We start from the raw sequence: 57671 nt of genomic DNA on the forward strand, positions 1-57671 counted from the left end.
CCTCGTTCGATGCGGCGCGCCGCCGCGAAGCACGCGGCTTCGTCGAACGAGGCGCCGATGATCTGCACGCCCAGCGGCATGGCGCCTTCATGCAACACGGGCGCGACGATGACGGGAAGACCCGCGAAGGATACAGGTTGCGTCAACATGCCGAGGTGCTTCGCGGGTTCGAGTGCGTGATCGCCGACCGCGACGGTCGCGTCGGTGAAGCGCGGCGCCGCGAACGGTGTGCACGGTGCGAGCAGAAGATCGAATCGGTCGAAGAGCCGTGACATGCGCGCGCGAAAGCGCTGCTGATAGCGCAAGGCGTGCGCGTGCCACGGTGCCGGGCTCAACGCACCCGCGATCAGGCGCGTGCGCAGGCGTGGCGATACGTTTTCGTCGGGCGCATCAAGAAGCTTGCCGTGCGCCGCGGCGACCTCCACGTTCGAGATGATCGTCGCCGCGCCGCGCGCGCGTTGCATCTCGTCTTCCGGCATATCGATGATCTCATGTGGCCCGAAAAGGGATGCGCTTTCGATGACTTCGTCCCACGCGTCGCGCGAAGCGTACGTCCGGAAATACCCGCCGAGCACGGCGACCCTTGGAATCTCGCGGCGTTCATCCGTCGCGCTGCCGTCGAGCGCCGCATACAGCGCGGCAAGGTCATCGACGTTGCGCGCAAAGCCGCCGATGCAATCGAGCGAATCGGCATACGACAGCACGCCGCATCGCGACAGCCTTCCGAAGGTCGGCTTCACGCCCCACACGCCGCACAATGCAGCGGGTGCGCGAATCGAGCCATTCGTGTCACTGCCGAGCGAAAGCGGGACGCAGCCCGCCGCGACGGCCGCCGCCGATCCGCCCGACGATCCCCCCGTCATGCGTTCGTTAGCGCGCGGATTGCGCACGTTGCCGAAAAAGGGATTTTCGCCGGTCGCGCCGCACGCGAGTTCGTCCATATGCGTGGTGCCGACCAGTACGGCGCCCGCCTGTTTCAGACGCGCGATCGCTTCGGCGTCGCGCGTCGCGATGGGGGTATCGAGCCGCGCGCGTGAGCCGGCTATCGTCGCGCGGCCTGCGACATCGAAGAGGCTCTTTGCGGCGAAGGGCACGCCTGCGAGCGGACCCGGATCGATGCCGCCCGCGATGCGTTCATCAATGCGCCTCGCCTGGGCAAGCGCTTCGTCGTGGAATACGTGATGGAACGCGTTGATCGCAGCGTCAGCGCGTGAGATGGCCGCGAGCGATTCATTGATCACGTCGATCGCCGGGCGTCGCTGAGCGCGCACGTCGGCGGCGATATCAAGCGCGCGGTTCATCGTCGCCGGGTTCCGCTTGATTGAGCGCGATGTCGAGGTGCCGCGCGCTCGCGTGCATCGTGTCCAGCAGCGCGGCGACATCGCGCAGCAACGCTTCGGGCACGACGATGCCGAGTGTCGCAGCCCATGCTTTCAGCGAAGCGTCGTTCATGCCGCGTTCACACCGATCGCGGAAAGTGCGCCGTCGAGCGCATCCGAAAGACGCTCGACAATGGTCTCGATCTGCTCGCTCGTCGTGATGAAAGGCGGTGCGATCAGCACGTGATCGCCGATCCGGCCATCGACGGTACCGCCCATCGGATACACCATCAGGCCGCGCTTCATCGCTTCGCTCTTGATGACGCTGTGCAGCTTGTGCTTCGGATCGAAAGGCGTCTTGCGCTCGCGATCCTGCACGAGTTCGACTCCGGTGAAGAGGCCGCGCCCGCGCACGTCGCCAATGAACGGATGCTGTGCATGGCGCTCGCGCAAGCCTGCGCGCAGTTGTTCGCCGCGCGCCTTCACATTGTCGAGCAGCCTGTCTTCGGCGATGACCTTCTGGACTTCGAGCGCCGCCGCGCACGCCGTTGCATGACCGATATAGGTGTGTCCGTGCTGGAAGAACCCCGAACCGTCGACGATCGTATTGAAGATCTCATCGCTCACGAGCGTCGCGCCGATCGCCTGATAGCCTGCACCGAGCCCCTTCGCGATGGCGAGAATGTCGGGCGACACACCGTCCTCCTCACAGGCGAAGAGATAGCCCGTGCGGCCCATGCCCGACATCACTTCGTCGAGAATCAGCAACACGCCGTACTTATCGCACACCGCGCGGATCTTGCGGAAATAGTCGCGCACCGGAGGCACCGCGCCCGCCGTAGCGCCGACAACCGTTTCCGCGACGAACGCAGCGACCGACTCCGGCCCGAGTTCGAGAATCTTCGCTTCGAGTTCATCGGCGAGGCGTTGCGCAAAGGCTTCATCCGCTTCGCCCGCGCGTTGCTCGCGATACGCAAAACAGGGCGTGACGTGATGCGCCTCGATCAGGAGCGGCAGGAACGGTTCGCGACGCCACGCGTTGCCGCCGATCGCGAGCGCACCGAGCGTGTTGCCGTGATAGCTCTGTCGCCGCGCAATGAAGTGCCGGCGCGCCGGCTGACCCTTTTCGACGAAGTACTGGCGCGCGAGTTTGAGCGCGGCTTCCATCGCTTCGGAGCCGCCCGAGACGAAATACACGTGACCGAGATGCTTCGGCGCGGCATCGACGAGCAAGCTGGCGAGTGCTTCGGCAGGCTCCGTCGTGAAGAACGACGTGTGCGCGTAGGGCAACTGCTGCACCTGACGCTGAATGGCTTCGATCACGCGTGGATGGCTGTGGCCGAGACACGACACGGCCGCGCCGCCGCATGCATCGATGTAGCGTTTGCCGGTCGAATCGACGATTTCGATGCCGTCGCCGCGCACGGCGACAGGAAGCCTGGCGCGCGGCGCGCGATGAAATACCGTGGTCATGGTTCTGCCTTTCAGGTTCGATCGCATGCGAAATGCGAAATGCAAAGTGCAAAGTGCGTGTGCAACTCAGTGCGCCGTCTTGATGTAGCGCGCCGGAATGGCAAGGATCAGCAACGCGGCGAGAAACAGCGTGATCGCGAGCAGCCCGACGCCCATGGTCGTGCTGCCGGTGATCTGCTTGAGAAAGCCCATGATCGACGGCCCGACGAAGCCGGCGACGGCTGCGCCCACGTTGACCAGACCCGCGCCGCCGGCGGCCGCCGTGCCCGCGAGAATGCGCGAGGGCAAACTCCAGAACATCGCCAGCGTGCTCATGATGCCGGCGACGGCGACCGTCAGACAGGCGACCGCCGCCACCGGCGCACCCGATGCCGCCACGCTGCCCATCAGCGCGATGCCGCCGACGAACACGGGCACGGCCGTGTGCCAGCGGCGCTCGCGTGTCTTCACGGAATGCTGCGCGTTGATGACCATCGCGGCAGCCGCGACGAGATAGGGAATCGCGCTGACCACGCCGATCTCGAAGTTGGAGCGATGGCCGAGCGCCTTGATCATCGTGGGCATCCAGAAGACGAGGCCATAGTTGCCGACGTTGTAGAGAAAAGAGATCGCACACAGGAGCCACAGCGTCGGCTCTTTCAACGCGGGAAGCAGCGTCTGCTTCTTGTCCGACGACTCCCGTGCGAGCTCGCTCTTCACGACCGTGAGCTCCTCGGGCGAGAGCCAGCTTGCGTGCTCGATGCGATTCACGACCCTCGCGAACAGCACGAAGCCGAGCACGACGGCAGGCAGGCCTTCGATCAGGAACATCCACTGCCAGCCGTTCATGCCCCAGCCGCCGTGCGTCGCGTCCATGATCCAGCCCGACAGCGGACCGCCGACGATCACCCCGAGCGGCATCGCGAGAAACAGTAGAGACATCACCTTGCTCAACCGGTACGACGGAAACCACAAGCCGAAATACGCGATGACGGCCGGAAAGAAGCTCGCCTCCGTCAGGCCGAGCAGGAAGCGCAGCGCATAGAACGTGGTCTGGCTGCGCGTCGCCAGCGTCGCGATGGAGACGATGCCCCACGCGATCAGCGAACCGCCGAGACATGCCCGCACCCCGACGCGCTTGACGAGATAACCCGCGGGCACCTGAAGCAGGAGATAACCGACGAAGAACAAGCCCGCGCCGACACCGTACGCGGCTTCCGTGAGGTTCAGGTCGGTCATCATCTGCAGCTTGGCGAAGCCGACGTTCACGCGATCCAGATAGCCGAAGAAATAGCACAACAGGATGATCGGCATGACGCGCAGCGTCACCTTGCGATACGCGGTGTCGGCTGATAGCGCGGGCGGCGCGGCGGCGCGTGAGTCTGCCTGATGGGGAGTGGCCATGTCGGTCTCTTGTTTATCGGAGGTTCTTGCGCAGCGCGCGGCCGGGTCTCGCGCCGGTCGGCTCGCCATGAGCGATGACGGGCGCGCCGTTCACGATCACATGCTCGATGCCTTTCGGCGTGAGCCTGGGTGCTTCGAAGGTCGCGCGGTCGATGACTTCATCGGGATCGAATACGACGAGATCGGCATAGCTGCCTACGGCGACATGCCCGCGTCCCTCGATGCCGAATTGCTCGGCCGTGAGGCCCGTCATCTTGCGCACGGCCGTTTCGAGCGGAAACAGCTTCAGTTCGCGCGAATAGTGGCCGAGCACGCGCGGGAACGTGCCCCACAGGCGCGGATGCGGCGCGCTGTCGTTGGGCAGCCCGTCGGAGCCGACCATTGTTTTTTCATGACGGAAGATGCGCTGCACGTCCGGTTCATCCATGACGAAATAAATGGCGCCGGCCGGCTTCAGGTCTTCAATGGCCGCCTCGATCGAACCCTCGTAGAGCGGCAGGATATCGGCGAAATCCCTGCCCGCAAGTTCGGGACGCCTGGTCGACCATGCGAGCATCACGCGCGAAGACTGACGGATGCGGTCCGCGCGCAACATCGTCGAGGTCGCCGGATATGGGTGACAGTCGAGGCAGAGCGGCTGGCGCTCGCCTTGTGCATCGATCAAAGCGAGCGTTTCGACCGACCGTCCATGATTCTCCTTGCCCGCGACCTTGTGATGCGAAAGCACGAGATTCGCGCCCACTGCCTGGCCAATCGCGAAGGCTTCTTCCATCGACGGGACGATGTCGGCGGTTTCGTCGCGCAGGTGCGTGGCGAAGACGCCCGGGTAACGCGCGAGCGGTGCGCAGACGTCGATCAGTTCCTGCGTGCTTGCCGATGCCGCCGGCGGATAGAACGTGCCCGACGATACGCCGAACGCACCGGCTTGCATCGCCGCTTCGACATCGGCCGCCATGCGTGCGCGTTCCTCGGCTGTCGCGTCTCGGGAGAGATCGTCCATGTGACGCACGCGCAAGGTCGAATGTCCGATCAACGCCGCCACGTTCACGGCAGCGGGTGCGCGGTCGAGCGCATCGAGATAGTCGGCGAAGCTGTCGTACGCGAAGCGCTCGGGCGCGCCGAGCAGATCGAGCGGCTGAGGAACGGCATCGGCGCGCAAGGGCGCGAGGCTGATGCCGCAGTTGCCGGCGATCACGGTCGTCACGCCCTGCACGATCTTGGGCGTCACGTCCGGATGGGTGAGCACGAAGGCGTCGTCGTGCGTGTGGCTGTCTATGAAGCCCGGCGCGACGATCTTTCCCGTGGCGTCGATGGACCTGTCCGCGCTCGCTGCCGACAGATCGCCGATCGCATCGATGCGCTCGCCGTTCACGCCGACATCGGCGACGAAGCGGGCGTTGCCCGTGCCGTCGATGACTTCGCCGTTTCGAATGATCAATTGGAAATGCATGAGCCCTGCCCGTTTGGTGATGACTTTTTGTTTCGGTCACAATGCTCGTCGCTCAAAATAGCGGCGTCCAATGCCGGTTTTTCACGGATTCATGCGAAACAGTTATGAAAGTCGAAAACTCAGAACTCGAAGCTTTCGTCGCGGTGGCGGAGCTTGGCAGCTTTCAGAAAGCGGCCGACAAGCTGCACCTCACGCAACCTGGTTTGTCACGGCGGATTCAGAAGCTGGAGCAGGCACTCGGCGTGGAGTTGTTTCACCGGACCACGCGCAGTGTCGCGCTGACGGGCGTTGGCCGCCAGTTCCTGCCGATGGCGCGCCAGCAAATTTCCCAGTTGGGCACGATGCTGTCGTCGATTCGGGAAATCGCCGAGAAGCGCTTCGGCAAGGTGCGGCTGGCGAGCATCCCGACGGTCGTCAGTCGCGTGCTGCCGGATGTGTTGCGGCACTATGCGCTGAAGTATCCACACATCGGCGTGCAGATCTTCGACGGCAATCACGACTTCGTGCTTGGCCAGGTACGGGCGGGGCTCGCGGAATTCGGCATCAGTCTCGATCCCGGTGACGACGAAGACCTTAGCTTCGAGCCATTGCTCGCCGACCGATACGTGCTGGCGGTGCATCGCGAACACGAATGGGCGTCGCGCGAGAGCGTGTCGCTGCGCGAGCTTCCGAACCTGCGTGAGGCGCGGTTTGTCATTGGCGGGCGTGACAGCGGGAACCGGCTCTTGCTCGAACTGCTGCTCGGACACGAGTCGATGAGTCTGCGCTGGTTCTACGAAGTCGAGCATATCTCGTGCGTCGTCGCGCTCGTCGATGCAGGGCTCGGCTGCGCGATCGTGCCGTCGCTTGCGGTGTCGGCGCACTTCGCGCCGAACATTCGCGCGATCACGATCGCGAGTCCGGAAGTGCAGCGTTCCATCGGTATCGTGAAGCATCGGCATGTGTCGATGTCGTCCATCGCCGCCGATCTCTGCGAAATGCTGCAGGCGTCGCTTGGGTAGCTTGCGGCTCAAGCGCGTGGCGAAAAGAGCGAAGTCCCGATTGTCCGAGGCTGGCGAACGCGTTTTGCACGCCCGCCAGGCTCGGCGTCTACTCCCCGAGAGTGGACTTCACTCTTTATCTGATCTCTGACTTATCGCGTCTTTCTTGAGGAGACTCGAGAATAGACATCGACATGACCTCACGAACACTCAACCACCTTGAAGCGCTTCGCAAGAGCATGCCCTTACCCCTCCCGCTCGATGCTCGTGGATGGTATTACAGTGATCTGCTCCTTCAAACAGCGCACTGGCTTCAATGGACCAGCTACATATTCCGCAACGGGCGCGCGAGATCTCTCTGTATATTCGAGCCGCAGCCCTGACACCCGGTACGCGTCTACCTGAACGAAAGCTTGCCGAGCAGTTCCGCGTAAGCCGTACACCCGTTTCCCGCGCGCTGAGGCTCCTCGCCGACTGGAACGTGGTGGTCCCGTCGACGACCGGAGGCTATCTCGTTGGCGATCAGGCTGCGACGGTCCCGTCGCAGACCACGGCGAAACAGGACTTGTCGGACGAAGAAAGCCTCTATCTGAAGCTGGCAGAAGAACACTCAGCGAACCAGTTAAGCGGCAAGCAAAGTAAGCAACAGGAGGCTTGTTTGCGCTGCCCCTGACTATTTGAAGCGGCATGGAGAGCCATCCGTACCGCATGACCTCATACGGCACGCATGCCTTGTTTTGAGAGAAAACGAATCCGCCTACGGAACGTGGCATTTCTCGCGAGGACGTCATGGCGAGAGCGTCAAAGTAGACGGCGCGCTATCGAGCAACGACGGAAGCGCGGTTCTTCAGTGGGCGCTCGACGGCCAAGGCATCACCGTGCGTTCGGAATGGGAAGTCAGATCTCTGATCAAACGCGGGAAGCTGGTAGCGCTGCTTCGCGAATAAACATTACCCAACGCAGATATCCACGCAACCTACCTTGAGCGAAATCGTCTCTCGGCGAAACTGCGTACGTTCATTGATTATCTCGGCGACTACTTGCCAGCCAAGATAGGCGCGGCGGCTGGGTCACGCTGAGCGTTTTCCGGACCGCCGCCGAAGAGTGCGACGTGCAGGGTGGGAACGCTTCATCTCGGGTCTCCGGATTGGGTGTGCATGATCGCCCGGAGCGCCTCCCTACTCGGACAGCGGCACCGTCTCCCGTTCATCCGCCTCGAACCAGTTGGGATTGCGCGCCGCGATGGGGCCGAGCGTCACCAGGATCTCTCTCAGATGCGCGCGCATGGCCTGCTCGGCGGCATCCGGATCGTGCGACCGCAACGCGGCAAAAATCTTCGCGTGTTGCCTGATGAGATGATGGCCGCAGACTGACTCCGTGTGCCTCAAGCGGCAGACCTTCTTTCGTCGCGAAGCGACATCGTCAATACGATTGCCACGCCTGCAAGTGTGGCTTCGACGATAAAGGCATCCCGGAACGATCCGAACCAGCGGGGGAAATACCCTGCCAGGATGTTGCCCAATGTCGTTCCGAAACCCAGAAAGACATTCGCGACAGCAAAAACCGTCGTCACCGCGCGCGGCTCCACCGTCTTGCTGATATAGGCGGGAATCAGGCCATAGATGGCGTAGAACGATACGCCGAAACAGATCGCGGCCGCTTGCAATTGCCAGACTTCCGCATGGAGAGCGACCAGTAGCGCGGAACAGGCCAGCGCCGCATAAGACAGCGCGAGGGCAATGCGCACGCCCGCCTTGTCCGCCGCCAGACCTGCAACAAATCCGCTCAAGAGCCCCACTGCGCCGATGATCGACCACAGCCGCGCGATGGTCTCGAGCGGATAACCTTTCTCCGCAACCAGAAAGCTCGACACGAAATTCTGCCAGGGGCCGCAGACCATCCCGGCCAGTGCCAGCAAGGTCCAGACGGTCAGATTGCGCCCCGTCGCCAGTCGCCGCCACCCGCCGGGTGCGTGACGGTCCTCGACGGTCCTTGCTGTCTCGTGGACGAATACCTGCGATGCGCACAAGCGGAGCGCGATAAAACCGCACAGCGTGATGGCAAGCGACGCCGATCCCGCCACGATCCATAGCTTGCGCCAGGCGTCGCCGGGCAAAAGCCAGGACGCCAGCACGCCATTGGCGACTTGCCCGTAGGCCGTGCCGCTGGATATGAGCCCATTGACACGGGACCGGTAGCAGGACGGCACGTTTTCGGCGACTGCACCGGCAGTCGGTATGACCATGAGTGCGGCGGCTGCACCGAGGCCGGCAAGAACGAACGCCGTCTGCACGACACTATTCACGCCCGCAAAGAGCAGCAGCAGGATACTTGCCGCAGCGACGGCGCCCGTAATGACCCGGCCCGCGCCGAAGCGGCTGGTGAGAAGCGGACACAGTAGCGCTGCCGCGAGGTAAGCGGCTTGTGCCCCGCCGGCCATGAAACCAATTGACGTATAACCAAACCCGAGACGCTCGCGCATCACCGGCACCACCAAGGCAAACAGATAGAGGCCGAAGCCGAACACGACCGCAACGAAGAGCGTGAAGACGACGGCGATACTGACCGTGCGCGTGATCGACTGTGCGCGTGTGGAACCGCTTGCGGTTGTCGCCATGGCAATCTCGGCCGCGATGGAAATCTATATAGATAAGATACAATATAGGTGTCTCATGTCAAGGACACGTGCGTGATGCAGGAATCGGGCAACCTGGATGAGAGCCGGCTACAGAAGGCGCTTCAGGCGCTTTCAAACCGTCACCGGCTGACGATACTGACGTGGCTTTCCGAGCCCACGAAACATTTCCCGCCGCAACGGGACGGTGATCTCGTGAGAGACGGGGTCTGCGTGGGGTTCATCACCGAGAAGATCGGCTTGAGCCAGCCTACCGTGACCACGCATATGCAGGCGCTGGCGAAAGCAGACCTGGTGACCTCGAAGAAGATCAAGAACTGGGTGTATTACAAGCCGAATCGACTCATGATCGACCGGCTGCTCGAAGAACTGGATCGGACGCTGCGGCGCTCGTGAGGGCTTTCAGGAGCGGTTGGCCGTCAAATATCACGGAGGGCAAACTCGCAAACACTGAAGCCATTCAGTCCCGCCCGTGCAGCGCGAAGAACAAGGACCGCCGCTCCTCATACCGTCCGCCCTCGATCGACCAATACGCCTGGCCCTGCGGCGACGCCATGTAGTCCGCGCGACGCTGGATCCGCCCATCGCCCAGCACGCTCTTCGAAATCGCGTAGCGCACGTCGCCGTCCGGGCCGAGGATGACCGTACATCCGCCATAGAGCGTGAAACCGGGACCGTGCCTGTCCGCTTCCACTTCACACGTCTGGATCACTTCGCTGACGAGATCGAAGACGACCTGCCCGTTTGGACCGACACGCCGCGCCGTGCGGATCGATTCCACGTGCGCCGGCCCTGCGTGCATGCGACGCCCGTTCACGTCGGTCGCGCCCGGCGCGACGATGCCGAAGTCCGCCCGATGCGCCGGCCGCGACACGAATTCACCGAGCACATGGGCCTGCCGCACGAGTTCGGTGGCCTCGGCCGATTGCGCCGGATCGCCGCGAAAACGCAGATGCGCGAAGTCCAGTTCACGCATCCGCTCCCGCGTGGCGATGGGCGGCCGCCACAGCAACGCGTCCTCCGACAGACTGCTCACATTGCGCGGATACACATTGCGGCGCAGGAACGCATCGATGAGCGCTTCACGGTAGCCCCACTTGTCGTCGGGAACGAGATCGTAATCGGCGGTCACCGCGGCGCGCAAAAACTCGCCGAACGACAGATCGACCGGCGGACAGTAATCGATCGCGCGAATCAGCACGTTGAGAAACTGGCTCGCGAGCTTGCTCGCCTGCTCCGCGAGAATCTGCGCGAGCTCGACGGGCACGTCGCCGGGCGGCAGAATGCCGGTGCCGTGTGTCGCGAGCCGCAGATACGGCGCGGTCTTGCGCCGATACACCGTCGTGAAAGCCTCGAACACGGCGGCGACCAGCACGCTCCCCAGCTGATGCGCTTCGAGTCGCCGATCGTATTGACGCGGCGGATCGGCGTCGATCGCGCTGCGCAGCGCCTGCTTGTGTCCGAGACTGTGGCCGAACTGGCGCGCGAGATCGGTCAGCAGACGCGCCTTGCCGATTTCGGAGCCGTTCGCGCGGATCGCGGCGAGCACCACTTCCGGGTAGCTGAAGTGCTGAAACAGCGCGATGAGATCCGCGAAGCCTTCATGGAGCGCGCCGACATCCGGCCCGCTCGGCACCGCGAGATTCGAGCGCAGGCCATCGAGCAACGCATGGGTCATCTCGTGCGCGACGATATCGTGCGACAGGCACGTGAACACGTATCCGCCGGGCAGCGTGCGGTCGGTCGACGGCCCTTTGTTCGCGGCGTAATAGCCGAAGCACAACTCGCCGGTCGCTTCGTCGTAGTACGCATTGTCGCCCTCGAACGCGTGCGGACGGATGATGAGCCGGTCGGCGTCTTCGCTGCGTTTGAATCCCCACGACACCTGCCGCCCGAGCGCCGCGCAGAATGCCGCGTGCACGTTGCTGCAGACCGCATACACCATCTGCTGATGAAAGCGCGGATCGGCGGGCGACGGGTCCACGCCGCGCTTGAGCAGCACGTTGTGATCGTCGAGATCGAGCTTGCGATAGCGCACCGCGCGCGTATCGTCGAAATCGTCCACGCGGAGCAGACGTCCGACCGGCCCGGGTTCGAGCCGCTCGTAGGGCACGTTCAGCTCGGCGAGCGCGCCTTCGAGACGCGACGCCGCGGGATCGAGCGCATAAATTCGCAACGGCCGATACAACGGCTCCTGCGGCTTGCGAACCGACGGCGCCGGCTGCGTGCGCATCACGTTCGCGCCGACGCCATAGCGCGTGCCGTAGCCCTCGCGCCGTCCCTCGTCGAGCGGCGCGCGCCGGTCGCCCGCGCGCGCCGGCTGCACGCCTTCGCGACTCTGCGCGCGCGCCGCGACCGCTTCCTGCGTCGCCGGCCCGTTCCCGGCAGACCCGATGTCCTCGCGCTTCATCTCAGGCGCGTCCGCGTCGCAGTTCGTCGATCGCGGTCTGCAGCGCGACGATCGCGCGGTTCACGTAGGCGTCGCCCCCGACCATCTCGCCTTCGTTCTCGTGACCGTCGTACCCATGGTCGAAACCGTTGCCATCGATATGACCGTTGCCGTTCGACGTCGCGCTCACGTATCCGTTGATGCGGCCGTTCGCGTGCCCATTGCCATGCGCCGGCGCGTGCGGCCGCGTTGGCCTGGCCGGCTTGAGCGGCGTCCCGCCGAGTGGATGGAGCAGCAGATTGTCCTCTGCGTCGGCGAGGGCGTAGAGGCGCGGATGCTGATTTGCGTTCGGCCCGAAAGCGTCAATCATCTGCTGCGCGAAGCCGGCGTTCGTCAGCCCCGACGCACCCGGACCGGCCAGCACGCGCATGGCGCGGTCGGTCAATGCGCCGTGGCCGTTGCTCTCCCACGCCACTTCCTCGGCGAGGCACGCGGCGAACAGCAACTCGCGGCGCGCTTCGACCTGCGCCGCGCGTATCGCCCGAGCGCGGAAGCTGGACGTCGAGCGGCGAAAGCGCGCATGCGCCGCGATCAGCGATGCATCGGGCACGACGAAGCGCGCCCGCGCCCCGCCCGGCCCCGAGATCACGCCGCCGTTCGGACCGGCGCCCGCGAAGCGCGAGATCGTGCCCGAGTGACAGCAGTCCGTGAAAAGCGTGAGATTCACGCCAGCCGGAAGCCGGTCGCACAGTTCGCCGATGTCGTCGTCGATCAGGAACGCACCTTCGGCGAAGTCATACGGGCAGATCGCTTCGTCCTTGCCATCGGGGCCGGTTTCATCGCCGTTCAGATCGGGCAGTTGCGTGCCGTGACCGGAATACTGAAACACGATGACATCGCCCGCGCGGCTGCCTTCGATGAGACTGGCCAGCGCGCTCACGATCTGCGCGCGCGTCGCCTGCTGATCGAGCAGCAGCGCCGGCGCCTCGAAGCCGAGACGCACGAGCGCGTCGCGCCACGCTCGCGCATCGGCGACGCAGCCGCCAAGCGGCGCCGTCGGATAACCGTTGATGCCCACGCACAACGCGCGCCGCCGTCCCGCGCCCGGACTCCCGCCGACTGCGTTCCCGCCGCCCGCGCCGCGCGCACGCGGGTCGAAGCGCGGCGACGGCGCGGGCACGTAGCGCGAAGACGTTGCATCGACCGATGCCGGATAGGTATACCGAGATTCGTCTTCGCCCCACACTTGCGCCTCGCGCGAGGCCGGCACGATCCGCTCGTATGCCGTGATGGCATCGGCGTCGCTCTTGTTCAACACGCGGCGCAGGACGCTGTTCATCGTTGGGGCATCGTCGTCGAAGCCGCCATGCGAATACGACGCGCTCGCGCTTCTGCCTGAATCCCCCGCTGTCTTCGACCAGACGATGTTGAATTCCCGCGGCGCGGGCATCTTCAGATAGCGCGCGAGTTGCGGCTCGCCACGCAACGATTCTTCGAGCCCGAGTATCGGCGCGCGCCGCTCCGCTTCGAGCGCATGATGAATCAGGTACAGCAACGACTTCCGATAGACGAACGCACAATTGTCGGCCTTCTCGAGATCCTTGCTCATCGTGAAGATCGACAGGCTGTCGATGCCGCGCGCCTGTCCCACTTTCGGCAGCAGCGTGCTCGTGAACAGGTCCATGCGCGCGGCAGGCGCGAGGAATGCCACGGTCTTGAACTGCGGCACGCCCAGGTCGAGCGCCGCCGGGATGAAATAACTATGAAAGATCGCGCCCGCGCTATGGCCGACCGCGTGCACTTCCACCTTGTCCGCGTGTTGCCGGCAGAAGTCAGCCAGCCGCTTGGCCACGTAATGGCCGCCGCCGCCATCGGCAGCGTTCCGGGTGATCGAGGCCTCGGACGCCTGCAGCGCGCTCAGCTTCATGGCGCCCCAGATCTGCGGGCCGCGAAACGTGCGCACGAACTGCTCGATGACCGGATCGGTCGTGTAATCCGCCAGATCGCGCGACACGCCCGCCTCGTCGCGGGCCCGTCTGAGCAATTGGCCGATGCTCTCGAACGCGCCCGTTTCCCACACGAAATACAGCGGATAGACGTGATTGTCCTTCCACCATTGCAGCGCCTTGTGCGCAATCTGCAAGCCGGCTTTTTCGTCGACGAGGCCGCCGTGCGCGAACACGACGATGCGCAACGGCTCGTCGGTGGCATTGCGTTCGCGCAGCGCCTGCTCCAGATGCCCGTCGAAGATCGCATCGACGTCGCTTGCAGAGGTCGTCCATTCGCCGTCGTTCGAGAAACGGCCCATGGTGAGATTGACGACGTGCGGACGCATCGCCTGAAGGTCGTCGGGCGTGAGATCCCTGAAGGTATCGCGCGAGCGGTCGCCGTCTCTTGACGCGTGACCGTGGTCGTCGTGCTCTGCGTTGTCGTCGTCAGCAAGGGTCGACGGCGCGTGTCTCAGCAGCTTGAGCGCATGTTCGACGTCCGCATCCGGCTCGATTGCGTGCGCGGGAAAAGGATCGTTCACGCTTCGCGAACCGGCGCCGGGCGACGCGCGCGCTTCCTCGACGGCGCGGATCACTTCGTCGCGGTCGATGGCACTGCCCGGACAGGTCTTGGCCGACATCTGGTTATGGAACATCAGCGTCGACGACGCGAGTCCGAAATGCTCCTGCACGATTGCGATGACGCCGATGACCGTTTTGCGCTGCTCGCCGTCGAACGTATCGTGGTCCGCGTCGAAATTCCCGATCATCTCGAACATGAACGGCCCCGCTGCCTCGTTGCCGTTATGACCTTTCGCGCTCGCGGGCGGCATGTTCCAGTTGCGGCCGGTCCAGATCATGCCTTTCGGATCGATGGTGATGTGCTGCGCAATGTCGGACCAATGATTCGTCTGCGTGTGAAACCGCCACATCGCTTCGATCGTCGCTTCTTCCTGGAAGTCCGCGCGCGCGGGCTTCCACGTGTGATGCATGTGAACCGCGTTGATCTGACGAGTCCAGTCGAATTGCGCGACGAGTTCCTCGAACTGCGCGAGCGTGAGCCGCTTGAAGCGCGAAGGCATGGTGGTCTCCTGACAAATGAGGAATGCGCGCGACCGCATGGCGCACGCGCGCTTCACCTGCAATATTCAGAGTCGTTATGGACTGCGCATTTCAAATTAGTTACGCGCCTTTCAGAAGTCAAGATCCGAAAATCGCGATAGATTGTCCTTGAAATTCGGATGACTATTTAATGGAAAGGCGCGTTGATTCGAGCCGATGGCGCGGGCCAATTGATTCGAGTCGAAAGCCGTATGGTCTCCGATCCGGCGACGTGTCTTGTGAAGACCAGCCTGCGTTCATCCGGCTACGGGACGGGTGAATAGGCTCACGCTTGAACCGGCAGCTTTCGATGCGTGCGTGTCGAACGTTCACGAAGCTTGCGCAACCGTGTCTGCGCGCCGAGTCCGGGGCATCTGCCGGCGCGACAATCAAGAGAACAATGCCTGAGACCGTCGCGGCGCCGAGTGAACCAAAGTGAGGGAACCGCAAGAGGTGATTGAAGTGCAGGCAAGCAGCGGAAGTGTCGATGCGAGCAGCGCACAGAAGACGCCGACGTCCGCCGAGGCGAAGCTATATCAAATGACGGAATCATGAGCGCTCTCCTCGCGACGAGAACAGCATGATGCGCGCCGCCAAAGAAAAAGCGCGCGGGGTAAGCCGCGCGCCTCTCTTGCTACGTTATCCGCCGGGCGTTACGCCGGCTTGATGTTGGATGCTTGCTTGCCCTTGGGGCCCATCTTCTCTTCGTAAGTCACTTTCTGTCCTTCCGCCAGCGACTTGAAGCCTTCCGAGCGGATTTCCGAGAAATGCGCGAAGAGGTCTTCGCCGCCACCATCAGGCGAAATGAAGCCAAAGCCCTTCGCATCGTTGAACCACTTGACCGTACCCGTTGCCATATTGTCTCTTTAACCAAAGTCACATGAAATGGCCGACGCTACCTGCACGCGCCAGCTACCCCTATTGTACCGACAGAAACGCAAATGCGACTTCCGGCATGTCCTTGTTGATCAAACGAAGAGCCAGCACTGCCGGATGAAGCCACTTATCGCGGCGCGGCGCTTCGTCCTGCCCGATTTGAAATGACTGAAACGACTCGATATTGCGCCGCGGGTGACCACGCAGGTGCGCGCAAGCAGGCGAGGAAGGTCGCGGAGTGAGGCAGCAAGCGCAGACGTTCAGGCGCACGTGCAAAGGCGGTTGGCTACTCGCCGAGGTGCAGCGCCGGCCGATTGTTTTATACCTCGGCTTTCTCTCAGGTTCTGGCGGGCCGAATTATGAAGGTCCGACGCTGCGGGTCGAATCATAAAGCTGGAACCGGTTCCAAGTCACGTGCTATGCGCAAATTAATGTAAGTCATTTACCTGATTTCGGTAAAAGAGTCGTTTTGCCGAAAAAAAAGCCGACCCGGTTAAGGGGTCGGCTATAAAGTTCTGGCCAATCCGAGGGCCGTGCCAGAACCTGAGAGAGGGTGAATCACCTTGGCTGAGCGCGATGAACGCAGCTCCGTCTTACGGTATTTCGAGGGACTGCTCAAGCTTGCCGAGGTTCCAACCGTACGTTCGTGCCGAGAACGTATGAAGATTGTAACAACATGTTGCGAAAGGATTTCATTGCAAATTTGCATGCCTGCGATAGGTCGCAACGTGATGCGAAGCGCGACTCAATCGAATCGAAGACTGTGTCCTTTGAGATCACCTCGATCATTCGAAATGACCGCATTCACGTCGCTCACAGCGTGATGAAGTAGCACACGAGCTATCGCGGGGCGCGCCACACAGGCACGGCCCCCTGGAAAATGCGCCCGCCAGACTGAAAGGCGACGCTGATTTCATGGGTAAACGGTCGCTGACAAGCGAACTTGACGGCCGTCCAGAAGAAATTGATCGACAAACATTCTAATCAGGTGGATTCGCCCACCTGGCTCGGGAGCGCGCCGCAAGAAATCACCGGACGCTGTCGGTCTGCTGTCACAAAGCTTTCGTAGGCTCTCTGCTTCGACGAGAACGCGGCTCCGCCCCCAAGCCGACGACAACGAGTGGAGAACCCAGGATGACAATGGAACGCAACGCGCTGCTGGCTTTGGCCCTGTCCTCGACGGCCCTGCTTGCCGCCTGCGGCAGCAACGACGACGACAGCGCGCCCGCCACGCCCGCCGTCGCGGACGGCACGAAGGCAACGCTCGCGATGCTGGAAACGACCGACATCCACACCAACGTGCTGAGCTACGACTACTTCAAGCTCGCCGAGGACAAGTCGATCGGTCTGGAGCGCACCGCGACACTGATCGCCGCGGCGCGCAAGGAATTCCCGAACACCATGCTGCTCGATGACGGCGACACGATCCAGGGCACGGCGCTGTCCGACTATCAGGCGCTGGTCTCCCCGATCGATTGCAAGACCACCCTGGCGGTCTACAAGGTGATGAACGCGCTCAATTACGACGCGGGCACAATCGGCAATCACGAGTTCAACTACGGCCTGCCGTTCCTCGCACAAGTGACGGGTTCGAAGCTCGATGTGCCGAACCTGCCGCCGGTCGCGCAGCAGCAGTCGTGCTCGGGCCCCGCGTTCCCACTGGTGCTGTCCAACGTGTTCGGCGCGAAGAGCGCTCAACCGATCTTCAAGCCGTACACCATCGTCACGCGCAACCTGCAGGCGACAGGTCCGGACGGCAAGGCCGTCACGGTGCCGGTCAAGGTGGGCGTGATCGGCTTCACGCCGCCCGCGATCATGTCCTGGGACAAGCGCAATCTCGACGGCAACGTCTACACGCAAGGCCTCAAGGAAAGCGCCGAAAAATACGTGCCGCAGATGCGCGCGGAAGGTGCGCAGATCGTGGTCGCGCTGTCGCATGGCGGCTTGGACAACTCGCCTTATTCACCGTCGATGGAGAACGGCAGCTACTACCTCTCGACCGTGCCAGGCATCGACGTGCTGATGATCGGCCACTCGCATCAGGTCTTTCCGGACGCGACCAGCACGGTCGCCCAGTTCAACCTGCCGGGCGTGGACAAGGTCAAGGGCACCGTCAACGGCATCCCCACCGTGATGGCGAACTTCTGGGGCAAGCATCTGGGCGTGGTCGCGCTGTCGCTCACCTATTCGAAAGGCGCCTGGAGCATCGAGAAAAACGCGACCAAGGTCGAAGCGCGCCCCATCCAGAACGCCGACAAGACCTATGTCGCCGCCGATCCGTCGGTATCCGCCGCAATCGCCGCCGAGCATCTGGCGACCATCAACTACATGAAGACGCCGATCGGCTCGACGGACTTCCGCATGACCACGTACTTCGCCGATGTCGGCGACGTCTCGGCCGTCGAGATCGTCAACCAGGCGCAGGCGCAATACATGTCGGACTACGTCGCCGCGAACCTGCCGCAATACGCGGGCATTCCGGTGCTTTCCGTGAGCGCGCCGTTCAAGAGCGGTTTTGGCGGCGGCACGGATTTCACGGACGTATCGGCGGGCAATGTCGCGATCAACAATGCGGCGGACCTGTATCTGTATCCCAACACGGTCTACGCGGTGAAGGTCACGGGCGCCGATCTGAAGGCCTGGCTGGAAACGGCGGCGCAGCGCTTCAATCGCATCGATCCGGCGCAGACGGCCGCGCAGGAACTCGTCAGTTCCTATCCGGGCTACAACTTCGACATGATCACGTCGAAGGACTTCAGCTATGAGATCGACGTCACGCAGGCCGTCGGCAGCCGGATCCGGAACCTGAGCTACAAGGGCACGCCGGTGGCGAGTGACCAGGCGTTCATCGTCGCGACGAACAACTATCGCGCGAGCGGCGGCGGCAACTTTCCGGGTCTCGACGGCAGCAAGACGATCTACGCCTCGCCCGATGCGAACCGCGACGTGTTGATCTCCTACATCAAGAAGATCAAGGCGATGACCTCGGCGGCGAACGGCATCGACCGCAGTTGGCGCTTCGCCAAGGTCAGCACGCAAGGGCCGGTCACGTTCAAGTCGGCGCCGAACCTGGCCGCGCTTGCGCAGACGCAAGGCATCGGCAACGTCACGCAGACCCAGGCCGACGACGGCACCGGCAAGGGTCTCGCCGTGTACTCGATCGATCTCGCGCAATGAACGCGCGTCTGATCAGGGTCGGCGCGTTTGTGCTGGCCGCCTCGGTGGCATGCAGCGCGATCGCGCTGTCGCGCACGACCGGGCGGCAGGTCGACGAATGGCGCATGCGCGCGCTGTCCGCCCGCGACTGGACCTCGCTCACGAAACTGCGGGCGGCCTCGTGGACCGGCAACGATGCGGCGGCGTTCGCGCTTGGTTCGGTGCTCATCGGTGACGGCGATGCGGCGCGGGTGAGCGAAGGCATCGGTTGGCTCGAACGCGCGGCAGGCGCAGGCAACGTGCAGGCGCAACTGCTGCTCGGCCGCGTCTTTCTGAACGGCGCGTCGGGCGTTGTCACGGATTACGTGCGCAGCCGCATCTGGCTCGAACGCGCGGCGCGTTCGCTGCCCGCCCTGCCCCCCGCGCCCGCGCTCGCCGTTGCGAACGATCACGCCGACGACCACGCGCCACCCGCCGGCGCGCTGGCCGCGTATTCGCTGGCGTCGATTCATCGCAATGGCTACGGCGTCCCGCGCGATGCCGCCGTGGGCTTGCGCTGGCTCACGCTGGCGGCGACGTGGGGCGTGCCGCAGGCCCAGTTCCAGCTCGCCAACGTCCACCGCGAACGCGGCGACGAACGCCAGGCGCTCGTCTGGCTGCGCCGCGCGGCCGCTTCCGAAAATCCCGAAGCGAATCTGGCGCTCGCCATCGCGTATCGCAACGGCGAACTCGGCTTGCGCAAGAACGAAGGCGAGTATTGGAGCTATGTGAAGGATACCTTGCACGACTACAAGCATCGCGCACAGCCCTGAAGCACGGCGCGCGCGTTCGGCGCGTTCGGCGCGTTCGGCGGCGGCGTCGACGGGAGACGGTGTTCACGTCGCGTGCCTCGGCTTTCAGCGCGAGGTCGGCAAGCGAGCGCGCCGCCATTTTCTTGATCGTTCGACCGCGATGAATCTTCACGGTGATCTCGCTCAGGTTCATCTCCGTCGCGAACGGCCGGTTCATCGGGTCCGATACGACGAAAGCCATGACCGCGCGTCGCAGGCCGGTGGCCGTCTGATGCGCGCAAGACACGAGAACCACTGTGAAGATTGTGTTGCCGCCGGAGCGCGGGTCGGGTAACTTTTCGCTCAGTCAAGGACGCCCAAGACTCGCCGCCAGGTGCTCGCCGGAACACGGGCGACCCCGCTGTCGACCGGTCCGCGCTGAAAATGGACAAGCATGGTTCCGTCAGACGTGCCTCGAGGAAGCCCGGCGAGCGGCATGCGGCGAACTTTGTCGTCGTTTCGTGGCTCGACCTGACGATCTCGATCGGGTTGACGTTCATCGTGGGCGCGGTGCTCGTATGGGCGGCGATCCGCGTGATCCAGCCCGCGCCGCCCGATACGTTGACGATTGCGGCGGGCCCCGAACATAGCCGCTTCTGGTACGCCGCGCTGAAGTATCAGGAAATCCTCGCGCGCAATCACGTCAAGCTGAACGTCCTGGTCACGTCCGGCACACTGGACAACCTGAAACGACTCTCCGATCCCGCCAGTCATGTCGATCTCGGCTTCGTGCAAAGCGGTCTGAATCGCGCGCCGAACAGCATTCCCACCGAGCCGCGTCACGCGGGTCTCATATCCCTCGGCACCATCAGCAACTGGCCTCTGTTCGTGTTCTATCGCGGCCCGCAGCTCACGCGGCTGTCGGAGTTCGACGGAAAGCGGCTTGCCATTGGCCGCGAAGGCAGCGGAACGCGGCAGATCGTGCGGATGCTGCTCAAGGCAAGCGGCGTCGATCCGGAAGTCGGCGGGCAAACCCAGCCTATCGAAGGCGAAGTTGCGGTGAACGCCCTGCTCGATGGGACGATCGACGCAGCCTTTCTACGCGACGACTCGGCACGCCCCTGGCTGATGCAGAAGATGATTCGCGATCCCGGCATACGGCTTTTCGATTTCACGCAGGCGCGGGCCACTATCCGCATTTTTCCGTTTCTGACTCAGTTCGAAGTGCCGATGGGCGCATTCGATCTCGCCGATAACCTGCCGCCCGAATCCGAAACGACCATCGCGACGACGATCGAATTGATCGCGCGCGATTCGCTGCATCCGGCGCTGTCGGATCTGATCATCGAAGCGGCCGGCGAGGTCCATGGCGGGGCAAGTCTGATGCAGAATGCGGGCGAGTTTCCCGCGCCCGTTGCGCATGATTTTCCGTTGAGCCCGGATGCCGCGCGTTACTACAAATCGGGCAAGAGTTTCATTTACAGAGCGATGCCCTACTGGCTCGCGAGCCTGGTCGACCGGCTGATCGTGCTGGTCGTGCCGATCGTCGTCGTATTGATACCCGCATTGCGCTTCGTGCCGCCGCTCTATGCATGGCGCGTCAAATCCCGCTTTCGGCGCCACTACGGCGAATTGCTTGCGCTCGAACGCAAAGTGTCCGACGACCCGTCCGAACGAAACTACGAAGAATTTTCGCGAAGGCTGAATCGCATCGAGAAACACGTCAGCGGCCTCAGAGTGCCGCTTGCATACGCTGACGCGTTCTACACACTGCGCGAGCACGTGAGCTATCTGCGCGCGCAGGTGGAAGCACTACGACGCGCTGATGATGTTTGAAAGCGACAGCTGTTTATTTGTCGCGACGGCGAGCAAGTCAGCGACAACAGCCTCACCTCACCTGTTCGAGGCATTGCGCCTCATCCGTGCTATCGCTTGCTGTTCTGAAGAAGTCGATGCAACAGTCGACGAAGTTTCTCAGCCGTGCGGGCAACAGTTCGCGGTGCGGATAGAAAAGACATATATCGACGCCGCCGTTCGAACCCGTGCATCCGGGAAGCAGTTGCACGAGATGCCCCGTATTGAGATCTTCACGCACCATCGTCTCGGGCAACATGGCGATGCCCATTCCAGAGACGGCTGCTGCGCGTAACAGCACCTCGTCGCCTTCCATCGACGATATCGGGGCTACGGCCACCTTTCTTCCCTCCTCGTTCAATTCGACGACCTGGGGACTCTTCCCTCTCGCACCATGATGAAGCAGCAGGAAATGGGCGGCGAGATCCGCAGCGCACTGTGGCAAGCCGTATTCCGCAACATAGGCGGGCGTGGCGACCAGAATCCACGGCGAACTCAATAACGTGCGTCGAATCACCGTGGACTGCTCCACCAGATGCGACGGAAGCATCGCGAGGTCGAAGCGGCCGCCGTAGAGATTGACTGGCCCCTCCTCCACGGAAATCGCGAGCCTGATATGCGGTGCAATGCGGCGATAGTGGCGCAACATGCGCGCGAATGCTCCGTTCATCAGCGTGGGATGGATCACCAGTCGAAGGCTGCCGCCATCGAACTCCCGCTCTTGCGAGATGAGCCGGTTGGCCTCATCGAGTTCTTCGAGCAGACGGCTGCAAGTGACGAAGTACGGCCGCGCGGCGTCGGTCAGAAACACGGATCGCGTCGTTCTCAGCAGGACTCTCGTCTGCATGCACGCTTCGAGCTTCGCAATCGCCTTCGATACCGAGCCCGTGCTGACGTTCAACGACTCGGCGGCCTTGCTGAAACTCTGGAACCGCGCGGCCGCTACGAATGCCCGCAACATGTAAAGCTGGTCCATCTCGCACCTCACGATTCGATCTGAAAGAAGACTAGGTGCAAAGCGCCCGCGGCTCCAGCGTCCGTTGGGGTGCCGAGCCCATGCTTGCGTATGGCGACGCCATACCACCGGATATTCCTGCTTGCGCTTCTGCAATGACAGGGATATTGGCCGCGGCGAGAAAGCTGTTTTTACCGCCGTGCGTTTGAACAGCATCGCATCGACCGGTACTCTGTAGACACGCATTTGTCCTGTCCGATCCGGGGTGTGACATGAAGAGACTCGCTCTAGTTGTGGTATCCGGCATCGTGTCGGCGTCGGCCCAGGCTCAGTCCTCTGTTGTGCTGTATGGACTGATCGATGCAGGACTGTCCTATACGAACAATGTCGTCAAGGGCGGCGCTCAAGGCGCGCTGTATCAGACGACCAGCGGCCAGATCAACGGCAGTCGTTTCGGCTTGCGCGGCACGGAAGATCTGGGTGGAGGACTGCACGTCATCTTCGTTCTGGAGAACGGCTTCAATCTGCAAACTGGCAAGCTCGGACAGGACAACCGCTTCTTCGGCCGGCAAGCATTCGTCGGCCTCGATGCGAAAGGTCTCGGCACGCTCACGCTGGGCCGGCAATACGACTTCCTGACTGACTTCGTCGAGCCTTTGACGGGCGTTGCCACCACCTTCGGCGATGCAAGCTTCGCTCACCCCTTCGACAACGACAATCTCGATCACTCGATCCGCATCAACAATGCCATCAAGTACACAAGCGACGACTATTCCGGATTGAAACTCGGCGGACTCTATGCATTCTCGAACAATCCGGCCTTCACGAACAATCGTGCATACAGCGTCGGCGCGAGCTATACCCACGGCGCGTTCAATGCCGCCGCCGCGTATTCGCAGGCGAACGGGTCGAGCTCGACGACGAACACTTCAGGCGCAATCGATTCGGCAGAGAGTCAGTCCAACGGCACCGCTGGATTCCAGCTTGGGGCCGATGTTCAGCGCACCGTCGCGGCCGCCGCTAATTACGCCTTCGGAAGCGCGACGGTGGGTTTCGCTTACTCGCACAGTCAATTCCAGGGTACGCGGTCGTTCGGATCGCAGAACGGCACACTCACCTTCGACAACTACGAACTCAACGCCAAGTATGCGTTGACGCATGTGCTGGTCTTCGGCCTGTCCTACACCTACACGGACGGACATGTGACGCAGAGCGCGACCTACAGCGCCGATCCGAAATGGAGTCAGGTCAACGTACAGGCGGTGTATTCCTTGTCGAAGCGTACCGATGTCTACCTGGAGAGCATGGTTCAACATGCAATCGGACACGGTTATGTGGCGTTTATCAATAACTCGGGCGGCGCTTCGTCCACATCGAATCAGGTGGTCGTGGCGATCGGCATGCGTGCGCGGTTCTGAGCGCGCCTGGAAACGTCACGTCACGGCGAACGCCATTCTTGAACAGCGATGAAAAGACTGTTTTCCATACGGCCTTGAACAACACAGGCTATCGACAATACTTTCTCTCACCCATTCGGCTTGCGCCCGACCATGTTCAACAAGCTTCTCGTTCCACTGGACGACTCACCTCAAAGCGAGTGCGTCGTCGACCTCGTGGCACAGCTGGCGTCGCCCGCGGCGACCGTCTATCTTCTATGCGCAGTCGATCCGTCTTACGTGATCGCGCCTGATGGCAGCGACGATGCGTCCGATGGCCTCCTTTACCCCGCTGCGCACGCGCAGACGCTCCTGGCGCAAGCCATCCTGACTCAAGCCGCAACACGACTTGCCGGGTGCGACTTATCGGTCGAAAAAGCCCTTCGCGGGGGCGCTCCTGCTGACGTCATCGTCGAGCAGGCAAGGTTGCTCACCGCCGAGATCATCGTAATGGGACATCACCACTTATCCAGATTGCGGCGGTGGGCGACGCCGTCGACCAGCGATGGCGTCATCGATCGATCACCGTGTCCGGTTCTGATCGAGACCCGCGACAAGAGGTGACGGACGGTATGAACTCGAGACAGGAGGACGCGATGAGTGAAGCAAGCGATTCAAATTCACACACGGTGCGAGAGCTCGGCCATTTCATTGACGGTCGACGTGTCGCCGGCACCAGCGGGTCGTTTTCCGATGTATTCGATCCCGCGCAAGGGCGGATCTCGGCGCGCGTGCCCGTCGCCACGCCGGACGAAGTCGCGGCCGCCGTGAGCGCTGCGCAGGCAGCGTTCCCCGCCTGGAGCGAAACGCCGCCGCTGACTCGTGCGCGCCTGATGTTCAAGTTCAAGGCGCTGCTCGAGAAGCATGCCGACGAAGTCGCCGAACTCATTACCCGCGATCACGGCAAGCTGTTCGACGATTCCAGGGGTGAAGTGGGACGCGGGCTCGAGATCGTGGAGTTCGCATGCGGCATTCCCGACCTCCTCAAGACCGACTTCACCGATCAGACCGGCGTGGGTATCGACGCATGGAATCTTCGGCAGCCGCTGGGCGTTGCAGCGGGCGTCACGCCGTTCAATTTTCCGGTGGTGGTGCCGTGCTGGATGTTCGTCATGGCAGCGGCCACGGGCAATACGTTCATCCTCAAGCCCTCCGAGCGCACGCCATCGGCGTCCTTGCGGCTCGCTGAGCTATTCGTCGAGGCGGGCTTCCCGAAAGGGGTCTTCAATGTCGTGAATGGAAGCAAGGTGGTCGTCGACGCATTGATGGCGCATCCCGACGTGAAGGCGATATCGGCCGTCGCCTCGACGCCCGTCGCCGAGTACATCTATACGGAAAGCGCGAGGCACGCCAAGCGCGTGCAGGCGCTCGGCAGCGCAAAAAATCACCTCGTCGTGATGCCCGATGCCGATCTCGACCAGACGATCGATGCCTTGATCAACTCGTCGTATGGCTCCGCAGGCGAACGCTGCATGGCGACGTCGGTGGCAGTGGCCGTCGGCGCTATCGGCAATGAACTGGTAGAGCGTCTCATACCGCGCGTGCGCTCGCTCAGGATCGGCGGCGGCATGGAGCCCGATCTGGACATGGGTCCGCTCATCAGCGCGGCGCATCGCAGCAAGGTCATTCGTTATATCGAAGCGGGCGTCGCGGCGGGCGCCAGGCTGCTCGTCGATGGCCGTGGACACACCGTGACCGGTCACGAAGAAGGGTTCTTTCTCGGCGGCTCGCTGTTCGACGATGTGACGCCCGACATGAGCATCTATCGGGAAGAGATCTTCGGGCCGGTGCTGTCGGTCGTGCGCGTTCCTGATCTCGCGAGCGCCATAGCGCTTGTCAACGCACACGAACTGGGGAATTGCGTGTCCCTCTACACCTCTGACGGCCTCACGGCGCGTACCTTCTCGCGCCAGATCCAGGCGGGAATGGTGGGCATCAACGTTCCCAGTCCAACGCCCTCGGCGTGGCATTCGTTCGGCGGCTGGAAGCGCTCGCTATTCGGCGATCATCATGCCCACGGAGAGGAAGCCGTGCGCTTCTACACGAATTACAAGAGCGTCATCCAGCGCTGGCCGACTCACGCCGGGAGAAGCCTTTGAGTCTCGCTCACAGATACTCGACATTCCCATCGACGCTGATCGCCTGCCCCGTGATGTTGCGGGCAGCGGGCGACGCAAGAAACAGCGCCATCGCGGAGATATCGTCGACCGTGACCATGCGACGTAGCGAGATCTTCTTCAGATATTCGTCGCGCATTTCAGACTCGCTCACACCGAGCGATTCGGCGCGCGCCGCGATCACGCGATCCATGCGCTCGCCCTCCACCACGCCGGGAAGAATGGCGTTGACGCGGATGTCGCTGGGCCCCAGTTCGACGGCCAGCGACCGGGTCAGCCCAACCAGCGCCCACTTCGTGGCTGCATACGGCGTGCGGTATGCATAGCCGAGCCTTCCCGCAACCGACGACATCGTAATGATGCCCGCACGCTGCGAAGTCGCTTTCATCAGCGGCACGGCCTTGCGCAGGAAGTTGAACTGCCCGTTCAGATTCGTCGTGACGGTTCGCTCCCATTGCTGCGCGTCGATCTCTTCGATCGCGCCGGTCGGCCCCGCAATGCCCGCGTTGTTGATCAGCAGATCCAGGCCGCCCAGCGCGCGTTCGGCCAACGCAACCACTTGATCGACCTGAGCCGCATCGCTCACATCCGCAACGCAGCCATATAACGAAGCACTCGCCGACGTGAATCGATCGACGGCGGCCGCATCGACATCGCAGATCACGACTTTCGCGTCCACGTCAACGAACGCCCGGGCCATCGCCGCTCCGATGCCGGACGCCGCGCCGGTGATCAAGACCCGCAGACCAGGCTGCGGCTTCAACAGTTCAAAAGGTTTCATGGCAAGGAAAAAAGTTTTAGAGCGTCATGCCGCCGGACACCTCGATGACCGCGCCGTTGATGTAGCTCGCCTCGTCGCTCGCCAGGAAGGCGTAGACGTTCGCGACTTCTTCAGCCGTACCGAGTCGCGCCAGCGGAACCTGCTCGCGCATCTTGCGCAGCACGTCTTCGGGGATCGTCGACAGGATGGCCGTATCGATGAACCCCGGCGCGACCGCATTGACACGAATACCCTTCGGACCCAGTTCCCGGCTCCATGTCTTCGTGAATCCGATCACGCCGAACTTCGATGCGGCGTAGTTGGTCTGCCCGAAGTTGCCATGGATCCCCACCACCGAACTCGCGTTCAGGATCACGCCCGAACCGCGCGCGACCATTCCGTGCGAAACAGCCTGGCTCAGGTGGAAGACGGCACGCAGATTGACGTCGATCACGGCGTCGAACTGGTCGAGCGTCATCTTCTGAAGACGTGCATCGCGCGTGATGCCTGCGTTGTTGACCAGCACGTCGATCCGCCCGAAGCGTTCGATCACGCTCGCGATCACCTCGTCCACGCCGTGCCGGTCCGTCGCATCGATGCAGTACGCCGCCGTCTGCGCGCCTGCGTTCATGCATGCTTCGGTGACTGCCTTGAGCGAGGATGCGTTGATGTCGCATGCGACGACCACCGCGCCTTCGCGCGCGAACTTGAGCGCCGTGGCGGCGCCAATGCCCTGCCCCGCGCCCGTGATCAACGCAACCTTGTCTTGAAGTCTCATGGTTTTTCTCTTGCGTTCGTCGTTCAGGAATGCACGCCGGCGGCGCCGCCGTTTGCAAGCGGTCGCGACGCTTCGGCTTCGCGGCGAATGGCTCTGGCGAACACGGGCACAAGCAGCAGGCCCAGCAAGGACGCTGCCAGAATGATGTAAAAGCCGGAATCGCTGCGTCCGGTAACCGTCTCAGTCAGGCCGAACAGGTACGGTCCGACAAAGCCGCCGATCAGCCCGATCGTATTGATGAACGCAAGCCCCGCCGCAGCCTGAATGCCGTGCAGCCGCTTCATCGCAATGGCCCAGTACGAAGGCAGCACGCCGCCTGCAAAGAACGCGGTGACCGCAAGCAGCACCATGCGCGCAGCCGGGCCCGACGTGGCGATGAACGCGCACGCACCGGCAATGAGTCCGACCGTGAGCATGCCCAGATAAGCGCAGTCATTGCCGTAGCGCCGATGAATCCGCGGCAGCACGAGCACGCCCAACAGGAAGCCAAGCCCGACACTTGCCGACAGCACGCCGATCAGAAATGGCGTCTTCACATGCATCTGCTGGATCATCGAGGGCGCGAAGAAATACAGTCCGACGAACGCCACCTGATTGAGAAAGTAGATCAGGCCCATGAGCACCGTCGTGGGACGCTTCAACGCGGCCATCCAGTCGGATGAGGTCAGTTCGGGATGCGCGTGTGCATCGGCGGCGGCGCGCGCTTCCAGCACCTGGGCTTCGTCGGCGGACAGCCAGCGTGCATCGCGCGGACGTTCCGGCAACTTGAAGAAGAGCAGGATGCCCACGAGCACGCTCGGAATGCCTTCGATCATGAACATCCATTGCCAGCCATGCAGGCCGCCCAGGCCGTTCATCTGCATCAGCGCCCCGCCGAGCGGGCTGCCGAGCATCAGCGCGAGCGCCGGCGCGATGTAGATCCAGCCCACCACGACCGGCTTGTCGTCCGGTGCGAACCACAACGTGACCATGTACATCAGCGCCGGGAACAGTCCGGCTTCAGCAATGCCCAGCAACACGCGCAGCACGTAGAACGACCACTCGCCCTGCACCAGCATCATCGCGGTAGAGAGAATGCCCCATGTGACCGCAATGCGGGCAATCCATCGACGCGGCCCGATCCGGTGCGCCGCGAGATTGCTCGGCACTTCCAGCAGCGCATAGCCAATGAAGAAGATGCCCGACCCCAGTCCGTATGCGGCCGCGCTGATGCCGACATCGATGGCGAGTTGCGCCTTCGCCAGCGCCACGTTGGTGCGATCCAGAAACGACATGAAGTAGATCGCGCACATGAGGGGAATCAGACGCTGCATCGCCTTGTGCGTGGCGACGCGATGCAGCTTGTCGAGGTCGTTGATGAGGTTCATGCTGTCTCCGGGATGGGTCTGCGCCCTGTCTTTGAATGTTGAAATTCTTACGGTGCAACCGTGTCGCGTCCTTTCAGTCCGAGCATGGCGCGCGCATCGTCCGGTGTGGCGATCTCGAACGACAGCTCTTCGAGAATGCGGCGGATCTTGCGCACTTGCTGCGCATTCGACTCGGCCTTGACGCCCTTCGCGATGTAGACGCTGTCTTCCAGCCCGACGCGGACATTGCCGCCGAGAATGGCGCTCATCGTGACGAGCGGCATCTGATGACGGCCCGCGCCGAGCACCGAGAAGTGATAGTTCTCGCGCCCGAACAGACGGTCGGCCGTGGCCCGCATCACGGTCATGTTCTCGGGATCCGCACCCATGCCGCCCAGAATGCCGAACACCGACTGAATAAAAAACGGCGGCTTGATCAAGCCCTGATCGACGAAATGCGCGAGGTTGTAGAGATGGCCGAGGTCATAACATTCGAACTCGAAGCGCGTGCCTCGCCCGCCCAGTTCGAGAAGGATGTGCCGGATGTCCTTGAAGGTGTTCCGGAAGATCATGTCCTCCATGCCTTCGACATACCCCTTTTCCCACTCGTAGCGCCATGACGACACCTTCGCTGCGAGCGGATGGATCGAGAAGTTCATCGACCCCATGTTGAGCGAACACATCTCGGGCGCGGCCAGCAACGGATAGGCGAGTCGCTCCTCGAGCGTCATGCGCGTGCTGCCGCCGGTCGTGATGTTGATGATCGCGTCGGTCGCTTCCGCAATCGCGGGCACGAACTGGCGAAAGATGTCAGGGCTGGGCGTCGGGCGGCCATCGTGCGGATCACGCGCATGAAGATGGATGATCGCAGCGCCTGCCTCGGCGGCCTCGATCGCCTGGTCGCGGATCTGCGCCGGGGTAATCGGCAGATGCTCCGACATCGTCGGCACATGCGTCGCGCCAGTCACAGCGCAAGAAATGATGACCTTGCGGCCGGATTCGTTCATCGGTGTGTCCTCGTCTCCGTGTCTGTTCAGCGCCGCCCGCACGGAGTGACGCCTTGTGACGGAAATATTATTGAGATAGCATGCCGGGCGAAAGGTCTTTTTCGGACACTCGAAGGTCATCAGAGGACATCTGACACGCATGGCTACCACTCGACCTCCGCTGAACGAGCGCATGTTCGCGCCCTACAAGATCGCCGCGCTGGTCGAGGTGCTCGAAGAGCAAGGGATTGCGCCCGAAGACAGCCTGAACGGCTCGGGCGTCACCCTGGGCGAACTGCAGAACGCATCGGTGCTGACGTCGGTCGGCCAGTACGCGACGGTCTGCCGCAATGCGGTCTTGCTCGGCTGCGAACCGGCGACGCCGTTCAAGGTGGGCCGCAAGCTGCATTTGTCGGCGTATGGCATGTACGGCTATGCGCTCATGTCATGTCTGTCGTTGCGCGACTATTTCAAACTGGGCGTGAAATACCACAGTCTGGCCACGCCGACTGTCGCGATTGAATGGACCGAGTATCCCGATCGCATGGTGTGGACGTTTCCCGACGCGTTCGTCTCGAGTCCGTCACGCGAGTTGCGCGAATTCATCATCGAGCAGCAATACACGCAGCACGTGACGCATCTTCAGGACGTGGCGGGCGGTCTCTGTCCGCCGGTGCGAGCGTGTTTTTCTTATGCCGCGCCCGTGCATGCCGATCTTTATCCCGAGTATTTGGGATGCGAGTGTCTCTTCGAACAGGATCAATGCGAACTGATTTACGACAGCGCTATCCTCGGTCGCAAGCCGCAGCTCGCACATCCGCTCACCACAGCGATGCTTCAGGAAACGTGCGACCGCCTGATAGGACAAGCCAAGACATCGAGCGGCATCTCGGGCGAGGTGTATCAGAGCTTGATGTCCACGCCCGGAAGCTTTCCAGACATGGAAAGCGTGGCGAAATCGATGCATCTGACTTCACGCACGCTCAGGCGGCGGCTGAATGACGAAGACACGACGTTTCAAGCTATCGTGGATGATGTCAAACGCTCGCTTGCGCTCGAATATCTCAAGACGACCAAGATGAGTACGGAGGATATCGCGATGCTGCTCGGCTTCAGCGACGCGGCGAATTTCCGCCGGGCACTCAAGCGTTGGACGGGAAAAGGAATCGAAGACCTGCGTGATTAACCCAATTGCAAATAAAGCGACTTCTTGACCCGCGTATGCACTGCGCCACGGCAGTGTGCGACCTGCCGTGGCGCTTTTCGATCAGGCCGGCTTGATGTTGGACGCCTGCTTGCCCTTCGGGCCCATCTTCTCGTCGTAGCTTACTTTTTGTCCTTCCGCGAGCGACTTAAAGCCGTTGGACTGGATTTCGGAGAAGTGCGCGAACAAATCTTCTCCGCCTGCGTCCGGCGTGATGAATCCGAACCCTTTTGCATCGTTGAACCACTTGACCGTACCGGTTGCCATGTTTGCTTGACCCTGATTGATGAAAGATAGCGCCGCCCTCGCAGTCGCCGGCCGCTATCTTGACCTGACATCGACAACAAGGCAACTAGTCAAAACGCTTGGATCAGCGCATTACCGGGTTCGGACGCGGCCATGCCAGGCTGCACCCGCGTTTCAATCAACATACTTATAGTCATCGACCTTTGTTCTGGTGGTTTTCACGTAGCTTAAGCGGAAATGGCCAATCTCCGCGATTACATCAATCTCCGTCCCGGCTGTACCTCGTCATCGAAGGCTCGTCTACTCCGGAAACAGGTTCGCCCTCAGGAAGTCCACAAACGCGCGCACTTTCGGCGGCGTCATCCGTCCCGAAGGCCACAGTGCGCGAAACGGAATGCTGTCATGCAGGAAATCGCTCAGCACGATGACGAGCGAGCCCTCCGCCAATTGCGTGCGCACCGCGAAATCCGGTGCATTGGTGAATCCCAGCCCTTGCTCTGCCAATGCGATCAGCGGCTCGACCGCACTCGCCACCGCCGTCGACGGCAGCTCCACATCGACCGGCACGCCATCGCGCACGAACGCCCAGCGTCGCAACCGCCCCGTGCGGGAGAAGCGATGTTGCAGGCACGCATGCGCCACGAGATCTTCCGGCTGGGCCGGCGTGCCGTGCTGCGCCAGATACGCCGGCGAAGCGACGATCACATGCGTGTAGTGTCCGAGCGTGCGCATCGTGAGTTGCGAATCGAGTGCGTCGCCGGTGCGGAGCACGACGTCGAAACCGTCCTCGATGACATCGACGATGCGATCGCTGAAGTCAATGTCGAGCTGCACGCCCGGATAGTGGCGCATGAACCCGGACAGCACCGGCATGAGCAAGGTGCCGACCAGCGGAATACTCACGCGCAGCCGGCCGGTCGGCGTGGTTCGGGAAAGCGCCAGTTCAGCTTCCGCTTCCTCGATCTCGCCAAGAATGCGCTGGCAGCGCGCGAGGAAAAGCTCGCCTTCGTTCGTCAGACGCACGCTACGGGTACTGCGATGAAAGAGCCGCACCGCGAGCCGCGTCTCCAGGCGTGCGATCGCCTTGCCGATCGCCGATGCGGACAGCCCGAGCTGCCGCCCCGCTTCCGCGAAGCTCAGTGTCTCCGCCGCGCGCGTGAAGACGACCATGCCGCTCATGTGGTCCAGCGCGCCGCCCGCGCTTGCATTGGCCGCGCTCGCGCGCGCAGGGGAGTCCGGCTCGGTCATCGCAAGGCTCTCCTGTGTGCCCTCACACCACTATGAAGCGCCGCGCCGCATACGACGCCTGCGCATCGTCGATGAGCCGGTGCATGCGCACGGCGTCGGCGAAGGAAGGCGCGGTACGCGTGCCCTGTTCGACGTCATGCGCGTAGGCCCAGTACAGCTCGGCGAGTTCCAGCACCGACGATGGCAAGCTCGACGCCGGCACGCGATGATAACGCTCGGGCACCGCGAGCCGTATGAGCGGCTCCTTGTCGCCGTGCGCGCCGTGGATCTCGTAATCGTCGCCCGCGTCGCCGAATGCCGACACGTTGGTCACCCGCAGATCGCCTTCGGTTCCGGTGATGTCGATCTGAACGCCCGAGCCGTTGCGCTTGCCGCCTTCGATATGCACCGACAACACCGCGGCGCCGCCCAGCATGCCGGCGAGCACAAGCTGGTCTGGCGTGGATGTCGGCATCAATGCGCCCGTCTCCTTGATCGTGACCATGGGAAACTGGTTCGGCGTGAGCGCGGCGATGGAAACAGGCCAGCCCGCCGCCGCGAACAGCATGTCGAGAAAATGCCCGCCGTAAATCGATACGACCGACGAGAAGTTCTCCGGCGGCACGGTCCATTGAAGCGCGCCCGAGCGCATGGCCTGGAAGTAATTCATGCTGACGTGCATGCGCACGGAGCGCAGTTCGCCGACAAAGCCGTCGCGGACCAGATCGCGCACATAGCGGTTATGCGGCGCTAACCTGCGCTGCAATCCGACGACGTGTCGCACCCCGCGTTCGCTCGCCAGCCGCAGCAGTTCTTCGGATTGCGCGAGCGTCGTCGTGAGCGGCCATTCGCAGTACACGTTCTTGCCCGCCTCGATAACGCGCTTCACGGTCTCTACATGCTGAGGCGCCGTGTTCAGCACGACGACGAGATCGATGTCGTCGCTGTGCAGGAGTTCATCGATGGACCGGGCCACGCGCCCGATCCGATACTCACGCGCGGCCGCCTCGGCCGCTTCGCGCCGATGACTGTAGACGGCCTGCAATGCGTACTGCGGCAGCAGATCGAGCACACGCAGATGACCATGGCGCGCCCAGTTGCCGACGCCGATCACGCCCACGCGTAACGGCGCTTTCTGTTGTGTTTGGATCATCGCGATTCTCCGTGAACGGTTCGTGCGTTCCGGTCTTGCAATAGTTTGGCGGGCAACTTCCGCGCAAAGATGATGATTTTCGCCATCGTGCATTACTTCCGATCAATTGAGTGAGCAAGGCGAACCTCATGCGGCACGCCTCGAAGTGGCTCGAATTATCGGAACGGCCAGCAACGCAATCAATGCGGCCGCCACAAACTGACTGTTCCTCGCGACCGAACAATGCGCGTCCATCCGCGCTGAGCGGCACCGGCCGGGGCGCGGCGGATTGTGGACGCGCGCGTCCGCAGTGCCGCGACTCGCAGACGGTTTTTCCCGCTTCGGCATCGCTCTACATTGCCGTCAAGCGTCGCCGCCCAGCGCGCCACGCAGCATCCATCCTGAAGCTCACTCCTTGTGGAGATCAACATGTCCAAACTCTTCTCGACAGTCCAGATCGGTTCGTATGAATTCGCGCATCGCGTCGTGCTGGCCCCGCTCACCCGCATGCGCGCCGAAAGCGGCGCGCGCCCCGGCCCGCTGATGGCCGAATACTATGCGCAACGCAGTTCGCCCGGCGCGCTGTTGATCGGCGAGGCGACCATTGCCTCGCCCGAAGGCAACGGCTATCTCGGCGCGCCCGGCCTCTACGACGACAGCCAGATCGCAGGCTGGAAGGCCGTCACGGATGCGGTGCATGCCAAAGGCGGACGCATCTTCCTCCAGCTCTATCACGCGGGACGCCAGTCGAACGCGCAGTTGCAGCCGGACGGCGGACAACCCGTGGGGCCGTCGGAGATTGCACATGGCGGTGTCGCTTATACGGAGTCCGGCTGGGTGCCGAACACGCCGAACCGCGCGCTGCGCACGGAAGAGATTGCGGGCATCGTCGAGCGCTTTCGCCTGGCGGCCGCGCGCGGCGTGACAGCAGGTTTCGACGGGGTCGAGCTGCACGCGGCCAACGGCTATCTGTTCGATCAGTTTCTTCAAGACGGCAGCAACCAGCGCACCGACGAGTACGGCGGCTCGATCGCGAATCGCGCGCGCCTCTTGCTCGACGCGACGCGCGCAGTGATCTCCGTGTGGGGCGCGGACAAAGTCGCCGTGCGGCTCGGTCCGGGCGGCTCCTGGGGCGACATGTCCGACAGCGATCCGCAAGCGCTCTTCGGCTACGTAACGGATGAACTGAATAAACTGCACATCGCGTATCTGCATCTGATCGAGCCTCGCATCGCCGGCAACATCGAGGACGACTCGCGCGATCAGCGCCCGGTCGCGGCGCCGTCGCTGCGCGCGCGCTTTCACGGTCCGATCATCGTGGCGGGCGGCTTCGACGGCGACAGCGCCGAAGCAATCGTCCAGTCAGGCGACGCGGACCTGGTCGCATTCGGGCGGCACTTCATCGCGAATCCGGACTTGCCTGAGCGGTTGCGCAAACATCTGCCGCTGAATCTGTACGATCGCCCCAGCTTCTTCGGCGGCACGGAAGCGGGTTATACCGACTACCCGTTTTATCGCGAGACGGCCATGGCGGCTTGAGTGCGCCAAGCCATGCGCGTTCGTGACAATCGGATACAGGCTATGACGGGTTGCCGGCCATTGCGCACGATCGTGGCAAAGAAGACAGCGCATTCGTCTCGTATCCGCCTCAACGAGCTTCGGTCAACGCCTGCACTAGCGCATTCACGCGCGCGGCACGCACGCGCGATCCGGGTAACACGAGACTCACCGCCAGCGGCGCGGGCCGGCAATTCGGCAACACTTCGATAAGCGAACCGTCGGCGATATACGGTCTGGCGTAAAACGCAGGCATCTGTGCGATGCCGATGCCATTCACCGCCGCTTCCGCAAGCGCCTCGCCGTGACTGATGCGGAACGGAGAATGGGGCGTCATCGTGACCTTCTTGTCGCTCTCGATGAATTCGAGTGGACGGTCGCGGCCGTTCGTCGGCATGCGAAAAGTAATCACCGCATGATGCTCCAGATCACGGACAGCGCGAATCTGGTCGTGGGCGACGAGATAGCGTGGACTCGCGCACAACATGAGCGGCTGTTCATCGATCCGGTGCGCGATCAGCGAGGAGTCTTCGAGCGCGCCGAACCGGATGGCGGCATCGAGCCCTTCATCGAGCAGGCTCACGCGTTCATCGGAGAGGCGAAGATCGAATTCAAGCGCGGGATGGCGTTCGCGAAGCCGCGCGAGTATCGGCAGCACGATGCGTACACCGTAGCCTGTTGGCGCGCCGATCCGCAGGACGCCGGTCGGTTCGTCGGACGCTCCGACCGTTGCCAGGTCCAGCGCTTCGATCTGCGCGAAAAGCTGCTCGCACTTCGAAAAAAGCACCCGTCCTTCTTCGGTCAGCGACACCGCGCGCGTCGTGCGATGAAACAGCCGCGCGCCGAGCGTCTGCTCCAGACGCGCGACGCTCTTCGCCACCGACGAAGATGCGAGCCCCAGATCGCGTGCGGCCTGCGCAAAGCTGCCGTGCCGGGCCACGGCCAGAAAATGAACGAACTGGCTTAGATTTTTCATGCGTGATTCGCGACCTGGAGTCGTCAAAGTGATGACAAAGCGGGCACCATTCTGCGGCCGGTTCTCCCCTACAGTGCATGCAGATGCGGCGTTCCTGATCGCGCCGAACTTTTGATTGCCTCAACTATTGGGAGATGCTGGCTATGTCCGCCATTCACGCCGATGCCACCGATTACGACTTCGGCGGCTCTCGCACACGCATTCACGTATCCGGCGCTCACACCGGCGATGCGTATTGTGTGCTCGAAATCGCATCGCCGGCGGGCCGCGCCACGCCCCTGCATCATCACGATAGAGAGGAAGAAACGATCGTGATCGTCGAGGGCGAACTCAAGGTCGTCGTGGACGGCGCGCCAAAAGTATTGCACGCGGGTGAATCCCTGACGCTCGCGCGCGGGGAACGTCATCAGTTGATCAATGTCGGGGCGCACACGGCGCGATATCTCGTGATCTGCGTGCCTGCGGGTTTCGATCGTTTCGTTGAGGCCTGCGGGGACCCGCAGCCCGCGCCCGCCGGATTGCATGAACTCACCGCTGCGGCCAAGGCGCGCATGGTCGAGGCTGCGGGGCGCTTCGGCATCACGATCCATCCGCCCGCCGCCGCGTGTGAAATGAGGTGAGGCGTGGTCTATGAAGGCTGCAATGCCCTTGAACGGCAGCGAAGTTTTCAGAAAGCTGTTAGCGCGGGCGCTTGCTTCGGCCGCCCATGGGCTTGTCTGCTGGCTTGCGAGATCCCGCCGGCGGCTTGCCGATGGGTTTGCTCCGCGACTTGGTCACGCTGAACGGATTCGGGCCGGACAGGCTTGTGTCTTCGCCACCCTTCGCAACTTCCTGCGCCACGGTCTTGCCGCCATGCAAGCGCGGCTCTGTGCCGATTGCCTGCACTGCCTTCGGCGCTGCTTGCAACACCTTGGGCTTCTTCGGCTTCTTCGGTTTCTTGATGATCTGGCCGGTCGCACTGGTTTGCGGTACACGGTGCTCCGCTTCGAAGCCCGGCACCTCTTCACGCCGCAGCGTTTGCCCGATCAATGCTTCGATCGCGGCCAGTTGCGGCGCTTCATCGGCGCACACGAAGGACACGGCCACGCCACTCAATCCCGCCCGGCCGGTACGCCCAATACGATGAACATAGTCTTGCGCCTTGATCGGCAGATCGACGTTGATCACGAGCGGTAACGCGTCGATATCCAGCCCGCGCGCGGCGACATCCGTGGCAACGAGCATGTGGACTTCGCCTGTCTTGAAGCGCTCCAGCGCACGCAAGCGCGCGGGTTGCGGCTTGTCTCCGTGGATGGTGTCCACCGCGTAACCCGCTTCGTCCAGCATGGCCGACAGGTAGTCTGCGCCGTCGCGGGTCTTGACGAACACCAGTGCGTGCGTCCACTTCTTCTCATCCACAAGGTGCATGAAGAGACCCGGCTTGTTTCTCTTGTCCACCGGCACCACCCATTGCCTGATCTTGCTCGCAGTGACATTGGGCGGGCTGACGCTGATATCGACCGGGTTGCGCAGAATGCTCGCCGCCATGGCGCGGATCTCGTCGGTGTACGTGGCGGAGAACAAAAGGGTTTGCCGCGCTGCGGGCAAGGCCGCGAAGACAGCGTCGAGTTCGCGCGCAAAACCGAGGTCGAGCATGCGATCCGCTTCGTCGAGCACCAGCGTTTCTATCTGATCGAACTGCACCGCGTTCTGACGATTAAGATCCAGCAGACGGCCGGGCGTGGCAACGAGCACATCCGCGCCCTTGCGCAACTTCATCATCTGCGGATTGATGCTGACACCGCCGTAGGCTGCCATCAATCGCAGATCGAGCCCTTCGCCGTAGTCCGTAAAGCTTTGCAGCACTTGTTCGGCCAGCTCACGCGTGGGCACCAGCACCAGCACGCGCGCACGGTTGCTGGACACCCGCGGGCCTCGTTGCACCAGCCGCTGCAGCAGCGGCAACGCAAATCCCGCAGTCTTGCCCGTTCCGGTCTGAGCCGAAGCCATGACGTCACGGCCATCGAGCACGGCGGGAATCGCCTTGACCTGAATGGGCGTCGGTGTCTGGTAGTTGAGACGCTGCACATTCTTCAGCAGCGGGTCGATCAGACCAAGCGAGGCAAACGACATACACGGAATCCGGGCTAAAGCCGCAATTTTAACGGCTACCGGGTTGAGCGCGTCTTGAAGACGGCGGAGATCCTGTCCCGCGAGTCCTTGCGGCAATCTGATATTCCGTTGAGCGTCGCGTGCCGACGCAAGTGCTGCCCTAATTCTTCTCACCAACGGCATCGAAGATCAAATCGGCCACTTCCTTCAAATACGATACAGCACGATGCGGCTCGCCTTGATCTCGACGGTGCGTGCGGGCATACGCTTGGCCGTGAAGCGCTAGAGATCGGAATTGATGGCGTGGTCTGCAGTGGACACCACGTACCATGTCGACTTGTCGCGCCATGCGGCGACGGTCGTCCTTGGCCTTGTGATTGCTCAGCCCACAGGTTGCTGAACGGCGGAGTAGGCCTTTGCTTCCGGCTTGGGATATGTCCCGCGAAGTCGTCGATGGACGCCTGCTCCGACAGGCTGCCGTAGCCTCTTCCTGCCGACGAAGGTGCGGCTGGGATGTCTTCGTAAGGGCCGTAAGAGGGAGGGCCGGGATTCGCGAAAAATCCGCCCCATCCCGGCTTATGCAGCTGATTTGAATATGAAATCGCTGATCAGATTGATCGAAAGCGCTGGAGATCCGCCACGCTTTTCTCGATGAACAGCGCGCCTTATTGATTTAGTCGTACCGAAGTGCTGGTTCGAACAAACATAAAAGGCGGCCTCACCATGCTTGCAGGATTGAAGGTAAGGTCGGAGTCAAAATTCGACCACCAGTTACTCGACGTTTCGCCATTGAGTGTTATCGAATTGCTGGCTCCCTCGTTTAATTGAACCACAACGGGCGTATACCAGACATTCCAGTTCCCGCCCGTCCTTGGCAGCTGAATCTGTCCATAATCGTTGCCGTTCACCGTCAGGCTGGAGAGTCGTGGCGATGTATCGCGATCCGGATTCGTGTAGTAAATCCGAATTTCGTATCTCCCTGCCTGCGGAGCAGATATATTGTTAATTGTCACTGTGCCGTTTGTGCCCAGGACCACTCCAGTTCCGCCGGAGCATGCGCCACATGCCATCTGTAAAGCACCGCCGGCAAGCTGAATGTCAGTACCGGCCGTAAAAATCGAAACGGGCCGCGAAGAATCGATGGGGCCTGCGACCTGATTGAGGGACAGTATTTTTGTAGCGCTTGAACCTGGTTGAACTGATATGGAGTTTTGCCCGACAGTGAGCGGCACAAACAAGGTTATCAATCCGCCACTCTCCCCGGTTGGTGGCAGCGAAACGGATGTTGAAGGGGAGCTGTTCGTGGCGAGCTGAGCCACTATCGGCTGCTCAGTCTCATTCGAATAAGCAAGCTGGATAAATCCACCGCGATTGCCAGACTGAATATTCGTGAAAGTAACGGGCCCATTTTCGCCCGATTGCGCTGATGGTGTATACATCGTAGCTGCTTGATCAGTTCCGTTCACGACAAGCATAACGGCCCCGCCTGCCGGCACCGCTGGTGCGGTATATGAGCCCGTGAAGGTTCCCAGGCTTTGTTGACTCCAGACGGACTGCAACTGCGCGGGGCTGGATGGATTCAAGCCCAGTTGCTGCCATGTGACGGTCATGGGGAGTGCCATTGACGACTGATTAAAGAGCACCACAGCACGTCTACCGGATCCGGTCAGCAGCTTGGCCCATATTTGGGTGGACCCAAAAGCATAGACCAGAATACCCTGCAGACCGAGCGGATCTTGATCAATCGAGATAACATCGGGATTTGTCAAGAGCCCCTCCGTGGCCCTGCTGAGGGGTCCGGATAGATTATTCCCCAGAATCATCGGTGCACCTGACACAGCCCAAAGGCTTACGTGAGCCTGGTCATTGCTAAAGGGCATACCCATGCCAGCAATCATCATGTCAGGGTCATTGTAGCTCCCTGTATGCTGGCTCTCCGGGTGATAGTTACCAACAAGGTTCGCAACCATCATCGAAAACGATGGAGCAGTGTTGCCGGTCAAAATATCATCCGTTGTTCTCCAGCTATTTCCCACGCCGGCACCCCATACCCATGGGCCGTACCCGACGTCATGATAAGGATTACCAGGCGGGTAAACCTGTTTCCCATTGGATACCTCGGATTCAGATGGCGTATCGCCCCAGTCGCAAATACTGAAATAGAGTCGGTGGCCCGTTTTCGTGAACGCCGCTTGAATAGCAGAGGATATTTTTGTATAAGCATCCTGGGGGTCATATCCTGCTGCGCTCCCGCCACAGAAATCAACCTTGACAAAATCAAACCCCCATTGCGCAAACTGCAGGAAATCGCTGTTGTAATGATCGTAGTCACTTCCGATGAATGGAGTGCCGTTGTCCCGTTGACCACATCCGGTTGGGCCTGCATCGATATAAATACCAGCCTTCAAACCCTTGCTATGGATGTAGTCGGTCATCGCCTGCATGCCACCAGGCCATTGGGTGTTTGGAGTTTTCCCGTCTGAAGCCACATTGATAACGAAATTACCGTTTGAATCACGCAAACCCGACGTCCACCAACCCTCATCGATATTTACATATTGATATTTGTTGCCAGAGGGAATTTTTGCATTCAGGGATGCGAGGCCGTCCGCTGCAGCCTTGATCGCATTGTAGTTAACATTTTCACCAAGGCTGTTCCAGGAGGACCACCCCATCGGGGGGGGCGCAACTGCAACCGGTTGCATTGCCATCGGCTGCGCGGGAAAAGACGTCAGCGCTGCTGAAGTGCCGGGTCCAGAAGAGGGGGGAGCAACTACAGTCGGTTGCGTCGCCATCAACTGCGCGGGAGAAGAGGTCGGCGCTGCGGAATTGCCGTGTCCCGAAGGAGTCGGGGGGACTGAAGCAGGCGTAGTTTGTGTTGAAACCGCCGAAGGGCTGTCTCCGACATTACCACCGCAGCCGACAAGAAACAGCGCCATGATTATTGACAAACTCGATGCGGTTCGCTTGAAAGTATCTAATATTAAAAACACACTCGTCTCCTTCGTTGGGGATTTTTGAGAAAATACCCAACGACAAAGAAGTATGCGAGCGATTGTAGGACGAACCAGATACTGGGAGGCGATGTACGACAGCACTCGTCTGAAATCTTTAATTAAGTGAGTCGACGTCCTGTTATCAACTTTTGTTATTAGTCGAGATGCATTTCTCGGTAAAACTCTTATTTTTAGAAACGCGTCGCACTAAACTGTCAAGCATCGAAATTATTCGGATTTTGGGATGCCTGATCTTGCGGATCCGATTCTCTTTCTTACTCCCACCTCCCTGTCCGCGCTGCGCGCGTGCTACGCAGGCGTGGGCTCGCGCGAGGCGGTCAGCCGCTATCCCCGCAGGCCATGGGAGAGAGTCAGTCGGCGCGCGGCGTGAGCGGCCGCATTCGCCGCCAATGAGTTCTTCATGCCTCTCACGCGCGCGACACCGGAGCGCGTCCCTCTGCAGTCACGAAACCGGAGCGCGCGCTGCCATGCGCAATGCGCCGGCGATCACGGGACACGGAGCTTGCGGATGCAGACCCATGCGGATGTTGGCGAATTGAAAAAGGCGCCGGTCAAATCGGTTCAGGAATACATCGATGAACATCCGATGTGGCCCGACGGCACGCGCCTTCCTTCCATTCCGATGACGACGATGCAATGGCGCATCTGGTCGCTCGCCGCCGCCGGGAAGTTCTTCGAAGGCTTCGTCGTTTTCATGACGGGTGTCGCGTTGCCGCTCATCTCGCGCGACCGCAAGATGCGGGCTTCTGAGCGAATGACGTTGCGTATTGAGACCCTTTGGCCCAGCCCCGTCTATCGAAGCCGCATCTGAAAAAACCGCAACACGTCCTCATTGAATCTGGCATGAAACGCGACACGGTCGAATCCCCCCTCGTCGACGCATAGGCGAGGGATTCTCGCGGCCTGCTTGGGCGCGCACGGTGCGAGGAACGCGAAATGAGCGGCGCCCGCGACGAGGTGGTACTCGGGCGTGTTGGGCAGCAGCTTCGACAACGCAGGTGTCGTCTGTGGCAACACACCATCGCCACCGTATTCCGATGCCCACAACTGGATGGGAACGCTGATGTCCTCGACCGTCGCGGCGGTCGGAAAAGCGTCGAGCGGGTCCGCGAGCACGAACGCTTTGATGCGCACGTCGCGAGTCCAATGTTGCGGCGGCAGTTTTCCCTGTCTGATCGTTCTGCAAATCGGGAGTTCGTCAGGGCACGGTATGTCAGCGTGCTGAAAGTCAGGAACGCCTCCGGCCAGAACAAGGCCGGTATAACCGCCTCTCGAAAAACCGAAGAACCCGATCTCGCGCGCGTTGATTGTCCCCGCTTCGGGCGACGAATCCAGCATGTAGTCGATGAGCCGCTTGATGTCCATCGGGCGTTCGACAAACTCCGATGGCTCCGACGCCCGCGACATGTCCGAGGATGTGTCGCCTGGGTGATTGATCGCCGCAACAACGAATCCCGCATCGGCAAGCTTTTCGGCAAGGTCATGGTGACCGAGGCGCGAACCGCCGTGCCCGTGCGATATCACGACCAGAGGAAGAGCTGTGCCGACAACGGCGCAGTGCTCTGTGCCTCGTAAAAGCGTCGTTCCCGCTTCGATGCGTTCAGGGACGCTGGCACACGGCGTCCAGACGGCTGCCTGGAGAGCAGGCCCACTGGCATCCGCCGGGATGTCGAAGAGTTTCACGCCAGCACTATGGCAAGTCGAAGCCAGGAGACAGAGAAAGGTCGCGGTAAAGAGCGTTTTCACGAACTTCTCCCCTCATGCCAACGTGGCAGCATTCGATGTTAGCAAGCATGAGGGACGCAGCCAAGGCAAGCTGAATAAAGAACCTTCGTCAAACCGAATCGACGAGTCTCTCGGCATCCTCGAGCATGCCTCTCGCCGCCTGCCGCAAAAGCGCGATCAGCTCATCGCGATCAAAATCCGCTTCCCGATCCCTGGGCCACACCGCAAAGTAGTCGAAGAAGATTGCCGGTTCAAAGCGGCGGAACACCAGCCGGTCACGTCGGGCCACATCCATTCCGAACACGTCGGTGAGCGTCACACCGACGCCCTCCTCGGCCATCCGGATCGCCGCCGCCATCAGCGGCGCCTGCATCACTTCGTTGGGCCGCGCGTTCTCGACCAGGAACATCCGGTCGATGCCCGCCTGCGCGCTCTCGACTCGCGAGAGACTGACGTAATCGACGCCGTCCAGATCGCTCGCGCGGATCAGCGGCCGTTGCGCGAGCGGATGATCCTTCGGCACCGCACAGTAGATCGGGCTGCGGATCAGCGTCGCAGTCTCGAGCCCGTGACTCGGCTGACCGCCGACCGCGACGCCGATCTCCAGCCGCCGCGTCGCCAGCACGTTCAGCAGATTCGGCGTGTCGTAGGTGTAGATCAGAATCGAACGCCCGGTGCGGCGCTGCCAGTCGGGCAGCACCTTCGGCAGCAGGGACACCGCGATCAGCGGCACCGCGCCGAGGCCGATCGGCTGCACTTCGCTGTGGATCACGCGCGAGACGATCTGATCGAGGTGATCGATGGTCGAGAACAGCACGTTGGTCTCGTTGTATAGCCGGTAGGCAAGCGGGGTCGGGATCAGCCGTCCGAGCTGCCGGTCGAACAAGTGGATGCCTGCGTACTCCTCCGCCTGCGCAATGATCTTGCTGACTGCGGGTTGCGACAGGCCGAGCGTGCGCGCCGCCGCCGACGCGCTTCCACCGATGACCACTGCTCGAAATGCCGCCACGTGCTTCAGCTGCAACTGTCCACGCTTCATCTCCATCCCCTATAACAAAACGCATGCAAGCATAACGAAAATCGCAGTTACATCGAAAAAAACGGAGTGATAAGGTGCGCATGTTCACCCAACAACCCTTGTTTGTTAAGGGATTACGCGCATCTTGACCGACGCGTCGGCCCTATGCGCTAAAGAATAACCAAGGAGGCGACATGTTTGAAAGTATCGACGTCGGACCGAGACGTCCGGGTCACCCGATCTCCGGCGTGGTCCGCAAGGGAGGCCAGGTGCTGACCGTGCAGACCCCGACCGACAGTGCGACCGGCAAGGTGGTCGAGGGCGGCATCGAGGCGCAGGTGCGTCAGGTATTCCACAAGCTCGATCGCGCAATGCAGGCAGCGGGCGGCACGCTCGCCGACGTGATGCTGGTGCAGATCTATCTGACCGATCCCGCCGACTGGGCGCCGATGCACGCGATCTGGACCGAGACCTTCGCCGATCCGTATCCCGCGCGCGCGACGGTCGTCGTCAAGCAACTGATGCTGGAAGGCATGCGGATCGAAATCGTCGTCAATGCGCATCTGGGTTGAGTCCGGCGCGGCCGCAAGGCGCGCAATCGTTGTGGATCACAAGGAGAGGAAGGCCATGAAGTGGTGCTCGAAGATCGTCATGCAAGCGCTGATGGTCGCGCTGAGTCAAGCCGTCGCGATGTCCGCACACGCGGAAACCGCCTTGACGAAAACGCTGCCGCAATCGGTTCGCGATGCCGGCACGCTGCGCGTGATCGCATCGCCGAACAGTCCGCCGATGATCTACGCGGGCAAGGACGCACGCACGCTCGAAGGGATGGAAATCGATCTGACGCAGGCCGTCGCCGATGCGCTCGGCGTGAAGCTCGAGATCACGTCCGGCACCTTCGACAGCCTGATTCCGTCGATCGCCGCGGGCCGCGCGGACCTTGCAGTGGGTTCGATCGGCGATCTGAAAGCGCGTCAATCGCAAGTCGATTTTGTCGACTATGTGAAGGCGGGTGTCGGCATGGCGGCGCCGAAAGGCGGCGGCGCCGGTATCAAGGATCTGGCGAGCCTGTGCGGCAAGACAGTCGCGGCGGTGCGCGGCACCTTCCAGGAACGCGAACTGTCGGCGCAACAGGTCAAATGCAAGGCGCAAGGCAGCGCGCTCGACATCCAGACCTTCAGCGATTCATCCGGCGCCGTGCTGGCGCTGCGCTCGGGCCGCGCCGACGTGTGGTCCGGCGACACCGCCCAGGTCGGGTATGCGGTCAAGCGATACCCGAACGCGCTCGAACAGGTCGGCGACATGCGCATCATTGCGTTGCTCGGCTATGCGGTCGGCAAGCAGAACGCGCAACTGCGTGACGCTGTCAAGGCAGCACTCGATCAGCTGCAGGCAAACGGGAAATATCAGCAAATCCTCGACAAGTGGGGACAAGGCGATACGCGAGCCGACAAGATCAGCATCAACGACGCGTGGCTCTGACGCGCACCGCCATCATGGGAAATCAATCATCGTATGGCGCGGGAGCGCCCGCTGCCGAAGCGCCGCCCGCCCTGCCGCCTGACGCGCGCCCCCAGGCGTCGCCGCCTGAAGAATTCAAGGTCGTGCCGCTGCGACATCCGGGCCGCTGGCTGTGCGCGGCGCTGATGCTGTTCGTGCTGCTCTCGATCGCCGATCTGCTGATCACCAATCCCCGCTGGGAATGGCGCACGGTGCTCGACTATCTGTTCAGCGCGCCGATTCTGGCGGGCGTCGGCAACACGCTGTTGCTGACGGTGCTCGCAGAGATCGTCGGCATCGGTCTGGGCATTCTGCTGGCGATCATGCGGCTGTCGGAGAATCCGCTGCTGTCGTGGTCGAGCGCCGGCTTCACGTGGATCTTCCGCGGCATTCCGCCGCTCGTGATGATCCTCTTCATCTACTTCTTCTCCGCGCTGGTGCCGACGCTTTCCATCGGCATTCCGTTCGGTCCGTCGATCAAGCTGATCGCCACCAACAAGGTCGTTACGCAGATGGCGGCGGCCGTGATCGGCCTGGGTCTCGCGCAGGCCGCGTATGTGTCGGAGATCGTGCGCTCGGGGATCCTGTCGGTGTCGTCGGGACAGAGCCGCGCGGCGCTCGCACTCGGCATGACGCCGTTGCGCGCGATGCGGCACATCATCTTTCCGCAGGCGATGCGCGTGGTGATTCCGCCGCTCAGCAATGAAGTGATCTCGATGGTCAAGGCGACTTCGCTCGTCAGCGTGATCGCCTATACCGAACTGCTCACGACCGTGCAGGCGATCTATTCACGGACCTTCGAGCAGATTCCACTTTTGATGGTGGCGGTGATCTGGTACGGCGCGATCACGACCGTGCTGACGCTGATTCAGAGCCGGATCGAGAAGCGTCTGAACAAGTCGGTGAAAGTGATGAAGAAGGAGAAATGATGAGTGCAATCCCAGGCACCGACGCCACCGCGCAGCGCCGCAAGGTGATGGTCGAGGCGCGCGAGGTCGGCAAGCATTACGGCGCTTTCGAAGTGCTGAGCGGCATCAACCTGCGCGTGCATCAGGGCGAGGTGGTATGCATCATCGGCCCGTCCGGCTCCGGAAAATCGACGCTGCTGCGTTGCATGAATCATCTCGAACACGTGAATGCCGGACGGCTTTTCGTCGATGGTGAACTGGTCGGTTATCGGCAGGACGGCAACCGGATCTACGAACTCAAGCCGAGCGAAGTGTGCTTGCGGCGTCGCGACATCGGCATGGTGTTTCAGCATTTCGATCTTTTTCCGCACATGACCGCGCTCGAAAACCTGTGTCTCGCGCCGAAGGTCGTGTTGAAGCGGGCAAAGGCGGACGTCGAGCGAGAGGCGCTCGCGCTGCTGGAGCGCGTCGGTCTCGCCGACAAGGCACGGCACTATCCGTCGCAATTGTCGGGCGGACAGCAGCAGCGTGTCGCCATCGCGCGTGCGCTGACGATGCAGCCGAAGATCATGCTGTTCGACGAACCGACCTCGGCGCTCGATCCTGAACTGGTCGGCGAAGTGCTGAAGGTGATGCAGGATCTCGCGAAGTCCGGCATGACGATGGTGGTCGTCACGCACGAGATGGGCTTCGCGCGCGAGGTCGCCGATCGCGTCGTCGTGATGGACGGCGGACGCATCATCGAGGACGGACCGCCCGGGCAGATCTTCTCGAATCCGCAGACGGACCGAACCCGATCGTTCCTCGATCGGCTGCTGGCCTGATGAACACATTCAACGCTCTGGAACAAGGCCTTTCGCAATGGTCGATACAGTGGTGGTAATCGGCGGCGGCGTTGCCGGACTGTCGGTGGCGCGCAATCTGCAAATGCTCGGACGCAACGTGGCGATCGTCGATCCGTTGCCGTCGCCGGGCGCCGCGTCGTTCGGCAACGGCGGCTTCATCTCGCCGGACAGCTTCATGCCGGGCGCGCAGCCAGGCATGTTGCGCAAGGTGCCGGGCTGGCTGCGCGATCCGCTCGGTCCGCTCGCGATCCATCCGGGCTATGCGCCACAGGCGTTGCCGTGGTTCATCCAATGGCTGCGAGCCGGTCAGATCGACCGCATGACGACACTCGCGCGGAGCCTGCACGCACTGCACGCACCCGCGCTGATCGAATGGCGCCGCTTGCTCGGCGACGATCTCTATCGCCGCTACATTCGCGAGGAAGGCGAAGCGATTCTCAGCGACGTGCCACCGCAAGGCTCCGCCGCCGACGTCGAACGGCAGTTGACCGCAAACTACGGGTTGACCGTCGACACCCTGTCGCGCGCCGACATCGAGCGTCTCTATCCGGGAATCAACGAATCGGTGCGCTTCGGCGTGTTGAAAAAAGGCAATGCGCATACCGTGAGTCCGGCGGAACTGAATCGCGCGCTCGCCGAGCGGATCGTCGAGCACGGCGGGACGTTTCATCGAGAGAAGGTGTTGAAGCTGATTCCCGAAAACGGCGAATGGCTGATCCTGACCTCGACCGGCAATCACCGCACGCGCGACGTCGTGGTGGCGGGCGGCGTATGGTCGATGCAACTGCTTGCGCCGCTCGGCATCCGCATTCCGCTCGAAAGCCAGCGCGGCTATCACGTGATGGTCGACACCGACCGGGTGAAGATCGGCGTGCCCTTCATTCATCGAGGCCGCGCGATCGGCCTGACGCCGATGCTCGAAGGTCTGCGCATTGCGGGCAGCGTCGAATTCGGCGGCGTCGACGGCATGCCGAACGAACAGCGCGCGTTGCATGCGCTGCAACAGGCACGCGAACTGTTCCCTGCGCTCATCGAAGCGCCGCATCAGATATGGACCGGCCAACGGCCATCGACGCCGGACAGCCTGCCGGCGATCGGCGCAGCAGGCGAGCGGCCGGGCCTTTGGCTGTGCTTCGGGCATGGAACCTACGGGATGACGGCGGCACCGCCGAGCGGGCGCATGCTGGCTGATCTCATCATGTCCAGACAGCCGTCCATCGATCCGGCGCCTTACTCGCCGCGTCGCTTCAATTGAGCGCGAGGTGTTCGTGAGCCATCCTGGCGGCGCACGCATCGTCGCTTTGCCATAGATGAATTCCTGGAGTTCATGATGAGTGGTTCAGTACGCGTGAGAGTGCTCTCCGCAGACGAAGTCAAGGCTTCCATCGAAGCGCTTGTCGATATCTTGATCGACTGCGTCGAAGGCGGCGCGGCGATCAGCTTCATGTTGCCGATTTCAAGGCACAAGGCGATCGAGTTCTGGGAGCGTGCCGCGAACCATGTGGCTTGCGGCGAGCGAGTCTTGCTGATTGCGGAAGATCTTGACGGTCGGGTTGTCGGTACTGTGCAGTTGATCACCGCCTTTCCCGAGAATCAGCCTCAGCGCGCGGATGTTTCAAAGATGCTGGTTCGTCGCGACGCGAGGAGGCAGGGTGTTGCCGCGAGCTTGCTCGCTGCTGTCGAAGATGTCGCACGCGAGGCCGAAAAATCGGTTCTGGTGCTCGACACCGCCACCGGCAGCGACGCCGAGCGACTTTACGAACGCGCGGGCTGGCAACGAGTCGGCGAGATTCCAGACTGCGGGTACACGCCTGACGGCAAACTCTGCGGAACGACTTTCTTTCACAAGCGTCTGTCGCCCGGTGAGGTCCAGACTGGGTTCACTCCGTAAAGAATTCAATGACCCACTTACGTGTCCCGGAGATATACGTGATTGCAAGAGGCGCATGCCCGCGGCATTTGCCTCGTGGTGCATGCGCACGATCGGTCCGTGTTATGTTTGGCGTCAGGAGCGGCAAAGGCTGGATGGACCAGCGACGATCTCCATCGTTCCAGGGGGCTCATGATGACGACAAGCGACGAAACGACCGAAACTGGCGATACCCAGCGTGTTCAAGCCCTGCAGGCGCTTGCCGACATTCTGGAGCGTGCGCTCGACCGGGCGACGAGCGTGGTGCTGATGCGGCATGTACCCGAGGTCTGTACCGTCTACCTGGGTGATCCGTCCGGGGCGCCAGAGGAACTTCGCAAGGTCGGGACCCTTCCCCGTGAAGTCGCTGATGAAATGCTGAAGCTGACATCATCCGGATTGAACCGTGTTCAAATTGGCGACCAACTGTACCGCTTTGCTCGAACCTTCACGCAGGTGAACGAGAATGCGGCCGTGGTTTTGTCGATCTGAGCATCGCGCGCTGAACTTGCAACGCCTGGGCGCAAAGGAAGGCGATTTCGCTACGGAAACCGCGACGCATCTGAACCATATGGCCGACCCGCAACAGTACGCTGATCAGCGATACCGGTCGATACGACGAATCCGAGCCGCAATGCAGAGCTCACCGTCTTGCTGAATGAACCGATGTGGATGACTCGCTTTCCTTCCCCCAGAGACGCCATGGCCGGCGCAGCCCTGCCTTCCAGTTGCAGCTCGCCAAGGTAATCATCTTCAATGACCCAGGCGCCACTCGCGGCAGCCCACTCGAGCAGTTGAAGACGTCGCCTCAACAACAGCGTCGAGCCCAGCGGAGCCTGCTGCCCGGGTGTCAAGACCGCTAGCGCAGCATCCGGGGCCTTCTCGACGCCATAGTCCACGTTGATGCCGTCCGCATCCACCGGTATCGGTACGATGTTCAGGCGCGCGAGTTCCAGACCTTTGCGGGTGACCATGAAACCCGGCTCTTCCATCCAGACCTTCTTGCCGTCCTGACCCAGCACCCTCAGCGTCAGCCCCAGGCCGGAACTGAATTCCGACGTGATGAACACCTGCTCAGGATGACAGTGAAAGTTTCGGGTGATGGACAGATTGCCCGCGTGGATGGGGCCCGAAGCTTTCGGGCATTGGGTCCAACTGCCGCGCTGGATCGAGGCATCCTACCCTGGGGCTTTCGCACCAGACTGGATACAGGGTGGCAAGAAGCGCGGATGGTCGTTGCGATACAAGAAGACCCAAGCCTTCTGCACGCTGCTGCCGGCATACAGGCTGTTGTCGGTCCTTGTCGTCCTGGGGCGCGCCGAGCGGGAAAAATTCGAAGAGCGACGTTATTCCTGGAGCCCACGCCTGGTCAAGCTCTACGATGAGACCCGTGCGTATCCGGATGGCAAGTGGCTGACGATCCCGATCTTGTCCGCCGAAGATCGGGATGAGGTGATGGAGCTTGCGAGCATGAAGCGCCCTCCACTGTCACGCGGTTGACGTCCGTCGCAATGAAGGCGAATCTCTCAGCATCCCGATGCACACGTCGCTCAGATATTCGGCGTCACGCGGCAGCGCGATCGAATCCTGATCCATCAGCCAGTCGCGCAGCACGCCGCCCAGAAACGCATGCACCACGCTTGAAGCGCGCGCGGTGTCGAGTTCGAGCGGCAATTGCCCCCGCGCGATGGCATTGATGAGCCCCAGCTTCAGTTGCTTGCGTCCGTTGCGGGCGGCATCGCGCTGACGCTCGAACACGATATCCATATCGCCCATGTTGTGCGTGTGCTCGTAGTTCGTGAACAACACTTCGAACACATGGCGGCTGTGCGGTTCGATCGCCACCGTGCCCAGGCAATACACGAGCAACGCGCGAATCTTGCCGAGCGGGTCCGGTTCGGCTGCATCGACGGCCGCCGAAACCAGCAGTTCCATCGGCAAGGTCACGCGATTCGTCACCGCGACGAACAGATCGCCCTTGTTACGGAAGTGCCCATAGACAGCGCCGCGCGTGAAACCGGCGCGCAGCGCAACCGCCTCCAGCGTCGCATGAAACACGCCGCGCTCGGCGAACACGCGCTCAGCCGCATCGAGGATCTGGTCGCGCGTGCTCAGGGCCTGTTGTCGCGTTCTCTTCATCCGTCATGTCCCCGCGTCACACCGGCTTGTCCTCCCCGGTGCCGTCAGGCGAATCGCCGGCATCATGGCCGCCGTTCTGCCCGTGATGCGGCATCTTGTGCGATATCTCGTCGAGCTTGTCGCCGAGCATCTGTCGCACCACGACATAGAACACCGGAATCAGCAGCAGGCCGAGAAAGGTCGCGAACAACATGCCGCCGATCACGCCCGTGCCGATCTCGTGACGCGAAGCCGCGCCCGCCCCCGACGAGATGACGAGCGGGAACACGCCGAGAATGAACGCCATCGACGTCATCAGGATCGGCCGCAGCCGAAGACGCGCCGCGGTCAGCACGGCATCGCGCAGCGTCATGCCCTTTTGCTGTCCTTCCACGGCGAACTCGACGATCAGAATCGCATTCTTCGCCGCCAGCCCGATGACCGTCACAAGGCCGATCTTGAAGTAGATATCATTCGGCACGCCGAAGCCGAGACAGAACACCAGCATCCCGAGCATGCCGAGCGGCACGACCAGCAGCACCGAGACCGGAATCGACCAGCTCTCGTAGAGCGCGGCAAGACACAGAAAGACGACCACGATCGACAGCGCCATCAACGTCGTCGCCGACGAGCCCGACAGCAGTTCCTGATACGACTGCCCGGTCCAGTCGGCTGCGAAGCCGCGCGGCAACTGGTGATTGACGATATCGTTCAGCGTATCGATCGCCTGCCCGGTGGAATACCCCGGCCCCGAGTTGCCGACGATCTCGATCGCCGAGAAGCCGTTGTAGCGCGGCAGCACCGTCGGTCCGAAGGCCCACTTTGCGTTCACCACGCTTGCCAGCGGCACCATGTTGTAAGGCGCGATCGACGTATTCGCCGGCGACGGATCGACCGGCGTGACGAAACCGTTGGACGCGACGGTCGTCACCGTGCTGCTCTTCGAAGCAGAAGAAGAGGAAGCCGTCGAAGAAAATACACTCGGCGTGTACAGATGCTGAAGCGCATCGAGACTCATACGGAACGGCGCATCGGCCTGCACATAGACGCGCTTCACGCGGCCGCCGTAGGTGAACTGGTTGATATAGAACGGCGCGAGTTCCATCTGCAGCGTCTGGTAGACGTCGGCGAGCGAAAGGCCCATCGCCTGCGCCTGCGTGCGGTCCACGGCGATATCCAGCTGCGGCGCATAGGGCAGCGAGTTGGGCCGGATGCCGAACAACACCGGGCTCTTCGCGGCGCTCCCTAGCAGCACGCCCTGCGCCTGCGCGAGTTCCGCGCGCGACTGTCCCGCGCGTGCCTGCAGATACATATCGACGCCGCCGAACTGGCTCAGGCCGCGAATGGTCGGCAGGTTCACCACGAAGATTTGCGCATCCGGAATGGAAGACAGAATGCGGTTGAACTGCGGGATCAACTGCATCGCGGTCTGCGAACGCTTGTCCCAGTCCGACAGCTTGATGAAGGACATCCCGACGTTCTCGCTCGTCCCGACGAAGCTGAAGCCTTCCGGCTGGAAGATGCCGACGATGTCCTTGCCGACCGCGCTCTTCAGCAGCTTCTCACGCAGTTCGCCCATGACATGATTGGTCCGCTCGAGTGTCGAGCCTGACGGCAGATTCACGAGCGCGAGCGCGAAGCCCTGGTCTTCGTCGGGGACGAAGCTGGTCGGCAGCCGGGTGTACAGAAAACCCGTGAGCACCACGACGAGCACGAAGCCGATCATCCAGCGCGGCGCATGACGCACCGCCTTGCCCGCATGATTCAAATAATGGTTGGTGGTCCAGTCGAAGGTTCGGTCGAACCAGCGATAGAACGCGTTCTTCTTGACCTGATGCTCCGGCTTGAGGATCGCGGCGCATAGCGAAGGCGTGAAGGACATCGCGAGGAACGCGGAGAAGCCCATCGACACCGCGATGGTCAGCGCGAACTGCGCATAGATGATGCCGGTCGCGCCCGGTTGCAGCGCGGACGGAATGAACACGGCGGACAGCACTACCGTGATCGCGATGATGGCGCCTGTGATCTGCTGCATCGCCTTGCGGGTCGCCGCGCGCGGCTCCAGATTCTCCTCTGTCATAATGCGCTCGACGTTTTCGATCACGACGATCGCATCGTCCACCACGATGCCGATCGCCAGCACCATGCCGAACAACGTCAGCTGGTTGAGCGTGTAGTGCAGTGCCGAGAGACCGATGAACGTGCCCAGCAGCGCCACCGGAATCACGAGCGTCGGGATGATGGTCGCGCGCAGGTTCTGCAGGAAGAGCAGCATCACGAGAAACACCAGCACGATCGCCTCGACCAGCGTGCGTATCACGTCCGCGATCGAGGCCGTGATGAACGGCGTGGTGTCGTATGGAATGCTCCACGTGACGCCTTCGGGCAAGTCGCGCGCAAGCGTGTCCATCGAGGCCTTGACCGCCTTCTCGACCGTCAGCGCGTTCGCGCCCGGCAGCAGGAACACCGCGAGGCCGCCGGCGGGCTTGCCGTTGTAGACGGGCGCCTGGCCATAGGTCTGCGAGCCGAACGAGATGCGCGCGACATCGCTCAGCCGGACCGTGGTGCCGTTGTTGTTCGCCACCACGATGATGTCGCGGAACTGCTGAATCGAGGAGAACAGACTGTCGCCCGACACGGTCGCGGTGAACACCTGCCCCTTGACCGCCGGATCGGCGCCGAGCGAGCCCGCCGCGAACTGCGCGTTCTGTCCGGTGACGGCATTGAGCACTTGCGTGGTCGAGAGACCATAGCTTTGCAGCTTGTCCGGGTCCAGCCAGATGCGCACCGCGTATTCGGACCCGAGCAGGGTCGTATTGCCCACGCCGGTCACGCGGCCAATCACCGGCTGGATCTGCGACGCGAGAATGTCGGAGAGCCGGCCTGCATCGATCGCCGCATTGTCCGACTGCAAGGCGATGAACAGCAGAATGTCCGGGCTCGACTTCGCGACGATTACCCCTTGCTGCGTGACCTGCGACGGCAATAGCGGCTCAGCGAGCGTCACCTTGTTCTGCACCTGCACCTGCGCGATATCCGGATTGGTGCCGGTCGCGAACGTGAGGATGATCTGCGTCTGGCCGTTCGCGCTCGATGTCGAACTGAAGTACAGCAGGTTGTCGATCCCGGTGAGCTGCTGCTCGATCACTTGCGTGACGGTCGATTCCATCGTCTGCGCGCTCGCGCCCGGATACTGCGCGGTGACGGTCACCTGGGGCGGCGCGATATCCGGATACGAGTCGATCCCCATCGTGCGCACCGAGAGGATGCCGAACAGCGAAAGCAGGATCGCGATGACCCACGCGAAGACAGGACGGTCGATGAAGAAACTCGGCATGGGCGCTCTCCTACTTCGCCGCGCCGGCCGAAGCCGGTGCCGAAGCCGAAGCCGACGCCGCCGATGCCGGCGGTTCCCATGCGACCGTCTTCACCGGCGCCCCGATGTGCGCCATCTGCACGCCAATGATGACGATCTCGTCGCCATCCTTGAGTCCCTTCGTCACGACCCAGTTGTCGCCGAGGCTGTCGGTCGTCTCCACATCGCGTCGCGCCGCCTTGTTATCCGCACCGATCGTGAGCACGTAGGGTCCGGTGGTATCGCGCAGCAACGCCTGTTGCGGAATCAAAAACACGTCGTTCTGCCGGCCGAAGTCGACCGTCAGCGAGACGAACATGCCGGGCAAGAGACGCCGGTTCGGATTCGCGACCAGCGCGCGCAGATTGACCGCGCCCGTAGACGAGTTCACGGTCACGTCGGAGAAATCGAGCCGGGCCACGGTGCCATACGATGCACCGTTCGGCAACGCGATCCGCACGGTGGTCTGGTTCTGTTGCGACAGCTCGATCCCGCCGCCGTTCTGCGCTTGCTCAAGCGTCGCCAGGTCGGCGGCGCTGATTGTGAAGTTGACGTACATCGGATTGATCTGCTGAATCGTCGTCAGCAAGGTGCCGTTGCCGCCGCTGTCGGCCGTGCTACTGCCCACCACCGCGCCCGCCGTAACCTGCTGCTGCCCCGCGATCCCGCTGATCGGCGCTGTCACGCGCGTGTAATCGAGCGACACGCGCGCGCTCTGGACCAGCGCTTCGTCGGCCTTGACCTTGGCGGCCGCGCTGCGCTCGGCGGCATCCGAATTGTCGACCGTCTGCTGCGACACCGATCCCACCGGTAACAGCTTGCGATTGCGCAAGGCGGTCACATGATCGTTCGTGTACGTGGCCTGATCCTGGGCCAGCAGGGCCAGGTCGTTGTTGAGTTGCGCGCGATAAAAGGTCGGATCGATTTCGAACAGCAACTGGCCCGCGCGAACCTCCGAGCCTTCCACGTAGTTTCGCTTGAGCAGCACGCCGGACACGCGAGCGGTAACGTTCGCACTGTAGTAAGGCGACAGGCGGCCGACGAAGCGCCGTTCGAGCGGCACCGTCTGCGCGTGCACCTTCGTCGTCGAAACCTGCGGCGGCGGAGGCGGCGGCGTGCTCTTATGGCACGCGGCAAGCACGATCAGACACAAATACGAGAGCGAGACGCGCCAGGGACGTGACTTCATGAGAGCTCCGTTTTTGCTTGCAACCGGCTCGCGCGCAGCCGTCGAGGCGTGGCGCGTCGTACAGCGTGCGACTGTCAATCCGATGCAGCGGCAGCCCGCTGCGCGGCCACGCCCGATGCCGCCGACGCCATGTCGGCGTCATCGCGCTGCCAGCCGCCGCCGAGGTTCTTCACGAGCAACACGTGGCTTTGCGCGAGCAGCGCTTGCGTGTCGCGCAGACTCTGTTGCGCCTGGATCAGCGTGAGGCGCTGGGTCAGCACGCTTTGCTGGCTGGCCGCGCCCGCCTTGAACTGCGCTTCCTGACTCGCGAAGATGCGGCTGTTGCTGTCGAGCACCTTCGCATAGGCGCCTTCCTGTGCGCGCAGATGATTCATCGAGGACAGACTGTCATCGACACTCTGGAACGCCGTCAGCACCGTATTGCGATAGTTGGCGACGTTCTCGTCGTAGTTGGCGCGGGCCTCGTGCATCGCGGCCGTGCGCGCGCCGCCGTCGAAGATGGTTTGCGCGATGTCCGGTCCTAAGGTCCAGAAGCGGTTCGGCACGGTGAACAGATGCGCGATGGTGTTGTGCGCGAAGCCGCCTTCGGCCGAGAGGGAAACGGTCGGAAAGAACGCGGCCTGGGCCACGCCGATGCTCGCATTGGCCGCGGCCGCCGTGCGCTCGGCGCTCACCACGTCATAGCGCCGTTCGAGCAGTTCCGAAGGCAACGAGGAAGGCAGCGCAGGGGCGATGAAATGATAGTCGGGGTCCGGCGCGATGCTGAGCGACGCGGGCGGCACTCCGGTCAGCACGGCGATTGCATGCTCGTCCTGCTCGCGCCGCGTGGCGACCGTCTGCAACTGGGCGATCACCGTATCCAGTTCCTGATAGGACAACAACAAGTCATCGTTCGACGCTTGCCCTGCCTGATAGGCGGCCTGGGTCATCGCGAGGAGGCGCGTGTCGATGTCCTGCTGCTCCTGGAGCGCGCGAACATCGTAGTCGGCCTGACGCAATTCGAAGTAGTCGATGGCGACGCTTGCCGCGATCGACAGGCGCTCGCCGGCCAGTTGCGCATCCGATGCCTGCGCATTGGCCTTCGCCTGTTCGATCTGCCTGCGCACGCTGCCCCACAGATCCAGTTCCCAGCTGACCGAGCCGAGCGCCACCACGCTGTTGCCCGGCGCGGCGATGGTCGATGCACCCGCGCTGCGGCCCGCGCCCGCCGACTGGATGGCGCCGCCCGAGCGCGCGCCCGACAGCCCCGCCGTGACGATCGGGAACAGTCCCGCGCGGTTGCTCTCGACGGTTGCGAGCGCGACGCGATAGGCGGCCTCGGCCACTGCAATCGACTGATTCGCCTGCAAGGCCTGCTCGACGAGGCCGTTGAGCGTGTCGTCGTGGTACATGCGCCACCAGGTGCTGTCGATCGCGGCTTGCGGATTGGCGTCGGCGCGCTGCCAGTCGACGCCTTCCTTGAAGCCCTGCGGAATCTGTACTTCGGGCTTGCGGTAGTCGGGGCCCATCATGCATGCCGCAAGCGACGCGATCATGACGAATCCCGAAGCGGCGCGTGCGGCACGGCGCCATTGCGTGCGCGTGCGGCCGGCGCGTGGGGAATCGAAGGTTCGCGAACTTGCGGTCATGCGCATCCTCCTCTAACGAATCAGGATTACGACATGCTTGCTTGGTATTACCTATCAATCCATGATGACTATCATGGCCGCCTGGTTCACGAAGAGAGGAAAGAGCGCATCGATACCGGATGCACTCGTTCGCTAAGCCACTACTCTATCTCGCGATCAGGGTAATCAGTAAATAAGTATTTTTAATCGCTCCAAGCTGGCTTGAATCGGTAGGGTGTGCGCGCTCCTGTGTCGCTCTGGGAAATGGGTTATCTGAATATTTCATGACGCAATA

48 protein-coding genes and 3 pseudogenes (1 of these 51 only partly in view) are annotated in these 57671 nt (G+C 62.2%); 22 read left to right on the plus strand and 29 right to left on the minus strand.

Annotated elements, in window-relative coordinates:
- The 5 genes from QCE63_RS18015 to QCE63_RS18035 all read right to left on the minus strand — a co-directional run.
- Positions 1–1301, minus strand: partial view of an AtzE family amidohydrolase gene (locus QCE63_RS18015; RefSeq protein WP_309834846.1) — the 5' portion only. It extends 37 nt beyond the left edge of the window; only the first 1301 of its 1338 coding nucleotides appear in the window; it begins with the start codon at positions 1299–1301; the stop codon falls past the left edge of the window.
- Positions 1285–1452, minus strand: coding sequence for a hypothetical protein (locus QCE63_RS18020; protein ID WP_309834847.1), 168 nt, complete (start codon positions 1450–1452; stop codon positions 1285–1287). Before QCE63_RS18020 ends, QCE63_RS18015 begins: the two co-directional genes overlap by 17 nt.
- Positions 1449–2792 carry an aspartate aminotransferase family protein gene (locus QCE63_RS18025; RefSeq protein WP_309834849.1) on the minus strand — a complete coding sequence of 448 codons (1344 nt, stop codon included), beginning with the start codon at positions 2790–2792 and terminating at the stop codon, positions 1449–1451. The genes QCE63_RS18020 and QCE63_RS18025 overlap by 4 nt, the downstream gene beginning before the upstream one ends.
- A gap of 66 nt (positions 2793–2858) precedes the next feature.
- On the minus strand, positions 2859–4175 hold the full coding sequence (locus QCE63_RS18030; protein WP_309834850.1) for an MFS transporter: 1317 nt from the start codon (positions 4173–4175) through the stop codon (positions 2859–2861).
- Between the two features lie 13 nt (positions 4176–4188).
- The gene (locus tag QCE63_RS18035) at positions 4189–5625 is read right to left on the minus strand and encodes a D-aminoacylase (protein WP_309834851.1); all 1437 of its coding nucleotides are present in this window, start codon (positions 5623–5625) and stop codon (positions 4189–4191) included.
- Between the two features lie 104 nt (positions 5626–5729).
- Between QCE63_RS18035 and QCE63_RS18040 the strand changes: the two genes are divergently transcribed.
- The 3 genes from QCE63_RS18040 to QCE63_RS36875 all read left to right on the plus strand — a co-directional run bounded on the left by QCE63_RS18040 (position 5730) and on the right by QCE63_RS36875 (position 7552).
- On the plus strand, positions 5730–6626 hold the full coding sequence (locus QCE63_RS18040) for a LysR family transcriptional regulator (protein ID WP_309834852.1): 897 nt from the start codon (positions 5730–5732) through the stop codon (positions 6624–6626).
- 295 nt (positions 6627–6921) lie between these two features.
- Complete coding sequence (locus tag QCE63_RS18045) at positions 6922–7278, plus strand: GntR family transcriptional regulator (RefSeq protein ID WP_309834853.1); 357 nt, start codon at positions 6922–6924, stop codon at positions 7276–7278.
- 4 nt (positions 7279–7282) lie between these two features.
- Positions 7283–7552 carry a LysR substrate-binding domain-containing protein gene (locus QCE63_RS36875; protein ID WP_404990144.1) on the plus strand — a complete coding sequence of 90 codons (270 nt, stop codon included), beginning with the start codon at positions 7283–7285 and terminating at the stop codon, positions 7550–7552.
- A gap of 231 nt (positions 7553–7783) precedes the next feature.
- On the opposite strand, the pseudogene QCE63_RS18055 reads toward QCE63_RS36875, so the two are convergent.
- A pseudogene (locus tag QCE63_RS18055) lies at positions 7784–7960 on the minus strand (FCD domain-containing protein); the annotation flags it as partial.
- A gap of 29 nt (positions 7961–7989) precedes the next feature.
- Positions 7990–9222, minus strand: a complete 1233-nt coding sequence (locus tag QCE63_RS18060; RefSeq protein WP_309834855.1) for an MFS transporter — start codon at positions 9220–9222, stop codon at positions 7990–7992.
- Positions 9223–9297: 75 nt separating this feature from the next.
- On the opposite strand from QCE63_RS18060, the gene QCE63_RS18065 reads away from it, so the two are divergent.
- Positions 9298–9636: a helix-turn-helix domain-containing protein gene (locus QCE63_RS18065; RefSeq protein ID WP_309835483.1), complete on the plus strand. Its 339-nt coding sequence runs from the start codon at positions 9298–9300 to the stop codon at positions 9634–9636.
- A 64-nt stretch (positions 9637–9700) separates the two neighbouring features.
- Here the strand turns inward: QCE63_RS18065 and QCE63_RS18070 are convergent, their stop codons facing one another.
- The 3 genes from QCE63_RS18070 to QCE63_RS18080 all read right to left on the minus strand — a co-directional run bounded on the left by QCE63_RS18070 (position 9701) and on the right by QCE63_RS18080 (position 15575).
- Entirely contained in the window at positions 9701–11650 is a 1950-nt protein-coding gene (locus tag QCE63_RS18070) for a hypothetical protein (protein WP_309834856.1), read from the minus strand.
- A gap of 1 nt (position 11651) precedes the next feature.
- A complete protein-coding gene (locus QCE63_RS18075) occupies positions 11652–14699 on the minus strand; it encodes a caspase family protein (protein ID WP_309834857.1) in 3048 nt (1015 codons plus the stop codon).
- A 672-nt stretch (positions 14700–15371) separates the two neighbouring features.
- A complete protein-coding gene (locus QCE63_RS18080; protein WP_309834859.1) occupies positions 15372–15575 on the minus strand; it encodes a cold-shock protein in 204 nt (67 codons plus the stop codon).
- 1153 nt (positions 15576–16728) lie between these two features.
- On the opposite strand from QCE63_RS18080, the gene QCE63_RS18085 reads away from it, so the two are divergent.
- Together QCE63_RS18085 and QCE63_RS18090 are read left to right on the plus strand one after the other, a co-directional pair.
- Positions 16729–18771, plus strand: a complete 2043-nt coding sequence (locus tag QCE63_RS18085) for a bifunctional 2',3'-cyclic-nucleotide 2'-phosphodiesterase/3'-nucleotidase (protein ID WP_309834860.1) — start codon at positions 16729–16731, stop codon at positions 18769–18771.
- On the plus strand, positions 18768–19562 hold the full coding sequence (locus QCE63_RS18090) for a tetratricopeptide repeat protein (protein ID WP_309834861.1): 795 nt from the start codon (positions 18768–18770) through the stop codon (positions 19560–19562). Before QCE63_RS18085 ends, QCE63_RS18090 begins: the two co-directional genes overlap by 4 nt.
- Positions 19563–19626: 64 nt before the next feature.
- Here the strand turns inward: QCE63_RS18090 and QCE63_RS18095 are convergent.
- Positions 19627–19794: pseudogene (locus QCE63_RS18095) on the minus strand (LuxR C-terminal-related transcriptional regulator); the annotation flags it as partial.
- Between the two features lie 170 nt (positions 19795–19964).
- Here QCE63_RS18095 and QCE63_RS18100 point away from each other — a divergent pair.
- Entirely contained in the window at positions 19965–21356 is a 1392-nt protein-coding gene (locus tag QCE63_RS18100) for a TAXI family TRAP transporter solute-binding subunit (RefSeq protein ID WP_309834862.1), read from the plus strand.
- A gap of 52 nt (positions 21357–21408) precedes the next feature.
- Here QCE63_RS18100 and QCE63_RS18105 read toward each other — a convergent pair whose 3' ends face one another.
- Positions 21409–22545, minus strand: a complete 1137-nt coding sequence (locus QCE63_RS18105; protein WP_309834863.1) for a LysR family transcriptional regulator — start codon at positions 22543–22545, stop codon at positions 21409–21411.
- A 56-nt stretch (positions 22546–22601) separates the two neighbouring features.
- On the opposite strand from QCE63_RS18105, the gene QCE63_RS18110 reads away from it, so the two are divergent.
- The 3 genes from QCE63_RS18110 to QCE63_RS18120 all read left to right on the plus strand — a co-directional run bounded on the left by QCE63_RS18110 (position 22602) and on the right by QCE63_RS18120 (position 25864).
- The gene (locus QCE63_RS18110; protein WP_309834865.1) at positions 22602–23747 is read left to right on the plus strand and encodes a porin; all 1146 of its coding nucleotides are present in this window, start codon (positions 22602–22604) and stop codon (positions 23745–23747) included.
- Positions 23748–23879: 132 nt separating this feature from the next.
- The gene (locus QCE63_RS18115; protein ID WP_309834866.1) at positions 23880–24329 is read left to right on the plus strand and encodes a universal stress protein; all 450 of its coding nucleotides are present in this window, start codon (positions 23880–23882) and stop codon (positions 24327–24329) included.
- A gap of 32 nt (positions 24330–24361) precedes the next feature.
- Positions 24362–25864: a CoA-acylating methylmalonate-semialdehyde dehydrogenase gene (locus QCE63_RS18120; protein WP_309834867.1), complete on the plus strand. Its 1503-nt coding sequence runs from the start codon at positions 24362–24364 to the stop codon at positions 25862–25864.
- 7 nt (positions 25865–25871) lie between these two features.
- Here the strand turns inward: QCE63_RS18120 and QCE63_RS18125 are convergent, their stop codons facing one another.
- The 4 genes from QCE63_RS18125 to QCE63_RS18140 are packed head-to-tail and all read right to left on the minus strand — an operon-like array spanning position 25872 to position 29773.
- Positions 25872–26663: an SDR family oxidoreductase gene (locus QCE63_RS18125; RefSeq protein WP_309834868.1), complete on the minus strand. Its 792-nt coding sequence runs from the start codon at positions 26661–26663 to the stop codon at positions 25872–25874.
- Between the two features lie 16 nt (positions 26664–26679).
- Positions 26680–27420 (minus strand): beta-ketoacyl-ACP reductase, encoded by a 741-nt coding sequence (locus tag QCE63_RS18130; RefSeq protein WP_309834869.1) that lies wholly within the window; start codon positions 27418–27420, stop codon positions 26680–26682.
- Positions 27421–27443: 23 nt separating this feature from the next.
- Positions 27444–28787, minus strand: a complete 1344-nt coding sequence (locus QCE63_RS18135; protein WP_309834871.1) for an MFS transporter — start codon at positions 28785–28787, stop codon at positions 27444–27446.
- A 47-nt stretch (positions 28788–28834) separates the two neighbouring features.
- The gene (locus QCE63_RS18140; RefSeq protein ID WP_309834873.1) at positions 28835–29773 is read right to left on the minus strand and encodes a 3-keto-5-aminohexanoate cleavage protein; all 939 of its coding nucleotides are present in this window, start codon (positions 29771–29773) and stop codon (positions 28835–28837) included.
- Positions 29774–29912: 139 nt separating this feature from the next.
- Between QCE63_RS18140 and QCE63_RS18145 the strand changes: the two genes are divergently transcribed.
- Positions 29913–30938, plus strand: coding sequence for an AraC family transcriptional regulator (locus QCE63_RS18145; protein ID WP_309834874.1), 1026 nt, complete (start codon positions 29913–29915; stop codon positions 30936–30938).
- A gap of 81 nt (positions 30939–31019) precedes the next feature.
- Here QCE63_RS18145 and QCE63_RS18150 read toward each other — a convergent pair whose 3' ends face one another.
- From QCE63_RS18150 to QCE63_RS18160, 3 genes are all read right to left on the minus strand, one after another.
- Entirely contained in the window at positions 31020–31223 is a 204-nt protein-coding gene (locus QCE63_RS18150; RefSeq protein WP_309834876.1) for a cold-shock protein, read from the minus strand.
- Between the two features lie 279 nt (positions 31224–31502).
- Positions 31503–32450: a LysR family transcriptional regulator gene (locus QCE63_RS18155; RefSeq protein ID WP_309834878.1), complete on the minus strand. Its 948-nt coding sequence runs from the start codon at positions 32448–32450 to the stop codon at positions 31503–31505.
- Positions 32451–32472: 22 nt separating this feature from the next.
- Entirely contained in the window at positions 32473–33582 is a 1110-nt protein-coding gene (locus QCE63_RS18160; RefSeq protein WP_309834879.1) for a Gfo/Idh/MocA family oxidoreductase, read from the minus strand.
- A 408-nt stretch (positions 33583–33990) separates the two neighbouring features.
- Between QCE63_RS18160 and QCE63_RS18165 the strand changes: the two genes are divergently transcribed.
- On the plus strand, positions 33991–35100 hold the full coding sequence (locus QCE63_RS18165; RefSeq protein ID WP_309834881.1) for an alkene reductase: 1110 nt from the start codon (positions 33991–33993) through the stop codon (positions 35098–35100).
- A 109-nt stretch (positions 35101–35209) separates the two neighbouring features.
- Here the strand turns inward: QCE63_RS18165 and QCE63_RS18170 are convergent, their stop codons facing one another.
- Positions 35210–36094 (minus strand): LysR family transcriptional regulator, encoded by an 885-nt coding sequence (locus tag QCE63_RS18170; protein ID WP_309834882.1) that lies wholly within the window; start codon positions 36092–36094, stop codon positions 35210–35212.
- A gap of 143 nt (positions 36095–36237) precedes the next feature.
- Here QCE63_RS18170 and QCE63_RS18175 point away from each other — a divergent pair, with 143 nt between their 5' ends.
- The gene (locus tag QCE63_RS18175; protein WP_309834884.1) at positions 36238–36714 is read left to right on the plus strand and encodes a cupin domain-containing protein; all 477 of its coding nucleotides are present in this window, start codon (positions 36238–36240) and stop codon (positions 36712–36714) included.
- Between the two features lie 58 nt (positions 36715–36772).
- Here QCE63_RS18175 and QCE63_RS18180 read toward each other — a convergent pair whose 3' ends face one another.
- Positions 36773–38206 (minus strand): DEAD/DEAH box helicase, encoded by a 1434-nt coding sequence (locus QCE63_RS18180; RefSeq protein WP_309835484.1) that lies wholly within the window; start codon positions 38204–38206, stop codon positions 36773–36775.
- 644 nt (positions 38207–38850) lie between these two features.
- On the minus strand, positions 38851–41124 hold the full coding sequence (locus QCE63_RS18185) for an alpha-galactosidase (protein ID WP_309834885.1): 2274 nt from the start codon (positions 41122–41124) through the stop codon (positions 38851–38853).
- 586 nt (positions 41125–41710) lie between these two features.
- On the opposite strand from QCE63_RS18185, the gene QCE63_RS18190 reads away from it, so the two are divergent.
- The gene (locus tag QCE63_RS18190; RefSeq protein ID WP_309834886.1) at positions 41711–42013 is read left to right on the plus strand and encodes a hypothetical protein; all 303 of its coding nucleotides are present in this window, start codon (positions 41711–41713) and stop codon (positions 42011–42013) included.
- On the opposite strand, the gene QCE63_RS18195 is transcribed toward QCE63_RS18190, so the two are convergent.
- Together QCE63_RS18195 and QCE63_RS18200 are read right to left on the minus strand one after the other, a co-directional pair.
- Positions 41995–42948 carry a dienelactone hydrolase gene (locus QCE63_RS18195; RefSeq protein WP_309834887.1) on the minus strand — a complete coding sequence of 318 codons (954 nt, stop codon included), beginning with the start codon at positions 42946–42948 and terminating at the stop codon, positions 41995–41997. The genes QCE63_RS18190 and QCE63_RS18195 overlap by 19 nt on opposite strands.
- Before the next feature lie 88 nt (positions 42949–43036).
- Positions 43037–43966, minus strand: coding sequence for a LysR substrate-binding domain-containing protein (locus QCE63_RS18200; protein ID WP_309834888.1), 930 nt, complete (start codon positions 43964–43966; stop codon positions 43037–43039).
- Positions 43967–44139: 173 nt separating this feature from the next.
- Here QCE63_RS18200 and QCE63_RS18205 point away from each other — a divergent pair, with 173 nt between their 5' ends.
- From QCE63_RS18205 to QCE63_RS18235, 7 genes are all read left to right on the plus strand, one after another.
- On the plus strand, positions 44140–44517 hold the full coding sequence (locus QCE63_RS18205; protein WP_309834890.1) for a RidA family protein: 378 nt from the start codon (positions 44140–44142) through the stop codon (positions 44515–44517).
- A 55-nt stretch (positions 44518–44572) separates the two neighbouring features.
- Positions 44573–45427 (plus strand): ABC transporter substrate-binding protein, encoded by an 855-nt coding sequence (locus QCE63_RS18210; protein ID WP_309834891.1) that lies wholly within the window; start codon positions 44573–44575, stop codon positions 45425–45427.
- Positions 45428–45441: 14 nt separating this feature from the next.
- Positions 45442–46374 carry an amino acid ABC transporter permease gene (locus tag QCE63_RS18215; protein WP_309834892.1) on the plus strand — a complete coding sequence of 311 codons (933 nt, stop codon included), beginning with the start codon at positions 45442–45444 and terminating at the stop codon, positions 46372–46374.
- A gap of 47 nt (positions 46375–46421) precedes the next feature.
- Positions 46422–47177 (plus strand): amino acid ABC transporter ATP-binding protein, encoded by a 756-nt coding sequence (locus tag QCE63_RS18220; RefSeq protein ID WP_404990153.1) that lies wholly within the window; start codon positions 46422–46424, stop codon positions 47175–47177.
- A gap of 37 nt (positions 47178–47214) precedes the next feature.
- Positions 47215–48453 (plus strand): FAD-binding oxidoreductase, encoded by a 1239-nt coding sequence (locus tag QCE63_RS18225; RefSeq protein ID WP_309834896.1) that lies wholly within the window; start codon positions 47215–47217, stop codon positions 48451–48453.
- Positions 48454–48528: 75 nt separating this feature from the next.
- Positions 48529–49089 (plus strand): GNAT family N-acetyltransferase, encoded by a 561-nt coding sequence (locus QCE63_RS18230; protein WP_309834897.1) that lies wholly within the window; start codon positions 48529–48531, stop codon positions 49087–49089.
- 171 nt (positions 49090–49260) lie between these two features.
- Positions 49261–49599 (plus strand): hypothetical protein, encoded by a 339-nt coding sequence (locus QCE63_RS18235; protein WP_309834899.1) that lies wholly within the window; start codon positions 49261–49263, stop codon positions 49597–49599.
- A 119-nt stretch (positions 49600–49718) separates the two neighbouring features.
- On the opposite strand, the pseudogene QCE63_RS18240 reads toward QCE63_RS18235, so the two are convergent.
- Positions 49719–50225, minus strand: a pseudogene (locus tag QCE63_RS18240) (aminotransferase class I/II-fold pyridoxal phosphate-dependent enzyme); the annotation flags it as partial.
- On the opposite strand from QCE63_RS18240, the gene QCE63_RS18245 reads away from it, so the two are divergent.
- Positions 50209–50607, plus strand: a complete 399-nt coding sequence (locus tag QCE63_RS18245; protein ID WP_309834901.1) for a DUF3788 domain-containing protein — start codon at positions 50209–50211, stop codon at positions 50605–50607. The pseudogene QCE63_RS18240 and the gene QCE63_RS18245 overlap by 17 nt on opposite strands.
- On the opposite strand, the gene QCE63_RS18250 is transcribed toward QCE63_RS18245, so the two are convergent.
- From QCE63_RS18250 to QCE63_RS18265, 4 genes are all read right to left on the minus strand, one after another.
- A complete protein-coding gene (locus QCE63_RS18250) occupies positions 50596–51246 on the minus strand; it encodes a TetR family transcriptional regulator (RefSeq protein ID WP_309834903.1) in 651 nt (216 codons plus the stop codon). The two genes, QCE63_RS18245 and QCE63_RS18250, sit on opposite strands and share 12 nt — an antisense overlap.
- Before the next feature lie 16 nt (positions 51247–51262).
- On the minus strand, positions 51263–54562 hold the full coding sequence (locus QCE63_RS18255; protein ID WP_309834905.1) for an efflux RND transporter permease subunit: 3300 nt from the start codon (positions 54560–54562) through the stop codon (positions 51263–51265).
- A 10-nt stretch (positions 54563–54572) separates the two neighbouring features.
- Positions 54573–55769, minus strand: coding sequence for an efflux RND transporter periplasmic adaptor subunit (locus tag QCE63_RS18260; RefSeq protein ID WP_309834907.1), 1197 nt, complete (start codon positions 55767–55769; stop codon positions 54573–54575).
- 74 nt (positions 55770–55843) lie between these two features.
- Positions 55844–57397: an efflux transporter outer membrane subunit gene (locus QCE63_RS18265; RefSeq protein ID WP_309834908.1), complete on the minus strand. Its 1554-nt coding sequence runs from the start codon at positions 57395–57397 to the stop codon at positions 55844–55846.
- Between the last annotated feature and the right edge of the window lie 274 nt (positions 57398–57671).

The organism is Caballeronia sp. LZ065 (assembly GCF_031450975.1).
Lineage (GTDB): Bacteria > Pseudomonadota > Gammaproteobacteria > Burkholderiales > Burkholderiaceae > Caballeronia.

Bases quoted from the DNA above. Each gene is read 5' to 3' on its own strand.
- QCE63_RS18020 (WP_309834847.1), bottom strand. From the start codon at position 1,452: ATGAACGACGCTTCGCTGAAAGCATGGGCTGCGACACTCGGCATCGTC.
- QCE63_RS18025 (WP_309834849.1), bottom strand. From the start codon at position 2,792: ATGACCACGGTATTTCATCGCGCGCCGCGCGCCAGGCTTCCTGTCGCC.
- QCE63_RS18030 (WP_309834850.1), bottom strand. From the start codon at position 4,175: ATGGCCACTCCCCATCAGGCAGACTCACGCGCCGCCGCGCCGCCCGCG.
- QCE63_RS18035 (WP_309834851.1), bottom strand. From the start codon at position 5,625: ATGCATTTCCAATTGATCATTCGAAACGGCGAAGTCATCGACGGCACG.
- QCE63_RS18040 (WP_309834852.1), top strand. From the start codon at position 5,730: ATGAAAGTCGAAAACTCAGAACTCGAAGCTTTCGTCGCGGTGGCGGAG.
- QCE63_RS18045 (WP_309834853.1), top strand. From the start codon at position 6,922: ATGGACCAGCTACATATTCCGCAACGGGCGCGCGAGATCTCTCTGTAT.
- QCE63_RS18060 (WP_309834855.1), bottom strand. From the start codon at position 9,222: ATGGCGACAACCGCAAGCGGTTCCACACGCGCACAGTCGATCACGCGC.
- QCE63_RS18065 (WP_309835483.1), top strand. From the start codon at position 9,298: ATGCAGGAATCGGGCAACCTGGATGAGAGCCGGCTACAGAAGGCGCTT.
- QCE63_RS18070 (WP_309834856.1), bottom strand. From the start codon at position 11,650: ATGAAGCGCGAGGACATCGGGTCTGCCGGGAACGGGCCGGCGACGCAG.
- QCE63_RS18075 (WP_309834857.1), bottom strand. From the start codon at position 14,699: ATGCCTTCGCGCTTCAAGCGGCTCACGCTCGCGCAGTTCGAGGAACTC.
- QCE63_RS18080 (WP_309834859.1), bottom strand. From the start codon at position 15,575: ATGGCAACGGGTACGGTCAAGTGGTTCAACGATGCGAAGGGCTTTGGC.
- QCE63_RS18085 (WP_309834860.1), top strand. From the start codon at position 16,729: ATGACAATGGAACGCAACGCGCTGCTGGCTTTGGCCCTGTCCTCGACG.
- QCE63_RS18090 (WP_309834861.1), top strand. From the start codon at position 18,768: ATGAACGCGCGTCTGATCAGGGTCGGCGCGTTTGTGCTGGCCGCCTCG.
- QCE63_RS18100 (WP_309834862.1), top strand. From the start codon at position 19,965: ATGGACAAGCATGGTTCCGTCAGACGTGCCTCGAGGAAGCCCGGCGAG.
- QCE63_RS18105 (WP_309834863.1), bottom strand. From the start codon at position 22,545: ATGCTGTTCAAACGCACGGCGGTAAAAACAGCTTTCTCGCCGCGGCCA.
- QCE63_RS18110 (WP_309834865.1), top strand. From the start codon at position 22,602: ATGAAGAGACTCGCTCTAGTTGTGGTATCCGGCATCGTGTCGGCGTCG.
- QCE63_RS18115 (WP_309834866.1), top strand. From the start codon at position 23,880: ATGTTCAACAAGCTTCTCGTTCCACTGGACGACTCACCTCAAAGCGAG.
- QCE63_RS18120 (WP_309834867.1), top strand. From the start codon at position 24,362: ATGAGTGAAGCAAGCGATTCAAATTCACACACGGTGCGAGAGCTCGGC.
- QCE63_RS18125 (WP_309834868.1), bottom strand. From the start codon at position 26,663: ATGAAACCTTTTGAACTGTTGAAGCCGCAGCCTGGTCTGCGGGTCTTG.
- QCE63_RS18130 (WP_309834869.1), bottom strand. From the start codon at position 27,420: ATGAGACTTCAAGACAAGGTTGCGTTGATCACGGGCGCGGGGCAGGGC.
- QCE63_RS18135 (WP_309834871.1), bottom strand. From the start codon at position 28,787: ATGAACCTCATCAACGACCTCGACAAGCTGCATCGCGTCGCCACGCAC.
- QCE63_RS18140 (WP_309834873.1), bottom strand. From the start codon at position 29,773: ATGAACGAATCCGGCCGCAAGGTCATCATTTCTTGCGCTGTGACTGGC.
- QCE63_RS18145 (WP_309834874.1), top strand. From the start codon at position 29,913: ATGGCTACCACTCGACCTCCGCTGAACGAGCGCATGTTCGCGCCCTAC.
- QCE63_RS18150 (WP_309834876.1), bottom strand. From the start codon at position 31,223: ATGGCAACCGGTACGGTCAAGTGGTTCAACGATGCAAAAGGGTTCGGA.
- QCE63_RS18155 (WP_309834878.1), bottom strand. From the start codon at position 32,450: ATGACCGAGCCGGACTCCCCTGCGCGCGCGAGCGCGGCCAATGCAAGC.
- QCE63_RS18160 (WP_309834879.1), bottom strand. From the start codon at position 33,582: ATGATCCAAACACAACAGAAAGCGCCGTTACGCGTGGGCGTGATCGGC.
- QCE63_RS18165 (WP_309834881.1), top strand. From the start codon at position 33,991: ATGTCCAAACTCTTCTCGACAGTCCAGATCGGTTCGTATGAATTCGCG.
- QCE63_RS18170 (WP_309834882.1), bottom strand. From the start codon at position 36,094: ATGAAAAATCTAAGCCAGTTCGTTCATTTTCTGGCCGTGGCCCGGCAC.
- QCE63_RS18175 (WP_309834884.1), top strand. From the start codon at position 36,238: ATGTCCGCCATTCACGCCGATGCCACCGATTACGACTTCGGCGGCTCT.
- QCE63_RS18180 (WP_309835484.1), bottom strand. From the start codon at position 38,206: ATGTCGTTTGCCTCGCTTGGTCTGATCGACCCGCTGCTGAAGAATGTG.
- QCE63_RS18185 (WP_309834885.1), bottom strand. From the start codon at position 41,124: ATGGCGCTGTTTCTTGTCGGCTGCGGTGGTAATGTCGGAGACAGCCCT.
- QCE63_RS18190 (WP_309834886.1), top strand. From the start codon at position 41,711: ATGCAGACCCATGCGGATGTTGGCGAATTGAAAAAGGCGCCGGTCAAA.
- QCE63_RS18200 (WP_309834888.1), bottom strand. From the start codon at position 43,966: ATGAAGCGTGGACAGTTGCAGCTGAAGCACGTGGCGGCATTTCGAGCA.
- QCE63_RS18205 (WP_309834890.1), top strand. From the start codon at position 44,140: ATGTTTGAAAGTATCGACGTCGGACCGAGACGTCCGGGTCACCCGATC.
- QCE63_RS18210 (WP_309834891.1), top strand. From the start codon at position 44,573: ATGAAGTGGTGCTCGAAGATCGTCATGCAAGCGCTGATGGTCGCGCTG.
- QCE63_RS18215 (WP_309834892.1), top strand. From the start codon at position 45,442: ATGGGAAATCAATCATCGTATGGCGCGGGAGCGCCCGCTGCCGAAGCG.
- QCE63_RS18220 (WP_404990153.1), top strand. From the start codon at position 46,422: ATGGTCGAGGCGCGCGAGGTCGGCAAGCATTACGGCGCTTTCGAAGTG.
- QCE63_RS18225 (WP_309834896.1), top strand. From the start codon at position 47,215: ATGGTCGATACAGTGGTGGTAATCGGCGGCGGCGTTGCCGGACTGTCG.
- QCE63_RS18230 (WP_309834897.1), top strand. From the start codon at position 48,529: ATGAGTGGTTCAGTACGCGTGAGAGTGCTCTCCGCAGACGAAGTCAAG.
- QCE63_RS18235 (WP_309834899.1), top strand. From the start codon at position 49,261: ATGATGACGACAAGCGACGAAACGACCGAAACTGGCGATACCCAGCGT.
- QCE63_RS18245 (WP_309834901.1), top strand. From the start codon at position 50,209: ATGGACAGATTGCCCGCGTGGATGGGGCCCGAAGCTTTCGGGCATTGG.
- QCE63_RS18250 (WP_309834903.1), bottom strand. From the start codon at position 51,246: ATGAAGAGAACGCGACAACAGGCCCTGAGCACGCGCGACCAGATCCTC.
- QCE63_RS18255 (WP_309834905.1), bottom strand. From the start codon at position 54,562: ATGCCGAGTTTCTTCATCGACCGTCCTGTCTTCGCGTGGGTCATCGCG.
- QCE63_RS18260 (WP_309834907.1), bottom strand. From the start codon at position 55,769: ATGAAGTCACGTCCCTGGCGCGTCTCGCTCTCGTATTTGTGTCTGATC.
- QCE63_RS18265 (WP_309834908.1), bottom strand. From the start codon at position 57,397: ATGACCGCAAGTTCGCGAACCTTCGATTCCCCACGCGCCGGCCGCACG.